This window comes from Slackia equolifaciens, assembly GCF_003725995.1.
Classification (GTDB): Bacteria; Actinomycetota; Coriobacteriia; order Coriobacteriales; family Eggerthellaceae; genus Slackia; species Slackia equolifaciens.
This window is the reverse complement of sequence record NZ_QIBX01000008.1, coordinates 57,672-109,974: the sequence shown is the minus strand read 5'-3', so window position 1 is coordinate 109,974 and position 52,303 is coordinate 57,672. Positions and strand designations below refer to the sequence as shown.

Genomic DNA, 52,303 nt, shown 5'->3' with positions numbered 1-52,303 from the left:
GAGTGGATGCGCTGGTTCCGCGAGGGGCGCATATCCCAGAAGCTCGGGTGGCTCACCCCGGACGAGCGCCGCGCGGCGCTGGGCTATCCGGTGCTGTAGGATGTACAAGAAAACGTCCGCGGTCCCAAGCGACGGCTATTCGGATTACATACTCGATTTTTCTGCCAGATTTGGGTGGTTGAGCAATACCAGAGAGCTCCTGCATACTCCTGGGCCCCGAGCAGCTGCTCGGGGCCCTGTACTCATCTCATGCGTATGCGGCTAACGTCCTCGGGGCAGTGCCGCGGCGCTTCTTTGAGAAGTGCGACGTTCGGAAGAGCGGCGCGGCGAACTACTTCTTGATCCAGGTGAACATGGAGCGAATCTTTTCGCCCGTCTTCTCGATCTCGTGCTCGTTGATGGCCTCGCGCTGCTCGAGCAGCCACTTATGGCCGTTGTTGCAATCCTCGACGAACTCCTTGGCGAACTCGCCGTTCTGGATACGCTCCAGGATGAGCTTCATGGCCTCGCGGCTCTGCTCGTTGATAACCTTGGGGCCGGCGTAATACTCGCCATACTCGGCAGTGTTGGAGATGGAGTAGTTCATGAAGTGGATGCCGCTCTCGTACATGAGGTCAACGATCATCTTCATTTCATGGTAGCACTCGAAATAGGCCAGCTCGGGCGGATAACCGGCGTCAACCAGGGTCTCAAAACCGGCCTTGACCAGCTCGACGAGGCCGCCGCAGAGCACTGCCTGCTCGCCGAACAGGTCTTCCTCGGTCTCCTCTTTGAAAGTGGCCTTGATGATGCCGGAGCGGGCACCGCCCACGCCCCAGCAGTAGGAAAGCGCGATATCCCATGCGTTGCCGGTAGCGTCCTGCTGCACGCAAGCCAGGTCAGGCACGCCGGAGCCCTCGACAAACTGGCGACGCACGATGTGGCCGGGGCCCTTAGGGGCGCACATGATAACGTTCACATCCTCGGGCGCCTTGATGTAGCCGTAGTGGATGTTGAAGCCATGGGCGAATGCCAGGGTATCGCCGGCCTTGAGGTGCGGAGCGATGTGCTCCTCATACACCTTGGGCTGGGTCTCGTCGGGAACGAGAATCATGATGAGATCGGCCTCTTCGGCGGCGGTGTCCATGTCGGTGACCTTCAGGCCTGCCTCCTCTGCCTTGGCCCAGCTGGAAGAGCCCTCACGCAGGCCGACGCGCACGTCACAGCCGGAATCCATCAGGTTCAGCGCATGCGCATGGCCCTGCGAGCCGTAGCCGATGACGGCGATCTTTTTGCCCTGAATAACCTTGGGATCGACGTCGTTCTCATAGTAAATAGTAACAGCCATTCTCAATCTTCCTTTCCTTTGACTGCTGATTACTGGATGAACATATTGCGAGCCCAGATGCCCGGCATGGGTGCGCCATGCTCAAACAGTCCTGCTCGCACGGACGTGCCGGGAACGGCACGTCCGGCTCGTGCGGAACTGCGCGTGGCACACCCATGCCGGGCATCCGATACGCAGTCCTGCAGGTCGCCAAAAAAGTCAGCGAGGGGCGGTGCGGTGGGGCGAATTGCCGTGAAAGCCTGACGAAGCGTAGCAGCGCTACGTGAGGAAGGCTTGGAGCGGCAAGGCGGCTCGCCGCACCGCACCGCAGCGTCGAGTTGTCCGCCGTTCGGAAGAACGGCGGAACTCTCCTAATCCCGCGCCCCGCGTGACATCGCCACCTTGCCCGTGCGGGTGAGCTGCTTGATGCCGTAGGCGCGGAAGAGGTCCTCCATGGCGCCCAGCTTATCGGCGTCACCCGTGGCCTCGATGGTGAGCGAGTTTTTGCCCACGTCCACCACTTTGGCGCGAAACACGTTGGCGATCTCGATTACCTCGTGACGGCGCTCCGGGCCGGCGGCCACCTTGAATAGCGCCAGTTCGCGCTCAATGGTGTCTTCGCCGGTCATGTCGCTGATTTTGTAGGTGCTTACCAGCTTGTGGAGCTGCTTGGTGATTTGCTCGTAGCCCAGGTCGTCGGCATCCATAACGATGGTCATGCGTGACATGGTTTCGTCTTCGGTGGGGGCCACCGTGAGCGACTCGATATTGAAGCCACGGCGCGAAATCAAGCCGGTCACGCGCGAGAGCACGCCGGGCTTGTTTTCAACCAGCACGGAGAGAATATGCTTCATGATTATTCGCCCTCCTTTGCCGCTGCATTTCCGGCGCCCTTCTCGGACACGCGCACGCCGCCCACCGTAAGGTCGATGGCGCCGATGATGTCATCAAGCGCGGCGCCCGGCGCCACCATGGGGTAAACGTTCTGGTCGGCCGAAATGGCTACGTCCAGAAGGTACGGCCCCTCCGCATCGAGCATGCGCTGAATGGCATCCTCAACCTGGTCGGGGTCCTCTATGCGCTCGCCCTGCCATCCGTATGCATCGGCCAGCTTCACGAAGTCGGGTACAGGATCGAGGATGGTGGAGGAGTAGCGCTCGTTATAGAAGAGCTTCTGCCACTGATGAACCATGCCTAAGGCGCGATTGTCGAGGATCATCACCTTCACGGCGGCGTTGTTGATGATGGCGGTGGCCATTTCCTGCTCGTTCATTTGGAAACTGCCGTCGCCGGCAACGCATACCACCTGCTTGTCGGGGCAGCCGATCTTGGCGCCTACGGCGGCGGGGAAGCCGAATCCCATGGTGCCCAGGCCGCCGCTCGAAAGGAAGGATCGCGTCGTGTCGCGGGCGATGTGCTGATGCGCCCACATCTGATGCTGGCCCACCTCGGTGGTGACGATGGATGTGGCGGAATCAAGCTTGGAGGACAGCGCGTCAAGCGCCACCTCAGGCACGATTTGGCTGGGGTAATCGATGAACTCGTCATGGTAGAACGGCCAGCGCTTGCGCCATTCGCAGCACTGAGCGAACCATTCCGCGCCTACGGAGCCGATGCCCGCCTTTTCGGCCTGCTCGATCATGCCGGCGAGAATGCCCTGCGCGTCGCCCACGATGGGCACCTGCGGATCGCGAATCTTGCCGATCTCGGCAGGGTCGATGTCGATGTGGATGACCTTGGCGTGCGGCGCGAACTCGGAAAGCTTGCCCGTTACGCGGTCGGAGAACCGTGCGCCCACGGCGATGAGCAGGTCGCATTCGGTCATGGCCATGTTGGCGTATTTGGAGCCGTGCATGCCAACGGGACCTAAGTCAAGCGGGTTGGAGGTGGGGAAGGCGCCCTTCGCCATGAGCGTGGTGACCACGGGGATCTGCGTCATTTCGGCGAAACGCGAAAGTTCGGCGCATGCGTGGCTCGCGACCACACCGCCGCCCACGTAGAGCAGCGGGCGCTTGGACTGGGCAAGCAGGTTGATGGCCTGTTTGATCTGCTTTGCGTTGCCCTTGTAGGTGGGGCGGTAGCTGGGCAGGTTCACGCTATCGGGGTAGTGGAACACCATCTGCGTGCTGGCAAGGTCGCTGGGGATGTCGATGAGCACGGGGCCGGGGCGTCCGGTGGTGGCGATGTAGAACGCTTCGCGGAACGTCTTGGTCAAGTCGTCGGTGCTCTGCAAAAGGAAGCTGTGCTTGACCACCGGCATGGTGATGCCCACGATATCGGACTCCTGGAACGCGTCGGTGCCGATGACGCCGCGCGTGACTTGGCCGGTGATGATCACCATGGGGATGGAATCCATATAGGCAGTGGCGATACCCGTGACGGTGTTGGTGGCGCCCGGGCCGCTTGTCACCAACACCACGCCGCATTTGCCGGTGGCGCGGGCGTAGCCGTCGGCCATGTGCGTGGCGCCCTGTTCGTGGCGCGCCAGCACATGGCGGATTTTCTTGGAGTCGTACAGGGCGTCGTAGATCTTGATGGCCTGACCGCCCGGATAGCCGAACATCACATCAACGCCCTCGGCTTCGAGGCTTGCGATGACGGCCTGGGCGCCGGTCATGGTCTGCCCTTCTTTTTCGGTGTGGCTGCCGGGCCCGAAGGGCGCACCGGAAATGGCGCGCGCCTTGTACTCGGCAATGGGGTCGACGGCTGTCATGACAAATACGCCCCCTTGTCTGCGCTGGTCACGAGCTTGGCATAGCGCGAGAGCACGCCCGTGGTGTACTTGGGCGCGGGCGGCTGCCATGCCGCGCGGCGCGCTGCAAGCTCTTCGTCGGATACCTTCAGCTCGAGGCGGCCGGCCTCGATGTCGATGTCGATAATATCGCCCTCATGCACGAGTGCGATGGGGCCGCCGGCTGCGGCTTCGGGGGACACGTGGCCGATGCACGGGCCCTTGGAGGCGCCGGAGAAGCGCCCGTCGGTGATGAGCGCCACGGAGCTCGCCAGGCCCATGCCGCAGATGGCGCTGGTGGGCGTGAGCATCTCGCGCATGCCGGGGCCGCCAGCCGGGCCTTCGTAGCGGATGACCACCACGTCGCCGGGGTTAATCTTGCCGCCGAAGATGGCCTTGCAGGCTTCCTCTTCGCTCTCGAACACGCGGGCGGGGCCGGAGTGCTGCCACATATCGGGGTCAACGGCGCTCTTCTTGACCACGCCGCAGTCGGGCGCCAGGTTGCCGCGCACCACCTTGAGGCCGCCGGTCTGGCTGAAAGCGTTTTCTTTGGAGCGCACAACCTCGCCGTCCACCGGCGGGCATTCGGCAAGCCACTCCTCCACGGTGCCGTGGCAGGTGAGCGCGTCGGTGTTCAGCAGGCCGCAGCGGCCGAGCTCGCCCATGATGGCGGAGATGCCCCCCACGGCGTTGAGGTCTTCGATGTGGAGCGGGCCGGCGGGCGCGATGCGCGTGAGGTTGGGGGTTTCGGCCGAGATGCGATCCCAGTCGTCCATGGTCACGGGGCAGCCGGCCGCATGCGCGATGGCGGTCAGGTGCAGCATCGTGTTGGTGGAGCCGCCGAATGCCATGTCGAGCGCCATGCCGTTGTGGATGGACTTCTCATTGATGATGTCGAGCGCGCAGGTGCCCTTCTCCAAAAGCTCCATCACCTTCATGCCGGTGTGCTTCGCCAGGCGAATGCGCTCGGAGTACACGGCGGGGATGGTGCCGTTGCCGGGCAGGGCCAGGCCAAGCGCCTCGGACAGGCAGCAAATAGAGTTGGCGGTGAACATGCCCGAGCAGCTGCCGCAGGTGGGGCAGGCGGTGTTTTCGAACCAGGCGCACTCCTCCTCGGTCATGGTGCCGGCGGTCACCTGGCCCACGGCATCGAAGAGGGTGTTCAGGTCGGTCTCGTTGCCCTGCTTGTCGCGGCCGGCAAGCATGGGGCCGCCGCTCACAAGCATGGTGGGGATATTCAGGCGACACGCGGCGATGAGCATGCCGGGCACGATTTTGTCGCAGCTGGGGATGAGCACCATGGCATCGAACTGGTGACCCTGTACGGCGCATTCGACGCTATCGGCGATGACCTCGCGGCTGGTCAGGGAGTAGTGCATGCCTTCGTGGTTCATGGCAATGCCGTCGCATACGCCGATGGTGTTGATTTGAAGCGGGGTGCCGCCGGCCATGCGCACGCCTGCCTTTACGGCGTCGGCGATGGTCTGCAGGTGCATGTGCCCGGGAATGACCTCGTTCTGCGCAGAGATGACTGCGACCAGGGGGCGCTCAAGCTCTTCGTCGGTCAGGCCGTCGGCCTTCAGAAGGCTGCGGTGCGGGGCGCGTGCAAGCCCCTTTTTGATGGCATCGCTTCGAAGCTGCATCGGTTCAACTCGCTTTCCTCGAATGTGTGCGGTTCTGACGCCCGCGGCTGCGGGGCGCTCGAGGATGCGGGCGGCGAGGCGAGGGCTTCGCTCGATGCCGGTAACGGTGGCGCCGGCCGAGGCGTACTGACGCGAGCGCCGCACGAGGGTTGCCCGTGCGGCGCGGCATGCTGTGGCGTGGTGCCCCGCATGCGCGGCGTGCGTTCTGCCTGGCTGCTCGAGGGAGTTTTCGGGGCCGTCCATCGCAGGTTCTCAAGACCGCCTGCTTGCTGTGGGATGGATTCGTCCCTACTCGCCCTGTCGTCGCATTTGCTCAAGTGAACTGATTATAGGACCGTGGGGCGCCGCTTCAAGACGCTATCGCACTTTATTCTGCGAAAGTGCCCAGATTTAACGCGTGCGAAATATTTCCCTCGTTGGGATGGGGCTGTAGTTTTGTCAATGGGCTTGAAGGGCGTTTCCTATAGCCGCCATCGAGTGGTGGGTTTCTTCCGCGGCTACTGCCCAGCAATCGGCTTTCCTCGACCGCCATCGAGCGGTGGGTTTTTCGCGACTGCTGCCGGGCGGTCAGCTTTTCGCGGCTGCTGTCGAGGTCGGACTCTTCCGCAGCCGCCGCCGAGCGGTCGGGCTTTGCGGGCGTCACAATAATTATCCTCAATTTAGGATATAGATGTTGTGCAGCCGCATGAGAGGTGTTATTATTCTCGTGCAAGGATAAATAACGAGTCGAAACACTACCCCCTTCGCTCGAATCCTCGCTGTCTCAAAGGCTGCTTGCTCCATCCCCCTTCGAGCGGGCGGCAATAAAAAAGGCGCCTCAAGCGGGCGCCTTTCTCTTCTATATGGTGGTTCTATATGAGACCGCATGGTTCCGTAATGATATGCATCGCACATGGTCCCTCATAGGGTTAATTGGACACGCTTTTGCGACATCGCTCCCGCCATAACCCCCCGTTCGCTTCCCGCGTAGGCTCCTTTGCGGATCTCGCGCTTAAATGTCTTTCTTGGGGTACTGCATCAGCTCGTCGATGGTGATGAAGCGAAACCCCTGCTTCTTTAGGTAGGGCAGCGCTTCTTTCAGCGCTTCGACCGTTTCTGAGCGATCGCCGCCTCCGTCATGCATCAAAATCACATCGCCGGGCGTGGCGCATTTGATGGCCTGGGCTATCGCATCGGATCCGGGCTTGCGCCAGTCTTCGGTGTCGATATCCCATCCGATTTCGGCGGTAATCAGGTCTTCGACGTTCATCCACACCTCGGTGGGGAAGTTGCCGCCGGGGGAGCGAATCACCTTGCTCGCCTCTTGGCCCGTTACGTCGGAGATGGCCTTCATGCCCTTGGTTATTTCCTCGCGCTGTTCGTCTTTGGACATGAACGATAGGTTGACCCCCTGCCCGCTGCCCGCGGCATGATCCCACGTGTGCGTGCAGACTTGATGACCTTCTGCTACCTCGCGCTTTATCAGGTCGGCCGTGCTGTCATCGATGCGGTTGCCCACGGTGAAAAATGTGGCTTTAGCGTCGTTCGCCTTGAGGATGTCCAAGATCTCGGCGGTGGAAGTGTCCCAGGGGCCGTCGTCGAAGGTGAGCGCCACCACTTTGTCCTCGCCCGTGTCGGGATAGTAGCGGCGATAGACGCGATCTTGCGGCTCGGCAGTGGTTTGCGTGACAGTTTTGCCCGAAATCTTCCCGGTCTTCGTGGTCTTCACGCCATCGGCTCCGGGGTTGTCAACCATATGGATAGGGCCATATCCCTGGTCCACTGTTTCGTGGGGTATGGGCTCGTCTGTCGAGTCGGACTCTTCCTCGATATCTCCGCCGTCGGAAAACACCACCGCGTCGCCCTCTTTGAGCGGAGAGGTGGGGTCGGTGCCGGGCTGGCCGTTCACGGCGAACGAGAACTGGTATCCCTTGCCCTCTTCGAGCGTGGCCCCTTCGACATCCACCAGGTTGCCTGCCTTCGCGGGCTCGCCTGCCGCCTCGAACGCGGCCTGAACCGTTTTGGCGCCCGACAGATCTATGGAGTTGCCGTTCACGCTCACCGTGATGGGCGCATTCGACATGAAAAACACCACGCCTCCTATTGCGACGGCGATGGCGGCCAGGGCGATAACGCCGCGCGTCAGCGCGCGGCGGCGGCGGATGGAGCGGCCGATGCCGTCGGCGGACTCGTCGAAAAGCGGTTCGTATGAGGTGCCCGATCGGCGCGTGTTCGTTCTTCCCGAACGCACCGACGGTCTGCCCGAGGAGCTGCGTCCCGCATAGCGGTCTGCGGCGTAGCGCCCGGTGCTAGAGGGATCGGGCGCCACGCTGTAACGCCCGGTGTCGGAAGCGTCTGCGATTGCCCCCTGGCGTCCGGTGCCGCCTGCCATGCGCGCAGCGTCATCGGCGTCGTGCGCAACGGAAGAGCCGCCGATGGTGCGGCGTGCGCTCGGAGAGGATGACCTGCGTCCGACGTAGGAATCACGCGAATATTTCGATGCGGATCCGCTGCCGTGAACGGTGCGCTTGCCCGCAACGGAGGGGCGGCCTGAGGGATGATTGCCTGATCTGGAAGTGCTCATATCTGAAAACCCTTCGTGGTGCGATTGTGGTTCGAGGAAGGCGGAGTGTGTCTTTACGCGACATCATATCGCGCGTGCGTTCTTTTTTAAGCGCGGAGACAACCTTAACCACGTTTCTCCCCTTTTTGCAAGTCGTTCATCCAATCGTTTACGAACGCATCGTTTCTCCAATACTGTCACCGGAAACTCAACCCGTTCACGGATGCACAAAGCCGCGCGCTGGGGCGGTAGGATTTCCTACGGTTTCTTTATGAACGCAGGGCAAACGCGCGATAATATGCGCCATGAATAAACGAGACAACAAACACTACGGCCAGATGCCCTCTACCGTGCGCCCCGTGTCCTACGGCGGGTCGCGTCACGCATCGGGCCGCACTCCGAAAACCAATGCGCTTCCTCCCGCCACCGGCGCTACCGGCGCGGCGGCGTATTCGCGCGCCAACTACACGTCAAAGAAAAAGCGCAGCAAGGGGCTTATTGCTCTGCTCGTAGTTATGATCGTGGCTCTGCTCTTTGGCGGCGTGGCGTTTGGCGGCTACCTCTATCTGAACAGCATCTCCAACCAGATGCACGAAGGCGTGGACGAAGAGCTGGAGGCGGTGCTGACCCCCGAAGAAGAGGTGCAGCCCGACGAGCCGTTCTACATGCTTGTTATGGGCATCGACAAGTCCGAGGAGCGCGCCAACCGCGCGGAGTTTGCTGGCGACACCTTCCGCAGCGACTCCATGATCCTTACGCGCGTCGATCCTCAGCAGAAAACCGTGACGCTCGTGTCCATCGAGCGCGACACCTATGTCGATATCGAAGGCTACGGTCCCAACAAGATCAACGCCGCCGCGGCATACGGCGGGGCGGCGCTCACCGTGAAGACCATCGAGAAATTCGCGGGCGTCGATATTTCGCACTATGTCGCCATCGACTTCGACGGCTTCAAGGAGGCGGTGGACGCGCTGGGCGGCATCGAGGTGGACGTGCCCATGACCATCGACGACCCGCAGGCCGGCGGCCGTGTGGAGGCGGGCGAGCAGACGCTCAACGGCGACCAGGCCCTCATTCTGTGCCGCAGCCGTCACGCTTACGACGATTACGGCAGCGGCGACTACTACCGCATGGCAAACCAGCGCATGGTCATGGGCGCCATCGCCAAGAAGCTTCTCGCCAGCGATCCGGTGACCATGGCAAACACCATCAGTTCCATGGCCGATTACATCACCACCGATTTCAACGTGGAGGAAATCGTGTCCATTGCCACGCAGATGCAGGGGATGGACACCGAAAACGACATCTATTCCGCGATGAACCCCACCGTGTCGCAGCTGATTGACGGCATTTATTACGAAATCTGCAACACCGAGGAATGGCAGGATATGATGTCGCGTGTCGACCAGGGCCTTCCTCCCTACAAAGACGAGGACCGTAACAAGAACGACGGCGGCGGCCTGGACGGCACGGTGACGGGCGTTCAAGAATATGGCGCCGAGAACGCGGATCTTTCGGATTCGGCCGCAGCGGCGCTGGAGGATTCGCTTTCGGAATCCGCCGACGCCACCGAATCAAGCGGCGAATCATCGGGCGCCACCGACGAGACGTATTACGACGACGCCTATTACGATGACGCTTCGTATTACGAAGAGGGCTATTACTAGGCCTTTATGGCGGACGCGGGGTCGAGAGCGCAAGGCTTTCGGCCCCGTTTTTCGGTTTAAAAGCCGGTTAAGGATATGGTGATTCGCCGGAGAGCGGATGAAATGTGTTCGGATGAACTCCCGAATTTTCACTCGCACGCGTAGGATAAAAGGCCGATTTCGATTCAACGACCTGAGATTGGAGATCCCGTGGCACGTAGATCTTCGAAATTCGACAACTTTCCCACTGCCGAGCCGCGCCGCCATTCGACGACTCCCCGTCGTGGCGATGATGCGAGCGGCCTTGATAGGGGTGCCGGTCGCCAGACCGCTGCCCAGCAGTATTCGCGCCGCGCGACGCAGGACGCCTACACTCAGCAGCGCGCCAAGAAGTCGCGCCGCAAAAAGGTGGTCGTGGGCGTAGTGGCTGTCATTCTTGCGCTCGTAGTGGGCGCGGGCGCCGCTGCGGCGGTGTTTTTGGGCGGCATCAACAGCAAGCTGCAACAGGGCGTGGACGACAATCTGCTCAACCAGCTCACCGTCACCGAATCGAGCGAGCCCTTCTACGTGCTGCTCATGGGCGTGGATGGTTCATCGGAGCGCGAGAACAGCGAGCAATACGCCGGCGACACCTTCCGCAGCGACTCCATCATCCTTGCGCGCATCGACCCCCAACAAAAGCAGGTCACGCTCGTTTCCATCATGCGCGACACGTATGTGGATATGGGCGAAAACGGCTATCAGAAGATCAACGCGGCTCACGCCATCGGCGGTCCCGCCTATGCGGTCGAGGTGGTGTCGGAGTACGCGGGCGTGCCCATCTCTCACTATGCCGAGATCAATTTCGACGGCTTCAAGGAGGCGGTGGACTCGCTGGGCGGCATCGAAGTGAACGTGCCGCGCGACATAGACGACCCGCAGGCCGGCGGCAGCCTCGAGGCGGGCGAGCAGACGCTCAACGGCGACCAGGCTCTCATTCTGTGCCGCAGCCGCCATTCCTACGACGACCAGGGCGACGGCGACACCTATCGCGCCGCCAACCAGCGTCTGGTGATCGGTGCCATCGCCAAGAAACTGCTCGCCAGCGATCCGGCCACTATGGCGAGCGTGGTCAACTCTATGGCCGATTACATCACCACCGATATGAGCGTGGACGAGATTGTGAGCATCGCGCTCCAAATGCAGGGCATGGATACCGATTCGGGCATCTACTCGTGCATGAATCCCACTGTGTCGGCGTATGAGAACGGGGTGTGGATCGAGTACACCAACGTAGAGGCGTGGAAGGCCATGATGACGCGCGTCGATCAGGGCCTGTCTCCCACGGTAAATGAGGAGGATTCTGCCAACCGCGGCGGCGTGACCGATGGAACGCTGGACAAGGAGTACATCGCGCAGAGCGCGCTGGCTGATTCGGGCAATACCGGCAGCCTGGCGTCGGAGAACGCCGTAGCGGTGCGCAACGGAAACGGCGTGAGCGGCGTGGCGGCAACTGCTTCGAGCGTGCTCACCAACAGCGGGTACGATGTGACCGAGACGGGCGACGCCGATAACTACGATTACGCAAGCACGCTCATTGTGTACAACGATAGCAGCATGGAGTCGGAGGCGCGTTCCATCGGCGAGGCTCTGGGCGTGGGCACCACCATGCTCAACGACGGCAGCTACACGTTTGACGGGAATTTCCTGGTCATTCTTGGTGCCGACTATACGGGCTAAGCAGGCGATTGCGCCGCTCGTGCCAACGCGGCGTAATCGTCGTTGCGAAACTGCCAAATGCTTCGCCCTGCCTTTCGATCGTGGCTAACGCGAAAGGCGCTCTGCTCTTTTGGCGGGCGATGCATGGAGCTGAATAAGCGGGGCAATCGGATAGCGTCCGGTTGCCCCGCTTTGTTGTGGCGGGCGGTTAAGAAAACGTGCATGGTTTCTTACAGAAGCATTACGGCTTTGCGACGAAACAATTGCGCTTTGTGGCGTAGTGCAATTTACGGTGCGCGCTGGGTATAATCGGGCAATATTCGACCATTCCGAGGAATCGAGGAATCATGGCTGACGCCACCACTAACACCAATCCCGAGCAACCCACGCCTCAAACGGCGTCGGCTCCCGTTCAAGAACAGCCCGCCGCTGCACAGGCCCAGCCCGCCGCCGCGTCGGTTCAACAGCAGCCCGTGACAACGAACCCGGTGCCACTAGCGGGGTTCGCGCCCGCAGCGGGGCAGGTTCCGCCCGCCGGCAACGTGCCTCCGACCGGGCAGGTGCCGCCCGCCGGTCAAGTTCCGCCCCAGCAGCCGTTCGGCCCGGCGCCCGCCGTGCCTCCTCAGCCGATGCCGCAGAACATGCCGGGCATGCCCCTGCTTTATCTGACGGGCGGCATGAAATTCGGCTGGGCTGCGCTGGGATTCTTCCTGGGCCCTCTCGCCATACTCGTGGCGTGGCTCACGAATGCGCATAACTTTCCGCAGGCCAAAAGCGAGGCGGTCAAGTTTTCCCTCATTGGCTTTTTGGTGTCCATCGTAGGCTGGATCTTGCTGCTGATGCTGTTCGGATTCACTGCCTGCGCGGCCATCGGTGCCGCTGCAACGGGGGCGAGCTCGGCTGTGTACTATTTCTAGGCCCTCCTCGTCCTAGCGGATCAGCCGCATGCGCTCGATGCTCCGAGTGGGATTGCGCGCATCGCGTGCGAGCAATCCGTGCAAGCCAAAACAATGCGAAGGCGCGTTACGGTAACGCGCCTTCCTCCTTATTCGGAGAGGAATCGGCATAGTGCGAGCCGAGATGCGGTTGGGCGCTTGCGTGTCGGGCGCGAATCAACATCGGGCGTGAAACGCGGGCACCCGCCAAGCCGCTGCCCGTGATGAAGGCGGCGGGGAGGAGCGTTGCGAACGAGGTACGGCATGGGGATTGATGCCCCGCGTGCGCCGCATTTGTCCACGCCGACGTTGCGAAATCGTGTTTTTCGGTACGTCGTTGCCGTATCGTTGAGGCGCGTCCTTACCTTCGGTGATACACTGCACCATCAGTTGTCCATTCGATGAGAAAGGGTGCCATGTCCACGACCCAGGCACATGATTCGCAGTATCACGGCGACGCAGACGTTCGCGAAGTTCTGTTCACCGAGGACGCCATCGTTCAGCGCGTGCGCGAGCTCGGCGAGCAGATTACCGAGGACTATCGCGACGCCGCCTATGAGCCTACGCCTCATGGCGATCCGGCGCTGCTGGTGGTGAGCGTTCTTCGAGGCGCCGCCATCTACATGTCCGATCTGGTGCGCGCGATCGATCTTCCGCTGGAGATGGATTACATGGCGGTCTCGTCGTACGGCACCGGCTCGAAAAGCTCCGGTGTGGTTCGCATCATCAAGGACCTTACGTCCAACGTGGAAGGCCGCCACGTGCTGATCGCCGAGGACATCCTCGATTCCGGCCTGACGCTGAAGTACCTGCTGCGCGTGCTCGAATCGCGCAATCCGGCCTCCATCCAGGTGGCCACGCTGCTGCGCAAGCGCAACCCGCAGCAGGCGGAAATCGAATGCAAGTATATCGGCTTCGAATGCCCCGATGAGTTCATCGTCGGCTACGGGCTCGATTTTGCGGAGCGCTACCGCAACCTGCCCTATATCGGAGTACTGAAGCCCGAAGTGTACCAAGGAAGATAATGAGCGATACCCCTACCAATCCCAACGACCGCGACCGCAGGCCCCAGCCTCCGCAGCCGCCTGCGCCGCAAACGCCCCAACCGCAGCAGCCTGGAAATGACGGGCAAGCTCCGAACCAGCCTGCCCGTGGGCGGCAGCGCCCTGACGGCAAGGGCAATGAGCCCGAGGGCTTCGGCTCGCTGTTTACCATGGGCGGCGATGCGGATGGTTCCAAGGATTCCAAACAATTGAGCCCTCGCCCTCCGCAGCGCATGAGCATCGTGTCCGCCGTGCTGTTCTTCCTCATCGCGTTCTTCATCGGCAGCCAGATGATGAATCTGATGGGGGGCACCCAGCAGACCGATACGCTGGTTACGTCTGAGTTCGTGCAGGCGGTGGAGCAGGGCCGCGTTGAAAACGTGGTTTACGACGCCGGAAGCTATACCGTGTCCGGCCAGTACTATCCCGCTGCCACGGCGGGCTCTACGGCGGCGGATGCCTACAACAAGGCATTTGAATCGCTGAATGCTCAGATGGAGTCGGCTCTTGGCGCCGATGCGGGCGTGGAAACCCAGACGCTTGAGACCCAATCCTTGGGCGAGCTGCGCAACTATACCTCCACCTATGTGGGCCAGGACTCGCTCATGCAGCTGCTTTCGCAGTATCCTGACATCCAGTATACGGTGCAGCTGCCCAACGGCCTGCTCGACACGCTGCTGAGCTTCTTGCCCATGCTGCTGCTCATCGGCGTGATGATCTTCTTCTTCGTGCAGATGAACAAGGCGAACAATTCGCAGATGTCGTTTGGCAAGGCGAAGGCCAAGGAGTACACCGTTGACCATCCGGATGTGAAATTCTCCGATGTGGCCGGTGAGGACGAGGCGGTTGAGGAGCTCCAGGAGATCAAGGACTTCCTCACCGATCCTCAGAAGTATCAGGCATTAGGCGCCAAGATTCCGCGCGGCTGCCTTTTGGTGGGTCCTCCGGGCACCGGCAAGACGCTGCTCGCGCGCGCCGTGGCGGGCGAGGCGCAGGTGCCGTTCTTCAGCATCTCCGGCTCTGAGTTCGTGGAAATGTTCGTGGGCGTGGGTGCAAGCCGCGTGCGCAGCCTGTTCAAGCAGGCCAAAGAGGCTGCTCCCGCCATCATCTTCATCGACGAGATCGACGCAGTGGGCCGCCAGCGCGGCGCAGGCCTGGGCGGCGGCCACGACGAGCGCGAGCAGACCCTCAATCAGCTGCTGGTTGAGATGGACGGCTTCGAGAAAAACGATGCCGTGGTGCTGATTGCCGCCACCAACCGCGTGGATGTGCTTGACCCGGCCCTGCTGCGTCCCGGCCGTTTCGATCGCCAGATTGTGGTGGACGCACCCGATGTGCGCGGCCGCGAGAAGATCCTTGAGGTGCACGCTAAGAACAAGCCCCTGGGCCCCGATGTGGATCTGCAGCGCATCGCCAAGCTCACGAGCGGCATGACCGGCGCCGACCTCATGAACCTCATGAACGAGGCGGCTCTGCTCACCGCGCGCCGCAACAAGAAGATCATCGGCATGGCCGAAGTCAACGAATCCATGGAGCGCCTGATGGCAGGCCCCGAGCGCAAGAACCGCGTGATGAACGAGAAGACTCGCAAGATCATCGCGTACCACGAGAGCGGCCATGCCTTGGTGGGGCATCTGCTTCCCAATGCCGACCCGGTGCACAAGATCACCATCGTGCCGCGCGGCATGGCGCTGGGCTACACCATGTCCATCCCCGACGAGGACAAGTTCTTGGTCAGCCGCAACGAGATGGTGGACGATTTGGCCGTGTTCATGGGCGGCCGCGTCGCCGAGGAAATCTTCTGCGGCGACATCACCACCGGCGCGAGCAACGACCTCGAGCGTGCCACCAAACAGGCGCGCAAGATGGTGACGAGCTACGGAATGTCCGACGCATTGGGCCAGCAGACGTTCGGCCAGCCCAACCACGAGGTGTTCCTGGGCCGCGATTACGGCAACACGCAGGACTACTCGCCCGAGACGGCGCAGCGCATCGACGAGGAAGTGGCTCGCCTGATGAAGGAGGCGCACGATACGGCGTATAAGATCCTGTCTGAGCACGCCGACCAAATGCACCTGATGGCCGAAGTGCTGCTCGAGCGTGAGACGGTGGACGGCGCCGCATGCGACGCGCTGCTCGACAATACGTGGGATGAGTATCTGGCCAAGGAGAAGGCCGGTCTTATTGGCAAAGACGCCTCCGGCATTACGGTGGAGGTCAGCGCCGATCAAGCGCATGGCGCAACCGAGGAAAGCGCATCTGGCGCGCCTTCGGATTCCGCAGCTTCGGGGGAGCCTGCCGCGCCTGCGGCTTCGGAGGCTCCGGAAGCCCCGGGAGCTTCGGCGGCGCCGGCTAAGCCTGAGCCCCAGAGACCCCCGATGCCTCCTTCGGATGGCGAAAGAAAATAGCTAGACGGTGCAAGGGCCGGCTCTTTATGGGCCGGCCCTTCGGGCTTTGCCGCACGACAAGGGCGGTATGGATAGCTTTGCAAAGCCCCCTCATCCTTCATTGCGCGTTTTCGGTACGCGCATTCTGGCGAAAGGACCTTTCGAATGATGTGGAAATGTGGAGCGTTCGAGTTCGACTCGCGCGTGCCGGTGATTATGGGCATCCTCAACGTGACGCCCGATTCGTTCTCTGACGGGGGCGCGCACGCCGATTTCGCATCGGCGGTAAAGCATGCCCGCGCCATGGTGGATGCGGGTGCGCAGATCATCGATGTGGGCGGCGAGTCCGCGCGCCCGGGCGCCGCAGAGGTAAGCGTGGAGGAGGAGCTCTCTCGCGTTCTCGACGTTGTTCGCCAGCTTGCCGACCTGGGAATATGCGTGAGCATTGACACGCGCCATGCCGAGGTTGCCCAAGCGTGCGTGGAAGCGGGCGCCGCCATCATCAATGACGTGACGGGCTTTTCGGATCCGGCAATGGTGGATGTTGCCCTGGGGTGCGACGCAGGGCTGGTGGTCATGCATATGAAGGGCGATCCCGCGACGATGCAGGACGATCCCCAATATGGTGACGTGGTGACCGAGGTGCGCGATTACCTAGCCGGCCAGGCATCCAAGCTTGAAGCTGCCGGCGTGGCGCGTGAACGCATTTGCGTCGACCCCGGTCCCGGGTTCGGGAAAACCGCGTCGCAGACCATGGAGCTCATGCGCAACTTCCACGAGATCTGCCGCCTGGGATATCCCGCGATGTGCGCGGTGTCGCGCAAGAGCTACATCGGCGCGGCGTATGGGATCGAGAACCCCGCCGACCGCGACCAGGCATCGGCGAGCGAGGCGTTGGCCGCGTGCGAGTTGGGCGCCTCGGTCGTGCGTACGCACAACGTGGAGGCGACGGCTGCCGCTCTCAAGGATCTGCGCCCCTATGTGCTGATCGGCTTGGGGTCGAACGTTGCCCTGGTGGCCAATCCCGGCGAGGAGACCGAGGGCAAGATCGCCAACCTGCAGCAGGCCATCACGGGGCTGTGCTCCATTCCCGACACGCAGATTGTCGATATCTCCGGCTATTACGAGAGCGAGCCCGCCTACTACGAAGACCAGGACGCATTCGTGAACGCCGTGGTGCTTGCGCGCACCGGCGTGCCGCCGAAAGAGCTGCTGCGATACCTGCATGCCATAGAGGACAGCCTGGGGCGCGTACGCGAGATTGAGAATGGGCCGCGCACGCTCGACCTGGATATCATCGACTACCAGATGTACGTGGTGAGCACCGAGGAGCTTACGCTGCCGCACCCGCGCGTTTGCGAGCGCGATTTCGTGGTGAAGCCGCTGCTTGAGCTTTTGCCGCATCACGTGCTTGCCGACGGCACTCCGGTAACCGCGGAGAGCGCCGTGCTTGGCAAAGCGACGAAGCTGTAGGCCTGCGTCATGCGCGGATGCTGAGTTTCCGCTTTCGCACATGTGCCGTTTCGCCCGATTGATCTTCGCTTCTGGATTCGCCCATGTTCTCTAACGTCTATCTGAATAATATCGCGATAGCCTGCATCGCGTTCCCGTTTGCCGCGGCGCTCATCACGCTGCCGTATCTGGTGGTGCAGTACCGCAGGTTCGGCAGCGTGCCCTGGTGGCGCACGTTCGTCGTGTACCTGTTCGTGCTCTATCTGATGGCGGCTTATTTCCTGGTCATTCTTCCGCTGCCCGCGCAGGACGTGTATGTGCCCTATGCCGCCCATCCGCAGCTTGTGCCGTTCTCCTTCATCGGCGAGATAGCGCGAAGCTCGCACGTGACGTCGGACTCGTCTACATGGGTGGCGGCGCTCACGACGCCCGCGGTATATCAGGTGCTGTTCAACGTGCTGCTTACGGTTCCGTTCGGGTTCTTTCTGCGCTATTACTTTCATCGTACATGGTGGCAGGTGCTCATCCTGGGCTTTCTGTGGACGCTCTTCTTCGAAACGTCCCAGATTACGGGCTTGTTCGGCATCTACGAGCATCCGTATCGCCTGTTCGACGTAGATGACTTGATCACCAACACTACCGGATCGATGGTGGGCTTCTGGCTGGCGCTTCTGCTGGCGCGCGTGCTGCCCGATATGGACGAGGTAAACCAGGAGGCGTGGGAGAAGGGCTCGCGCGCAACGCTTACCAGGCGCATCGTTTCGTTCGCGGTGGACATGCTTATCGCATCGCTCGCTGCGGCGCTTGTGGGCAGCGCGTGGAAGGATGCCGGCTTGAGCGCTATCGCCGACCATCAAGCGGCGGAGACCGCCGTATTCGCCATATGCTTCGTGCTGATTCCCGCCCTGCCCGGTTCCGCCACGCCGGGGCAGCGGGTGCTGCGCCTTCGGATCGTGGCCCCCGATGGGTCGAAGGCGCCCTGGTGGCGCCGTGGATTGCGCTATCTCGTGCTGTATCTGCTTGTGGTGGCGGCGCCTGCCGCGCTTGTGCAGGGGTTGCCTCTTGCCATGCGCGCCAGCGAGAAGTGGGTAGACCCCGCGCTGCTCGTGGCCGTGTTGCTGGTGTTTTTCGCCATTTGGGCGCTGAGCGTCATCGTGCGTGCGGTGCGCAGCGCCATGGGGCATCCGTTTGTGATGCTGAACGGCTTGATTACGGGCACGCGCATCGCGCCCTCTCCGCGCGCCGACCACGAGCGCACGCCATGGCGCGACCGGCTTGCGGCTAAGCGGGCTGCCTTGAAGGAGAAGCGCGGCAAGCACGCCCGCGTGGAGGACGCCGGCGAGGGGCAAAAGAACGACAATGGCGAGGACTAAGGACCTGGGCGGGCGGCCGACGAGGGGCTGGAGACCGGGCCCGAAAGGAGCGGGTTGCAGCTTGGGGCGCGACCCGCTGCAATCCGGGGCATGAGGGAACGCAGGGTGCTGTGCGAAAGCGGAGGCGTTGGGCACGCGAATGGGCTTCCTGGCACAAGAAAGGCCGCCGGCTTCGCAGCCGACGGCCTTCATCGTATCGCAAGACTGCACGCGTCAACGGCGCGGGTTATTTATCGTCCTCATCGTCGTCGAAGAACATGAAATCGTCGTCGTCCTCGGCGGGGCCGCGGTCTTTAAAGGTGCGGCGGGTCTTCCACTCCATGATGACGCATGCGAGGATCGAAATCAGAAGGATAGCGAGCACAAGCACGCCGATGCCCGCGAAGCTTTCAAATAGGAAATGGTAGATAGCATTGAAATCCATGAGGCCTCTTTCTACGGTCGGGCACGCCCGGCTGCGCGCAGCGGCCGACCCTTGTGTATTCCGCAAGCATTTTAGAGGGAGCTGGGCTTCATGGCAAGACGCGCGCCCTTCTTACACGAGTGGCGCACAGTTGGCGTGGCCGTGCTGGCCTGGACTTCGGGGTGTGGTGCAGCATTGGACGCTTGTGCCCGGCGTCGGCTTATCGGTACGGGTGGGTGCTTTGCGGGCATTTTGCTCGTGGTAGCGCGTCGTCGTGTCGTATCATGAGGCAAGCGGCGCCGTTAGGTGCGCGCAAACCAAGAGCGCGCCATCGAACACCACGCTCGTCATTCATCGCCAACCGAAAGGAAAGGGATTGCCATGGCGAACATCAAAGAGGCCCTTGCGGGGGTCGCCGATTACGATGCGGCGGTGGAGCGCTTCATGGGCAGTGAGGCCATGTATGTGCGGTTCCTCGGAAAGTTCGTGAACGACGAGAGCTACGGCAAGCTCGTTGCCGCCATGGACGCAGGCGATGCGAAGTCGGCATTCGAGGCTGCGCATACGCTTAAAGGCACATCGGCAACATTGGAGCTTACGGATGTGGCGCGAGCGACGGGTCCCGTGGTGGAAAGCTTGCGTGCGGGCGATGTCGAAGTGGCGCGTACCGTCTTCCCGCCGCTGAAATCGGCATACGATCAGGCTATGGAGGTTCTGCGGGCCTTATAGGAGCCTTGCTCCATCGCTGCGACCGCTGCGACCGGGCTTCGCTCTCGCGTTAGGCAAGCGTCGATGCCTGCGGGTCTGCGCCGGAGATTCGAGCGATATCTGGGCCCTCGATAATGCGTCCAATGGGGCTCGCTGGGTTGCGGGGTGTTTCGGTTTGCGGATATCTCGCTTTTGCCCGTCAGCGCGCTGTGGGGCGACGGCCTGGCTTGTTTTTTCTTGGGTTGGATTGCATTTGGACGCAGGGGCATCGTGGGACTTGCGCCCATAACGGACGAGGGGGAGTCGTGCGCAGCAAGGAAGTGGCCGAATTCGCGGGCGTAACGGTGCGCACGCTGAGGCATTACCATCAGTTGGGTATCCTTCCCGAGCCGCAGCGATCTGCCAACGGATATCGCGAATACGGCGCTGTAGACGTGGCGCGCGTGCTGCGCATCAAACGTCTTGCTTCGCTGGGATTCTCGCTTGGGCAAGTGGGCGCCATGCTGAACCGCGAGCAGGGCGGAATCGAGGCGGCAGGATCCTTGCAACCCATCGATGCCTATGCGGCGCTTGACCAGCTCGATATCGAGCTTGCGGAGCAAATCGAGCTCTTAAGGGAAAAGCGTCGGGTCATAGACCAGCTCAAGCAGGAGCTTTCTGAGGCGGCTCCTGTGTTAGAGGCGTCGCCTGCCATCGTCGCGCACATGGCGCTTCTGCATAAATACGGAGCGAGCAGCGTTCTTTCTGCTCTCGAACTGGAGCAGATTCTTTTGGTGAGCGGCCACAAAGAAGGCGAGAAGGTCATAGACGGCATCATTCGTCTCGATGAGTTCATTGAGCGCGAGGGCGGCATGGACGAATATGTTGCTTTGAGCAATGAGATGATGACGCTGCCGGCGGATGCGTCTGATGAGGAGTGCGAGAGCCTGACGCGTCGTGCTGCCGAGTTTTTCGCGCCCGTGCTTCGTGACTACCTGGAACGCTACGGCAGCATGGACGAGGAAGATGGCGAGTTCGAGCAGCTGCAATGGATTATCGGCCTGTACGAAAGCGAAATATACAACGACGCCCAGAAGCGCGTGACCGCGGCCATTCTCAAGAGGATATCGGAAGAAATCGATTTCGATGGGACGTTCTTGACCCAGACGTAACGTCATAGTTTTCAATGGCCCTTCAAGAGAGAAAGGGTCAATAATGAATGCGAAAAACGGCAGCAATCTTTGCGGTGACGCGGACGGCGCGATGAGCAACGCCGACGGCGCGGCGAGCAATGCGGACGGTGCGATGGGCGATGCGAACGGTGCGGCGGGCAATGCGGACGGTGCGGCGAGCAATGCGGACGGTGCGGCGGGCATGAACGGTCTGAGCGATATGGGCGAGGGGCCCATGGCGGGGCCGGTGTCGCTGCGGTTTCTCGTCTCGAGCGCACTGTCGCTCTTGGGCAATTCCGTTGCAGGCGTGATCCTGCCGCTCGTGCTGCTGGCCACCACGGGCGATCCGCTTGCTGCCGGCGCGCTCGCGCTGATCACCATGATTCCGCAGGCGCTGGCGGGCGTTGCGGGAGGCGCATTGGTCGATCGTCTGAACAGGTGCGATGTGTCTGTCGTATCGGATCTCATATCCGCCGCCTCGGTGGCCATGCTTCCCGTCATTGACGCCACGGTAGGTCTTAATTTCGGGTGGTTCGTGCTATTTGGCCTGCTGGGGGCCGTGGGCGATGTGCCCGGAATGACGGCGCGAGACTCCCTTCTTCCCGCGGTGTGCGAGCGTGACGGCGTGAGCATGCAGCGGTTCGTGGGGCTGCAGCAGTCCGTTGAGAGTCTGATGACCATCGTGGGGCCTGCCGTAGCGGCGCTGTGCATGGGGCTTGCGGGCGCGACCAACGCGCTTGTCATCACCGCCTGCACCTCTGCCGCCGCGGCGTTCATCACGCTTACCGTGCCGCGCGGGGTGGGCAAGGTGCCGTCGCGCGAGAATCGCGAGCCTCATCCGGTGCGCATGGCACTGCGGTCGACGAAAGACGGCCTGCGCACGCTGTTCGCAGGGAGCCCCGTCATTCGCATGTCCGTGCTGCTTTCGATGTGCGTGCGCATGGCACTGCGGTCGACGAAAGACGGCCTGCGCACGCTGTTCGCAGGGAGCCCCGTCATTCGCATGTCCGTGCTGCTTTCGATGTGCGTGCTCATGGTAATCGGCGGCTATCAGGGTTTGATTCTGCCGGTGCATTTTACGCTCGGAGATAGGGCCGACCTGCTGGGGTACGTGCTTACCGTCATGTCGGCGGGCGTGCTGGCGGCTTCGCTCATCTATGCGAAGCTCGCTTCCAAGCTTTCCAACCGCACATGGTATTCGCTCTCGCTTGTGGGCATGATGGCGGGTATCGCGATCATGGCGACGCTGCCGAGCTATCCGGTGCTCCTAGCGGGCGCGGCGCTCCTGGGGTTTGCTTCGGGGCCTTTGTCGGCGTTGCTCAATTTCAAAGTATTCGATCTAATTCCCGACGAGGTGCGCGGTGCAACGCTGGGCACGCAGAACGCGCTCATGTTGGTGGTGGCGCCCGTGGCGGTGTTCATCGCGTCGGTTCTGGTCGCGTGGCTCGGCGTGGGCCTGGCGGCCATCGTGCTCGCAGGGCTGTGGGCGGCGTTCACCCTGTATGCGCTGCTTTCGAGCTCGATGCGCGAGCTTTAGGCGCTTTGCGCGCGAGCCTTTGATTTTTGGACAAATATTCAGGATAGCCGGGGATATTTCGGCATTTTCGTCGGATTGGAATGAGGTTCGGGTCGCGCGGGGTCGCTCGGCCTCTTCCATGTCGCGGCAGTGCGGTATTTCCTCAGGTAAAAACCTCAGGTTACTTTTTAGTGATATGCCAGCGCCCGGCTAACCTGCAAACTTGTCCAAAATTTGCGGCACGGTTCGTAATGCGGCGTTGTGGGGTACGCGGTGCGTTTGCGAGATGCAGGGAGAGCGACGCGTTTGCGAGGTGCAAGGAGCGTGGTGCGTTAGCGAGGTGCAGGGAGGGCGATGCGTTTGGTGGGCGTGGGGGAGTGCCGCGTGTTTGCAGGGCGTGCGGAGCGAGTGCGATGCGGGGCATAGTCGACACGTGTTCTGGAAATACGAAGCACCCACCCAATTGCTCCGTGCCCGTGTACATGCGGGCGGCGTATACTCGAAGCCTAGGGTTTGAGGCCGATGCCAAGCGCTTCGAGACCGCCCTGAAGCAGCATGCGGAGCGGTTGCCCAGGCCGGCTTTGAGCGGCATGTGGAGACAGTTGGCCAAGACCGCTTGCGGGGCGGCAGCCGCGGCGCGAAGGAACAAGGAGGATGCGTGATGGAGCTGAAGCGACGCGACACCATCTTGGTGGTCGATGATGTGGAGATGAACCGCGCGATCCTCACCGAGGTGTTCAGGCGCGAGTTCGAGATCGTCGAAGCGGAGGGCGGCATCCAGGCGAAGGAGCTCATCGAAGCACACGCGCCTCGCCTGGCGGCGGTTCTCCTCGACATCGTGATGCCGGACCTCGATGGCATCGAGGTGCTGCGCTGGGCTGCGGAACAGCGCTACACCGAGCGCATCCCGTTTTTTCTCATCACGGCCGAAACGGCAAGTGACACTCTCAAGCGCGGCTACGATATGGGCGCCGTGGACGTGATCAACAAGCCGTTCAGCCCTTACTTCCTGCGTCGCCGCGTGAACAACGCAATCGATTTGTTCCGCAAAACCGAATGGCTCGCCATGACCGTGGCCGAGCAGCAGGAGGAAATCGCGCGTCAGCTCGCCGAGCTCAACCGCGTGAATTCCGCCATGATCGAGACGCTTGCAATGGCGATCGAGTTTCGCGACGGCGAAAGCGGCGAACACGTCTTGCGCATCCGCGACATCACCGCGTTGCTTTTGGCGGCGCCCGAGATGCGCGGCACGCTGACTGACGAGCAGGTGGCGCTCATCGCGACCGCCTCCATCCTGCATGATGTGGGCAAGATCGCCATTCCCGATGCGATTCTCCAGAAGCCGGGCAAGCTCACGCCTGAGGAGTTCGAGATCATGAAGCTCCACACCGTGCGCGGGTCGGAGATGCTCGCCCTGATGCCGCACGCCGCCGAGGTGGAGAGCATCTATTCCTTCGCGCAGGACATCTGTCGCCACCATCATGAGCGCTGGGACGGGCGCGGCTACCCCGATGGGCTGGTGGGCGACGAGATCTCCGTCGCCGCGCAGGTTGTGTCGCTTGCCGACGTGTACGACGCGCTGACGAACGCGCGTGTATATAAGCCGGCGTTTTCGCACGAAGTGGCAATGGACATGATCAACGAGGGCAAATGCGGCACGTTCAACCCGGCGCTTTTGGAGGCGTTCAACCGCGTGGGGCCCAAGCTCGAGCGCGGCGAGCATCGCAGGGGTGTCGTTGGGGCATAGGGGTGCGCGAGCCCCGGCGCTTTGTCTGATTAGAGAAGCAACTCGTCATCAACCGCGAGCGTTGATATGTCCTGGGCTGAATGTCGGAGGGTAAGAAGGTGCACGATGCCCTCGTCCTCGTTGACGGAGTACAGTGCCCTATAGGCGCGGATGGGCGCTTTTTGCACGGCCACGCCCAGCATGTCGGAGACGTCCCAATCGATAGGGAAGATGCTGGGGGTTTGCTCGAGTATTTCCACCGTGTTCTCCAGCTCATCCAACACCGCACTTGCTGCTTGCGGGGCGTGAAGTTGGTCTTTGAGATAGGAGACGACGGATGTTAAATCGGCGACGAATCTGTTGGTGAAGCGTACGCTATAGTCCATGGCTCTGCCTTATGCGAGCAATTGCGTCGCGGGCATCCACCGTACGTCCTTCCGCGACATCGGCAAGCCCCTCTTTCACGGCTGCGACGGTCTCCTGCAGGTCCTGCTGGCGAATGAGCGCCTGCTGCATCAATTGCTGAAGAGCCGATTCGTAGCGTTCGAACGTTTTGGTGCTCATAATCACCATCTCGCCGTATCCGTTTTTGGTGATATGGATAGGCTCGTCCAGTTCGCGGCACTTCTGGGCAATGGCGGCGGTGTCTTTGAGCTCTTTAATGGGGATGATGGTCATACTATCCTCCTTTTGAGAGATAATAAAGCCATTATAATACCATGAATGATGTTTCTCGGAGGCTAGATGGCGCGCAGGGCTGGAATTCGGGCGAATGCGAGTACGTGACATCCGCCTATATTGCTGTCGGCGTATTGGTGAGCTTGATTGAGCAATGGAGAGCTTGAGGCGAGGTGAAGCGCGGCGGGGCTAACTGGCGCTCCGCTGCGAGTCTGTTCGTTTGCGGGCGCTTTGCGATTCGTGTGCGATGCTGGGGTATACTGAGCGGATACGACAATGCACGATAACAATCCCTAAGGAGACCCCATGCTGGATATTCGCTTTGTGCGCGAGAATCCTGATGCCATTGACGCCGCCATGGCGAATCGTCAGACCTCGTGGGACCGCGAGAAGTTCTTCACGCTCGACGAGGAGCGCCGCTCTGTGATCACGCAGGTTGAAGAGCTGCAGGCAACCCGCAATGCCGAATCCAAGAACATCGGCGCGCTCATGCGCGACGGCAAGCGCGATGAGGCGGAGGCCGCTAAGGAAGCCGTCCGCAAGGTGAACGAGCAGATCGAGGGATTGGCGGCTCGCCGCAGCGGGCTCGAGGCGCAGCTGGATGACTTCATGGCGCGTATTCCCAACATCCCCTGCGAGGCTACGCCCGTGGGCAAGGATGAATCCGAGAATCCCGAGCGTCGCCGTTGGGGCACCCCGCGCGATTTTGCCGCCGAGGGCTTTGAGGCCAAGCCGCATTGGGATCTTGGCACCGACCTGGGCATCCTTGATTTCGATCGCGGAGCAAAGCTCGCCGGCGCACGCTTCACGGTGCTCGCCGGAGCCGGCGCCATGCTCGACCGCGCGCTGCAGAACTTCTTCCTGAATACGCATATCTCGCGCGGATTCAAGGAGTTCATCCCGCCCGTGATTGTGAACCGCGAGATCATGTACGGTACGGGCCAGCTGCCCAAGTTCGAAGACGACGCCTACCACACCGGCGTGGACCAGTTCCTCATTCCCACGGCAGAGGTGGCGCTCACCAACCTGCATGCGGGCGAAATCCTGGATGCCTCCCAGCTGCCCCTGCGATACACCGCGGGCACGCCGTGCTTCCGCGAAGAGGCGGGCAGCGCCGGCCGTGATACGCGCGGCATCATTCGCCAGCATCAGTTCACCAAGGTGGAAATGGTCAAGTTCGCCAAGCCGGAGGAGTCCGACGACGAGCTCGAGAGCATGACCGCCGAGGCCGAATACATCCTGCAGCAGCTGGGGCTTCCGTACCGCGTCATCAGCCTGTGCACGGGCGACCTGGGCTTTTCTGCCCGTCAGACCTATGACATCGAGGTGTGGCTGCCCAGCTACAACGGCTATAAGGAGATTTCCAGCTGCTCCAACTGCGGTGATTTCCAGGCGCGTCGCGCCAACATCAAGTACCGTGACCCCGCCAACTTCAAGGGCTCTCGTTACGTGCACACGCTCAACGGAAGCGGCCTTCCCACGGGCCGCACCATGGCTGCCGTAATGGAGAACTACCAGCAGGCCGACGGATCTATCAAGGTGCCCGAGGTGCTGCGTCCCTACATGGGCGGCATGGAATACATCAAGCCTGAATAACGTATTGCTTGCGGGGCGCTGAGATGGCGGATGCGGAAAACAAGCAACGCGGCGGCACGACCGGCGAGTCGCTGACGGATTCTCTCGCCGAGGCGGGGGCGGCTGCTCCTGCGTTTGGTGCCGGGGGCGCCAGCATGAGCGAGGCGCCTTTGCCCCCCGCTCCTCCGGGCCCTGCGCGCGATTATCGCGATCTTGCGCAGGAGGCCGCTAACGTGCGCGCCCAGCAGGCCGCTCGCGCCCATGCCGCTCGACGTCGCAGGATTGCGGCGTTGGGCATAGCTGTGGCGGGCGTGGTGCTTGTTATCGCGGGCGCAGCCGCAACGCTTCTTTTGTCGCACGTCCCGTTCGGCGATCAGGAAGCCGCCGACGGCATGGCTGCGACGGATTCGAGTGCATCTTCCGACGGCGCCTCGACTCAGGAGCCGTCCGAATCGGGCGACAGCGCCGATTCGTCTGAGGGAAGCGTTTCAGCGGTGGAGGCCGTGGTTGCCGCCGACCAGATCAGTGCCGCCTTTTCCGCGCTCGCCTCCGATGAGGGCGGCGCGTTCACGAGCTTCGTGTCGGAATTCATGGAGGATTACGACCAGGGGATTAACACCGAGGTGAGCTATACGCTCTCCGACTTGGGAATTCAGCCCGAAGAACTGGCTACGCAGCTGCTATCCGGCTTCTCGTGCACGGCTGCTAACGTTGACGTGCAGGGGCAAACCGCATGGGTGAGTGTAGAGGTGACGTCGAAAAGCCTCGCCGACCAGGCGAATGAATTCGCTCAGGCAGTGGAATCGGGGGCGACCGACGCCCAGGATGAGGAGGCGTACAAAGCATTTCTCAAACAGGCGTATCTCGAGTCATTTGACAGCGTGAGCCCGCGCTCGCACTCGCTGCTGGTTACCGTCGCGCGCACCGACGATGGCTGGACGGTGACCGACGACACCATGGAATACATCCTCGGCAGCGTTTGGTACACATCGGCATAACCCCGCACCCGGCACGAAGGAACATCGAACGTCATGGCAACGCCCAAGAAACGCCCCTCGGTTAGAAACAAAAAGACCGCTCGCCCCACGTCGAGGCAGGACATCGCCCGCGCCGATGCGCCGAACGAGCAGGATGCCTCCGCGGCCGCATCGCAAACTCCGCATGCGGCCTTGTTCCCCGAGGTCCCCTCTGTGCCCAATCCTCCCGAGGCGCGTATTCCCTTTGCGGGGGATGCTGCTTCGTTCGGGGTAGGTGGCGCGGCGATGCGATCGGGTGGCGCGGCCATGCCGAGTAGCGTTGCCGCCTCAGGCGGAGCGGCCGTGCCGCCGACCGGCGTTGGGTCGACGGACGGAGGAGACGCATCTTTCGCAGAAAACGGCCCGGCCGACTTTTTTGACCTGGGCGATGGACGTTCGACGTCGGGAGGAGCGCCGATGCGCGCGTCGGCATCTCGCGGAATGCGAGGCTCGTCGCAGCCTGCCAAGGCGCAATCCCGTCGTCTGCGAACGCGCGCGGAGGCGAAGGGTCGCTCCCAGTCGGAAGGCCAAGAACGCCCCCGAAGCGCATCGGGGCGCGCACCGCGCTCCAAGGATGCGGGCAGAGACAAAAACGGCGCGCCAGGCAAGGGCGGCGCCAAGAGGGTCGTGCTCGGCATCGTTGGCATAGCAGCGGTCGTGGCAGTGGCTTTGGGCGCGTTTTTCGTGTGGAACGCGTTTTTCCGCTACGACGATGCGGCCGATATTCAGGGGGAGTGGCGCACTCAAGACAATACGATGACCGTCGTGATCGACGGCTCGAACATCCGCATGCCCGATCTGGAGTATTCCTATGAGATCGATACGGGCGCAAAGCGCCTTACGTTCCATTTCTCCGACTTGACGGGCTCGGGCACCTATTCGTTCTCGAGCGACCGCTCGACTTTGACCATCGTCGAGGGCGAGGGGGATGCGGCGACCACCACCGTGCTGGTCAAGGTCTCCAACGATACGCAGGCCACGCCGCAGCTTGTCGACCAGACGCAATCGGAGGGCGCGACGGCTGATGGCGAAAGCGCGTCGGGGGATGAAGGCGCATCCGGCAGCGATGCGGACGCCGATGCCGAGAACGGCGAGAGCGCCGGCGACGGATCGTCCGATGCGTCATCGGGCGGTGAGGAATCGGGCGACGGGGAGCAGGCGTGACCGATTCCGCCCTCCGCATCTCCCATATCACGGTGAAACCCGATCGCATCGTTGCTCGAGTCGAGGTGGCAGAGGAGCGTCACGCTCGCACGACTCCTTCGCTCATTGCGATGCTTGCGCCTGCGTATCCCCATCTTCTTGAGCACGCTTGTGTGAACGAGCGAGGCGATACGTTTGCGGCGGTGGCGGGCGACACGTCGCTTCCGCACCTGCTTGAGCACATGGCGATCGAGAACCAGGTGCGCATGGAGGGCGAGCGCTTCGCAACAGGCGCCACCTATGTGGGAAAAACCCAGTGGGAAAGCCGCGTGCGGCGCATTGCGCGCATCGAGCTCAGCTATGCCGACGATCTCGTGGCCCTTGCGGCATTGCGCGATGCGGCGCGCGACCTCAATGAGGCGGTTTCCCTGATGGATGCAGGGGACCCGTCAGGGCGATTGGCGCAGCGGCCTTGAGGGGCATGCGGGGGACCGCCCCGTGGGAACAGACGGCGCGGCGGGTCTGACGATTCTGCCTTTTGCGAGGGCAAAATCGCGCAATAGTGTGCCTATCGGTTGCCAGATGGGCAACGGAGCGGCGCAGCGGGTCGTTTTCTCCTATAATGGCGTTATGGAACCAATGCGGCCGCACGGCATGCGCCTTGGCGGCTGCGGAATAAGGAGGATCACCATGGCCAACAAACTCGGCATCTTTCTCGCAGGCGGCGTGATCGGCGCTGCTGTCGCCCTTCTGTACGCTCCTCGTCCCGGCGTTGAGACGCGCGCCATGGTGGCCGAGCGTGCCAACGAGGCGTGGGGTCAGGCTCAAGATCTTGGCGGCCAGGTTGCCGTGCGCGGCCAGGAGGCTTACGCGACCGCCGTGGCTCAGGGGCAGCGCGCCTATGGTCAGGCTCAGGAATTCGGTCAGACCGTGTACACCAACGTGACCGCTGCAAGCCAGGCCGCCGGTGCCCGCGCCGCCGCCATGGGCAAGCAGGCGTATGAGTCTGCATCCGCCGGCGCCAAGCAGGCCTATGAGGCCGCTGCTGCGGGAGCCAAGCAGGCATATGCCGACGCCAAGACCGGCGCTGCCGCCGCGGCCCAGCGCATGCAGGAGACCGCAGATACGGTGCGTCCCATCTTCGCCGAGAAAAACGATGAGCTGCGCGCCAAGATCGATGCGGCTCGCGAGCGCATCGCCGCTCAGGTGACCAAGAACGCCGAGGCCGCCCACGCTGCGGTTGCCGAAAAGGCGCCGATTGCCGCCGAGGGCGCTGCCGCCGACGTTGCCGAGCCCGAGCAGATCGCGGAGGCCGCCGCTCCCGCCGAGCCCGCAGAGCAGCCCGTCGAGGAAAAGAAGGACGCCGAATAACTCGCGGCAGCAAGCGAACGATCCACGACCGGGGCCGGCGTCATGCCGGCCCTCTTCGCGAAGAAGGAAGCCCCATGGCTAAGAAGAAACTCACCACCAGCAACGATATGCACAAGCTGCGCGTGTTCGGCGGAAAGCGCGGGACACGCAGCATCGGCCGCGTGAAATCGTGCGTGTTCCATCCGTCTGAAAAGCGCTGCATCGGTTTTATCATCAAGCGCCCCGATTTCCTGTGGATGTTCCGCCGCAAGGATCTTTTTTTGGCGATCGATAGCTTTGACCTGGTAGATGGGCACGTTCTTATCAAGGAGAACGCCGAGACCACAGGTCCTGCCGCATGCCGCAGGATGGGCGTGAATTGGGATGAGTGCGTGCTGTGGGAGGGCATGCCCCTCATGACCGCCGATGGCACGGCGGTGGGATACGTGGGCACCATCACGTTCTCGCTCGCTACGGGCGAGGTGCGCGAGGTGGTGGCGTCCAACGGCGTGACCGCGAAATATCTGCTGGGCACGCTCACCGTTCCCGCGGAATATATCCTGGGCTTCAAACGCGGCATGGGCGCGCAGCTCGCCGTGCGCAACGATTCGCGCGAAGAAACGACGGGCGAAGAGTTCATGGGCGCCATCCTCGTGTCCGACGACGTGTGGGCCTTGCAGCCCGAGGGCGGCTGGGCGGAGGCCGCGGGCGAGTTCACGGCCAAGGCGACTGCGCGCGTAAAAGAGAAGGTCGCCGAGTATAAGCCCAAGGTTCAAGAAGCCACGCACGCCGCGGGGGAGGCCATCAACGACGGTGCCTACGCCGTAGGCAAACAGGTGGCTGCCACCAAAGGCATGTTCGGCGCATTCAAAGAGGAATTCGACAAGGCCAAAAACGGCGAGGACGAAACTGACCTCGCCGTGGCGGACGACGCCGAAGCGGCTGAATCCGATGCCCCTTGCGCTCCTGAGCCCGCTGCCGGCGATACCGAGATGTCGAACATGTTCTCTTCGTTCAAGGAAGAATTCGATAAGGCCAGCGGTCGCGACGAGGTAAAGCGTGCCAAAGAGGCCGAGGACGAGCCTGCCGAATCCACGGTGGGCGGCATGTTCGCCGCCTTCAAGGAGGAGTTCGATAAGGCCAGCAAGGCCGACGCCAAGGACTCTTCCGATGACGATGACGACTACGATGAGGACGAAGACGAGACGCCCGCCAAGCGCGCTTCGAAGCCGTCGGCCAAGAAGGCGGCCTCCAAGAAATCCTCCTCTTCGGTTACCGGCATGTTCGCCGCGTTCAAGGAAGAATTCGACAAGGCCAGCAAGGGCGAATAGCGCCCGCCCGTCACTTGTCCTGCCAATTCTTTTGCATCTGTGCGACCAAGCGTCCGCCTGCGTGTATGCGCGGGCGGACGCTTTCTCTTGACCCCCAGGGTTGCGAAAAGTCAACGGGGTATCAACGAAACGCAACAGCTTGATGAAAGTTATGCCGTCTGGCTCGCCTTTGACGCGTGCGACGGCATAATGGTGCGCGTCTGAAACCAAAGCAAGAAGGCGGGCCATGAATAACGCGCAACCCAACACAGTCAATTCCGGCGGCCAAGTTTCCAATGCCCCTCATCCGACGACATCGTCCGCATCGGCGCAGCGAATGGACGCCAGCGCCCCTTCGTCGGGCATGTCCGCCGAAAGGGCGCCGCAAAGGGCTGCCGAGGCATCTGCAAGCAGCACAGGCAGGCTGCGTCTCAAGGGAGCCGAGCTGCGCGAGGATTTGCACGTGAAGCGCGAGGAGCTTCATGAAAGGCGCGAAGAGTTGGAAGAGCGTCTTGACCAGCCTGTGTCAACCAAGCCGCGCTGGGCGCGTCTGACCAAGGCCGATGTGTTCAAGCTTGCCGGATTGGGCGCCTTTTTCGTGCTGATGATCGTGGTGTGCATCCTCATTTGGCCTGTGGTGATGGAACTCACCGCGCCAGGCGGCCTCGAGCGCGTGACGGAGCAGGTGCGCAACGCCGGTCCTGCGGGCGTACTCATCTTGCTTGGCTTCCAGTTTCTGCAGATTGTGGTGGCGTTCATCCCCGGCGAGGTGGTCCAGGTTGCTGCCGGCATGATGTATGGCACATGGGGCGGCGCGGCCATCGTGCTGGCAGGTTGCGTGATTTCAAGCGCGTTCATCTACTTCGTGGTGAGCAAGCTGGGCGCTCCCTTCGTACAGGCCATGATTCCTGAGAAATGGATGAGCAAGCTGCGCGATTTCGACGAGAGCGACAAGCTTGACGTGATGGTGTTCGTGCTGTTCCTGATTCCCGGGCTCCCCAAGGATGTGTTCACCTATCTGGTGCCGCTTACCGGCATGCGCATGCGCGATTTCGTGCTGCTGTCCAATATCGGACGTATTCCCGGCGTGGTCATGTCCACTATGGCGGCCAACGGTCTTATGCAGGGCAACTGGGTGCAGAGCATCGCCTTGTTCGCCGCCTGCGCCGTCATCGCCATCGTGGCCATCCTCTTCCATGACAAGATCATGAAGGTGTTCAAGCGCAAATAGCGCAGGCAAGGCGAGCAGGGCACGTCGGCAAGCCTCGTTGCCTTATTTGTTGCGCCATTTGCCTCGCCCATCAGGACGGTCTTCGTGTCGTCCAGGTCCACAATGTCTATTTCGGCGTTGCTTTTTGCTGCGGGGTCGTTTCCCCGCACAGCACGAGGGAAAGCTTTGAGTCATCCTGATGCGCGTCGATGAATGCTTGCAGGATGGAGACAAAACCGGGCTGCGCCTTTGCCATAGTTTAATTAGGCAAAGTGATGTTTGGCTTATAGCGTCAAGCACCGTATTGTGGCTTTTGTGTTGCGCTGCTGCGGGGTTTGGTAAGCTGTGTAAAACGACCGGATGAACACGTAGTAAAGGAAACTCATGCGACTGGTATCGTGGAACGTGAACGGATTGCGCGCTGTGGCGAAAAAGGGGTTCGAGGACTCCGTAGCGGCGCTCGATGCCGATATTATCGCCCTGCAAGAGACCAAGCTCCAAGAGGGGCAGATCGAGATGAGCCTCGATGGGCGCTACCAATTCTGGAGCTATGCGGAGCGAAAAGGCTATTCCGGCACGGCGGTGTTCACGAGAGAGGCGCCGCTGCGCGCGCTGCATGGCTTGGGCGTGCCCGAGCTCGACGACGAGGGGCGCATCGTGGCGCTTGAGTTTCCCAAGTTTTGGTTCGTGGACGTGTACACCCCCAACGCTCAAAATGAGCTTGCGCGCATCGACCATCGCATGGCGTGGGACGACGCCTTCCGCTCCTTCCTCAAGAACCTTGAGGCGGGCGTGCTGCCTGCGGGCGTTCCCGTTCAGGAGCCCGCGGCGGGCGAGGGGCATGTGGCCATGTCGGAGCTGCCGCGCATCGCGCCTGGTGCAACTGCGTCCCCCAAACCGGTCATCACCTGCGGCGACTTCAATGTGGCCCACAATGAGATAGACCTGAAGAATCCTGGTCCGAACCGCGGCAATGCGGGCTTCTCCGACGAGGAGCGCGGCAAGTTTACCGAACTTTTGGACGCCGGTTTCGCCGACACGTTCCGCATGCTGCATCCCGATGAGACGGGTGCTTACTCCTGGTGGAGCTATCGCTTCAACGCGCGCAAGAACAACGCAGGATGGCGCATCGACTATTTCTTGGTGAGCGATGCGCTGCGCGATGCCGTGCGGGATGCATCCATCCACGCCGACATCATGGGAAGCGATCATTGCCCGGTGTCGCTCGACATAGATCTGTAGCATTGCGCGTCTCGGGCCTCGAGTGTGGTCAGGGAAGCAAACGCCGTGCAATGGCAAGGCGGTCATACGGGCGATTGTGCGGGGCGTTGCGTGCGTCGCGGCGGCATTCGCCGCCTTTCGCCATCTATCTGTGCAGGCGCGGTGACTGTTTGCGCACTAGAATGCGGCTTTCCTGCGTATCTGCTACCATAGGCCATTACGGGCGCGCCGCGCATTCCTCGGCGACGCGCAAGGCCAACCAAGACCGAAAGCGAGGCAGCGATTATCACGCGCAGAAAAGACCGGGTGAAGACGGGTGTGACCCCTTTGGCGGCCATGCTCACCGTCATGCTGTCTACGGTCGTGTTTCTGCTGTGGCTGGGATTGGTGGTCATCGTCACGAAAGTCGTGATGGGGTAGCAGCGTGTGGCAGAAGTTCTCATTCGGTGATTTTCTCGTAGTTTGCCACTACTTGGGCGTGCTAGTCCTGTTCCTGGCTATCGCGTTGTGCGTTCCTCTGGTGACTGCTGCCGCCCTGGGCGAATGGGCTGCCGTGTCTCGCTATTTGTTCGCCCTGGGCATCTCGCTCACGGTGGGGTCGCTTCTTCGTCTGAGCGTGCTCAATCCGCGCCGTCTGACCACCAAGCAGGCGCTCGCCGTGACCTCGCTTGCGTGGCTTGTCTTGGCCTTGGTGGGCGCCGTTCCCTTGGCCCTTTCGGGGCATTACGGCTCCTACCTCGACGCGGTGTTCGAGGCGATGAGCGCATGGACCACGACGGGCGCATCGCTCGTGAAAGACCTCGACCACATGTCCACGGCAGACAACATGTGGCGTTTCACCATGCAATGCATTGGCGGCCAGGGAGTCGTTGTGATCGCGCTGTCTCTGGGGCTGTTCGGCCGTGCGGTGGATTCGTCACTGTACTCCTCGGAGGGCCGCAGCGAGCACGTGATTCCCAACATCATGCAAACCACGCGCTTCATCGTGCGTTTCTCCGCCGCATTCATCATTTTGGGCACCGTGATTCTTGTGGGGATCTGCCTCGCGCTCGGCATGGAGCCGGTACGTGCGTTCTTCAACGGACTCTGGCTTGCCGTGGCGTCGTTTAACACGGGCGGCATGACGGCCATGAGCACGGGCATCCTCTACTATCACTGCGGGCTTCTCGAAGTGGTGATCATGATCCTCATCGTTATGGGGTCCATCAACTTCACGCTGCACAGCGAGGTGTGGCGCGGACGCATCGAGCACTTCTTCCGCGACATCGAGATTCGTACCCTTGCGGTGTGGCTCACGATCATCACCGGCACATTCGTGGCGGCGCTGTGCGCGTCGGGCGTCTATGACGACCTGCCCACGCTTTTGAGGCGGGCGGTGTTCACCGTGGTCGCGGCGTTTTCTTCGACGGGGTTCCAAACCATCACCACCAACCAGCTCACCACGGTGGTTTCGAGCGGCGCGTTGCTGGTGCTGGTGTTCTGCATGGCCGTGGGCGGCTCGTCCGGCTCCACCACCGGCGGCATCAAGATGATGCGCGTCGGTATTTTGGCCAAGGAGACCATTGCCTACGTGAAAGATTTGGTTGCTCCTTCTTCGGCGCGCCAGGCGGTCACGTACTACCACATCGGCAAGCGCCGGATCGATGCGGGGCTCGTGCGGGCCAACCTCGCTGTGCTTTTGCTGTACGGCCTGGCGTTTCTCATCACCACCATCGTTACGCTCGCCTATGGCTACAACGCATCCACCTCGCTCTTCGAGGCGGCGTCCATGACGTTCAACATCGGCATGTCGGCGGGTATCATTCAGCCCGGCATGCCCGAGGTGCTTAAAGTGCTCTACATTTTTGATATGTGGGCGGGCCGTCTTGAGTTCGTCACCCTCATCGCGTTGCTTACGTCTATCGTGGCATCGTTCGTTCCCAGGAAGAGGGTGAAGCATGAGCGATAGGATTGCGAGCTTGACGCGCCGCCTTTGCTCGTGCGCCGCCCTTGTTGTCGGCGCGCTTGCCGTGTTCCTGTGCGCGTTCTGCTTTCCCGCATGGGCGCAGGATGACGCTGCGGCGGGAGATGCCGTCACGCAGGAAAGCGCTGAGGGCCAAAACGACGGCGAAAACCAGGATGATGCCGCCGACCAGGGCGATGCGTCCAAGAGGGGCTCCGTCGTCCAGCGAGATGCCGCCAATCAGAGCGAGCGGAATGAGAGGGCCCAAGATTCCGGCGCAACCAGCGCCGGGAACGCCTCGCAAGCCTCCGACGGCACGAACGAGGGGGGCGCCTCCTCCGAAAGCTCGACGCCTGAACCGCTTGATGCCGAGGGCAACCTCATCAACGAGGGCCAGGTGTCTGACACGTCGTTTCTCTATGACGCCGCCATCGCCGACCTTGCCGGCGCCGATGCCTATTACGACGGCCAAACCGTCCAGGTGACAGGCGAAGCGGTGGGCGAGGCCATCGCGCCGCTCATGAACGTGGGAGAAAATTCGGGTATGGTGCGCGTGACGCTGTACGAGGAGTCTTCGGGAACTTCGGTCACGGTGATCATGACCAGGGAAAACGCCGAAAAGATCGGCACATACGGCGCGTACGGCAAAACGGGGGCTACCCTGCGCGTGCAGGGCACGTTCCACTTGACGTGCCAGGAGCACGAAGGCGAAAGCGACATTCATGCCGATGTGGTGACCGTTCTCAAGCAAGGTAGCGTGCATCCCGATGAATTCGAACCCGAGGATTTCGTCCCCGGCGTGGTGGCGCTCGTTATCGGGCTGGTATGCATGCTGGCAGGGTGGCGCATCAAGGAGCGCTCAAGGTAGGGGCTCGCTTGGCTGCCGGAAGCGGCAGCGGAGGCGGCCGACGGGGTGAAGGCTCGAAAGACGAAAGGGGCGCGTTGATGCGCGGTGTGGTTGTGAAGCTCGATAGGGGGTACCCGCTGGTACGCGTCGCCGACGGGCGCGAGGTGCGCTGCGAGCATGCAACGGCCCTGGTGAAAGGAGCCGACGTGCGCGCCACTACCGGCGATGTGGTTGAGGTGAGCGCTCCGGAGGGGCATGACAAGGGCATTATCGAGGAGGTCTTGCCGCGCCGCCGCGCCTTTGTGCGCAAGGACCCAACCGAGCGCGTGGCTGCCCAGGTGCTTGCGGCGAATTTCGACAAGGTGTTTGTCGCGGAGCCGCTGGTGGGCCTCAATATTCGTCGCCTGGAGCGCGAATTGGTGCTGGCTCACGAGAGCGGCGCAGAGGTTGTTGTGCTTTTGACCAAAGCTGATCTGGCGGAAAGTCCCGATGACTTAGCGCGCGCCAAAGACCTGGTGAGCCGCGTCGCCCAGGGCACCGAGGTTCTGGTCGTATCCGCCGAGGATCCGACAAGCGTGGAGGCGGTGCGCGAACGCCTGCCGCAGGGCGAGGTTGCCATTCTTCTGGGAAAAAGCGGCGTGGGCAAGTCGAGCCTAGTGAACCTTCTGGTTGGTGAAGAGGTGCAGGCGACGGGTGCCGTGCGCAAGACCGACGGGCGCGGCCGCCATACCACCGTCTCGCGCGAGATGGTGCCGATTCCGGGTGCGGGTTGCGTGGTGGACATGCCGGGAGTGCGCGGTCTTGCGCTATGGGATGCCGACGAGGGCATGCGCACCGCGTTTTCCGACATTGACGCGCTGGCCGCTCAGTGCAAGTTCCGAGATTGCAAGCACGAAAGCGAGCCGGGATGCGCCGTTCGTGCGGCAGTGGAGGCGGGCGAGCTGGCGCCGGAGCGTCTAGAAAGCTACATTCGCCTGCGCGACGAATCCGACGAGCTGCGCCGCCGCAACGAAGAGGCGCAGCGCATCAAGTCGCGCCGTGGACACCCTCGCCGCCGCAAGGGATAGGCCAAGTCTGCAGACGGATGCGGTGAGGGCGAACCCGCCCGCGCCTTGCGGGGTGTTAGCATGGTGCCGGTTGCTCAATATTGCACGGGTTCTAGGCGGGGTGTGTATATTGCGTAAGTTTGCCATGGTTAACGTTTCAATGTGGTATTACAGATGCTTCGACCCGCGAATCTCATGGACGGCGCGCGAACTTCGCTGTTAGCGAGCATTTTGGGCTTTGCTGTAACAGCGACGAACGCTAACGTGCAGAGATGTGCAGCGGGCATCCTCCTCGCCGCTGCAGGCGAGAAAATAAGGTTTCGCTTTTGCCAATGAAAGGCTAGATATACCGCGATGGAACTGCTTCATATTTTGGAACATGCACTCGAGCATGCGTTCTTCGATACGCTCAAACTCATACCGTTTCTGTTCGTGACCTATCTCGCCATGGAGGCGCTTGAGCACCATGCGGGCGAAAGGAGCGAAGAGGCCGTGCGTCGCGCGGGCGTGGCAGGGCCGTTCATCGGCGCAATTCTGGGCGTGGTGCCGCAGTGCGGCTTTTCCACGGCGGCCGCGACGCTCTATGCCGCGCGCGTGGTGTCGCTCGGCACGCTGATCGCGGTGTTCCTCTCCACGAGCGACGAGATGCTGCCCATCCTCATCGCCGAGCAGGCGCCTTTTGACCTGGTGCTGAAGATTCTGGGCATCAAGGTGGTGATCGGCATGGCCGCAGGTTTCGCCATCGATGCCGTGCTGCGCGTGCGCCACCATGCCTATGAGAAGCTGCGCATCCACGAGCTGTGCGAGCGCGACCGCTGCCATTGCAACGGCGACTGCGCCGCCTGCAAGGCCGATCCCGAACTCGCCTACGACTTCGAGCATGACGCGGAGCATGAGCATGACCATGCGCGCAGCTCTATCGTGCGCAGTGCCCTCGTGCATACGCTGCAGGTCACGCTGTTTGTGTTCGTCGTGACGCTGCTGCTCGAGATCGCCATCGATTCGATCGGCGAGGATGCGCTGGCGGGCTTCATGGCGGGCAACCCCGTGGTTTCCGTTGTGGCATCGTGTCTGGTGGGACTTATTCCCAACTGCGCGGCATCGGTGGCAATCACCGAGCTTTATTTGGGCGGCACGCTCGGTGCGGGCGCGATGATGGGCGGCCTGCTGGTGAGCGCGGGCGTGGGATTGCTGGTCTTGTTCCGCACCAATCGTCCCATGGGGCGCAACTTCGCTATCGTGGGCATCCTGCTTTTAATCGGTGTGGCGGTGGGCTTGCTGCTTACCATCGCGGGATTCGCGCTGTAGGCTGCTCGCTGTTTGCCGCTTGCTGCTCGCACGGCCTACAGCTTGCTCGGCATCCCCATTTGACTTTTCGACTGCCTACCCATTCATCGCTCGCGCGGTCGTGGCTCGCTCGTCATGCCTGCCCGCGGCTCGCGGCAGCCACTCATCCGCCACCCGCATTCGCGTCCTCAGCAAAGGACGTCATGTTGACGCTGAAATTGCTCGAATCGATACAGGGCACCGTCAAAATGACGTTCTTTGTTCTGGCATCGCTCGGCTTCTGCCTTCCGTGCCCCTGCATTTTGAAGAAATCCCGTCATTCCGACCACGAAAACATCCGCGCTCCCGATTGAGAAAACGGTGTCAAAATGGCGAGATTGTCAAAATGACGTCCTTTCCTATTGGGGAATCGCTAGGGGCAATCGGCTGTTTTCGTGCGGTTGTTCGCATGACGTTGCCGCCGTTTGACGCTTTGGCACTATAATGGGATAAAGCCAATCGAAGAAGGAGACTCCCCATGGCAACACTTGAGGCGGGCATTGCGCGCGATGCCGCATTCGCGCTGCTCAATGAGCACAACAAGGATCCGTTCCATATCGAGCACGGTCAGACGGTCGAGGGCGTCATGCGCTATTTCGCGCGTGAGTTCGATCCTGAGAACGAGGAGTTTTGGGGCATCGTGGGCCTGCTGCACGATCTTGACTGGGAGGAGCACCTGGATGACCCCGAGAACCACACGGTATATGCGAAGCCACTGATCGAGGCGGCAGGTGGCACGCCCGAGCTCATTCGCGCCATTCAGAGCCATGCCACCACGATCAACCCCGACCTTCCCGCGCCGGAGCATCAGATGGAGAAGATCCTGTATGCGTGCGATGAGCTCACCGGTCTCATCGGCGCGGCAATTATCATGCGTCCTAGCAAGAGCGTCATGGATTTTGAGGTTAAGTCGCTGAAGAAGAAGTTCAAGGACAAGAGCTTCGCTGCTGGCTGCTCGCGCGACGTGATTCGCGAGGGCGCCGAGATGCTGGGCTGGGATCTGAACGATCTGTTCCAGCGCACCATCGACGCCATGCGCTCGTTCGCTCCCGACCGCGATACGTTCGTGCCGGCGGAATAGCGTTCGTCTTACGAAAGGAACGGCGACAGAGATGCGCAAAGAGCAGCATCACGATGACTTTCTAGGTTATCGTATCTTTCGCACGCAATGCGTGGTTACGCAGGTGCTCGCGAAGGAGTTCGCTCCGTACGGAATCACTCCCATTCAATGGAACGCTCTCGTGTTTCTTGATCGGTACGGATCGCTCTCTCAACGGCAGCTTGCAACGTATCTGCATCGTGAGCCCGCGACGGTCACCCGCTCCATCGACAAGATGGAAACGATGGGTCTGGTAGTGCGCGAGCCCGACGAGTCGGATCGGCGCGTGAATGTGATTGCCATGACCGAAAAGGCCCGCGATCTTCTTGCCGAGGTCCAACCTCCCGCAGAGCGCGCCGCCCTCACGGTGCGCGGCGACCTTTCGGCCAAAGAGGAAGAACTGCTGATAGGCCTTCTTGACCGCGTGTACGAAAGCTGCGTCTCTGCCGAATAGCCTTGATTCGACGAAGCGTGCGCCTTTATTTTCCGTCGCTCTTATGGCCGGCATCGTGCTCGTCGTGACGATGCCCGCGACGCTTTGCAGCCTCGCGCACCGGGTCGACTACCGCTTCTTTCACGGGATCAACCACGGCGTCCTTCACCGGATGGATGACTTTTTTCATAGGCCGCGCCGCCACGTGCGCGGCCTTTTTGACGGGCGCGATCACCTTGTCGCTGTAATCCTCCGCGGGTTTCGTGCGCCAGCCAAAGGCGAGCGAGGCATAGCGCAGCGCTAGCACGAGCACCACGCAGGTGATTGCCGCGTAGCTGCCCAGCACATCATTTTGCCTCATCAGGGCATAGGCGGTCGAGCCGACGAGCGAAGCTGTGCCATAGAGCGTACCCGCCTGGAACGTGAGGGGCGGGCGCACCATGAGCACGTCGCGTATTACTCCTCCTCCGACAGCGGTGATGGTGCCCAGGATGATGGAGGGAATGATGCCCACGCCTGCCGAAAGCCCCTTGCCCACCGATACCACGGCCCACAGGCCCACCGAAAGGTTGTCGAGCAGGTCCATGAGCCAGTCGAAGGCATCGGCGAGTTTGTGAAAGTAGAACACGGCCACGCCTGCCGCGGCGCACGCGAGGATGAGCACGGGATGCTGGAAGGCGTAGATGCCGTAGTCCTGCAGCAGGATGTCGCGCATGATGCCGCCGCCCAGGCCGGTGACGATAGCGATGACCGTCGCCCCGAACACGTCGTAGCGCGCCCGCGCTGCCGCAATGCCTCCGGCAAGCCCGCCCGACAAGGCTCCGGCGAACTCCAGCCAAAACGGTATGGGCAAAACGCTTTCCAGCATGGGTTTCCTCGTCTAGTCGTTGGGGGCGTTGGGATTCAGGGCGTCGGGGCGAAGCGGCGCGGGCCTGCCGCTGAAGTCGAGGCCGCCCGTGACCAACTCGGCGGCGGCCACGTCGAACGTAGGCAGCATGATTGCGCGCAGGGCATCTTGCGCCTGTGCTTTTGTCGCATCGAAAATATCCCAGAAGCCGGTCGTGCGCACCTCATGGGTGAACGGGTTTTCCCAGGTTGCGTGCTCGCGATTGTCAAAGGCACTCGTCGCTTCCGCCCGGTCGCGATGACTCATGGCCTTGAAGAACGACCCGCCGCGACGCAGGATGCGCGTTTCGGCGAAGGCGACTACGTTCGCACGATGCTGCGCCGGGGAGTAAAACGCCCGCATGGCGAAGCGGTAGTTTTTGACCGAAGCGGCAAACGCGTCCGGCGCGGGAAACACGCGCAGGGCCTTGATCGATGCGAATTCGACCATTTTGCTCAAAGCTGCGAGCGTGGCATCGTTTGCCTGGAGGATATCGCGGTACGGCTTGAACGTGCGCACGGTGCGCCCCGTCTTCTTGAACAGGATCATCTCGTCAAACTCGCGCTCAATCTCGGCGTGCACGTCGTTGCCGTTCTTGCGCGTAAGCCCCTCGATGCCCGCGTCGCACAGCGCGTATTGCTGGCTGTAGACGAATGGGTGCATGTTGCGGTCGAGCAGGTAGTGACAAAGAAATCCGGCGAGAAACGCACGGCCGACGCCCTGCTCGTCATCCTCGAGCGCCTCAAGGCCTTCCTTGAGCGCGACGAGCAGCGCCGCCGGGTCGAGCCTATGCATAAGGCTGCCGATTTTCAATGCGTTTTTGAACCGCGCGCGCGGGGTTATGACCAGGAAGAACAGAGGGTCGGGGCCTTGATTGCCCAGCAGAAACGCCCGGAGTTCCTCCTCTTGCGTGCCAATGAGTTCCTTGGCGCTCTCGTACATGTCGCGTCCGAAAAAGTCGTGGGTGATAATCGCGGGCATATGGGGTCCTTTCCGCTGGCTTTTCGGCCGGCGTTCAACTCGACGCTGCGAGCGATTCATGCGGCGAGCTCGGCTTCGATCGTCGTTCACGTGCAAATCACGCTGCGCTTCTCTCGGCTCAAACACGCTTGTCCGAATCGCCTCCGCTGACTCCGCTCAGCCTATAGCCGTATTGTCGGCAAGCTTATGACGCCTGGGCGTTGCGCATTGCACACACTTTGCCTTGATTTGACAAGGCGGAGCGCGGTCAGCTGTCTGGCTTTGCGCACATGATATACAATCTGCTGCGGCAGTTTTGCCAAGGATTCGCAAACAAAGAAAGAGGATATATGGCTCGGCAGAAAATGACCAAGCAGGAGAAAAGCTGGATTATGTACGATGTGGGTAATTCGGCTTTTGTCCTGCTTTCCACAGCGCTCATCCCCGTGTATTTCAGCTCTATCGCAACAGGCAGCGTGGTGGTTGCTTGGGGCTATGCCGAAACGGTGGCATCGCTGGTCATCGCGTTGCTCATGCCCATTCTGGGAAGTCTCGCCGATTTGCGTCACATGAAGAAGAAGTTCCTCGTGGGCTGCGTGGGCACGGGTGCCGTAGCTTGCTGCTGTCTGGGCCTTACCGTCGAGGCGCTGCCTTTCCTCATCATTTACGTAATCGCGTCCATTGCGCTCAATTCGTCTATGGTGTTCTACGACGCGCTGCTGGTGGATGCCACCACCGACGAGCGCTACGATGAGATTTCCAGCCAGGGCTATGCATGGGGCTACATCGGAAGCTGCGTGCCGTTCATCGCGTGTTTGGGCATTGTACTGGGCGGAAGCGTCGTGGGCATCGATATGGCAACCGGTATGAAGATCGCATTCGCCATCACGGCTATCTGGTGGGTGGCGTTCACGGTGCCTGTGTTTCGCAACGTGCACCAGACGCACTTCAAGGAACGCGCGGAGCATCTGTTCAAAGACACGTTCTTGGGGCTGGGCCGCACGCTCAAAAAGATTTGGCGCGATAAGTCGCTGCGCTATTTCATGCTGGCGTTCTTCTTCTATATCGACGGCGTGCACACCATCATCAAGCTGTCCACGAGCTACGGCACCGATTTGGGCATCGATTCAACGCAGCTCGTGCTGGCGCTTCTGGTCACGCAGTTCGTGGCGTTTCCCTCGGCCATCATCTACGGCAGACTGGGCGCCAAAGTGGGAACCAAGAAGATGCTGCTGGTGGGCGTGTTTGCCTACACCTGCATCACGCTGTTCGGCGCATTCTTCTTGAGAAGCGCCGTGGAGTTCTGGATTCTGGCCATCATGGTGGGCCTGTTCCAGGGCGGAATCCAGGCGCTTTCACGCTCGGAGTTTGGCAAACTGGTGCCTAAGGAGCATGCCAACGAATACTTCGGGTTCTTCGATATCTTCGGCAAATACGCTGCAGTTATGGGCACATTCCTGGTCAGCTCTATTACGGCGCTCACCGGCATGTCCAACTTGGGCGTTCTCTCGCTGGCGATCCTGTTTGTTGTGGGCTTTGTCCTGCTCAGCAAGGTTCCTGATCGCGCATAGGGGCGTGCCCTGGCCTCGGATGAGCATATTCTTTGGTGCTCGCGGGGCTCTCGGTTGGCGCTCGCGGGGACCCTCGGCATTCCCGGAAGGCCGCATTCTTGGCACGCAGAGAGCGCTCGGCCTTCCTGGATTGCCATCCTTTGATTGCCGATGATTTTAAATGAGATGTGCCAAGCATGGGGCGCATGACAAAACGTTGACATGGGTGTTACGGAACGGCAGCGAAACGGGACTCGCTGTCGTTTTCGTTGTAGGATGGCGTCAGTTCGAATGAAGCGACGTTGCGTCGTTTCCCCATCCCCCTGTTTGCCCGCCACTCGTTTGAGGGGTGTCTGCGCGACGGGCGGAATAGAGAAAGATGCTTGCGCCTGCATGCGCGGAGCATGGTCCCAATTGAGAAATGGAGGTTTGCCATGGCCGATGAGAACATCACCACCAATGCGCACGCCGATGAGATAGCTGCTCTGAAGAAGCAGATGGAAGAGATGCAGAAGCGTCTTGAAGAGCTGAGCTCAACGCCGGCAAAGCCTGCGGAAGAGCGCGACGAGGACCTCGCAGAGGATGCTGCGGGGGGATTCGCCCGGGAGGGTTCGGCGGAAGACGCCGCCCAGCAGGATGCCGTAGATGAACCCGAGGGGGCCGAAGCGGAGGTGCTCGACGATGTGGAGCCCGAGGGGGCCGAAGCGGAGGAGGCGGCCGACGATGTGAAGCCCGAGGCGGCCGAAGCGGAGGCGGCGGCCGACGATTCCGTCCCCGAGTCCGATTCCGAGCTCGAGCCTGCGGAGATTGTCGTTGAGCCGGTCATAGAATCAGGCGATAGCGATTCCGCGCAAGAGGAGGAACTCGCCAACGACTCAGCGTCGGAGCCAAGCGAGATCGCGCCCGATTCTGCGGTTGGCGAAGAAACTTCCGTTGAGGCGCCCGCCTCGGTCGAGCCCGTGCCGGCAATAAGCGATGCCACGTCCGGCACCGCCTCCGATTCCCCGTTTGCCCAGCCCGCTGCCGCGGCCGACTTTGTGCCGTACGCTCCTCCCGCGCCGAGCAATTCCCAAACAGTTGCCGCATCGGGTGCGCCTGTCCCGCCGCCCGACTTCACGCAGCAGGCGTCTCCCGCGCAGCCCTACGCGCAAACTCAGCAGGCTGCTTCGTCCGCTCAGCCTGCGGGCTTTGACCCTTCGAAGCCGTTTGGTGGCAACCAATCCCAGCAGCCTTATGCGCAAGATGCGTATGCGGCTCAGTACGGGCAGCAGGCTTCGGGGGCGCAGCAGGCGTCTTCCCAGTCGCACCAAGCGCAGCCCACTCAGCCTTATCAAAACCAGCAGCCTCAGAATCCCTATGGGGGCGCTTATGTTGGGCAGCAGGTTCCGTTTGGGCAGGCTGCCGGTCAGCAGACGTATCAGCAGGCGCAGCAACCGTATGGCTATGGATACGGCTCTCAGCCGGGCGGATACCAGCAGCCCGTCGTGCGCACGAAGGACCATGTTGCTGCCGGTCTGCTGGGCATCTTCCTGGGGATGTTCGGCATCCATAAGTTCTATCTGGGTTACAACACGTCCGGCTTCATTATGTTGGGTGTTGCCATCATCGGAGGCTTGTTCACCTTCGGCTTGGCAACGAGCGTCGTATGGCTTATAGGTCTTATCGAGGGCGTGATTTACCTCATCAAAAACCAAGCCGAGTTCGAGCAAGCCTACGTATTCAAGAAGCGCGAGTGGTTCTAACCTAGCCGTTCGATCGGCTTGCCGGTCGGCGAAGTCCTCCGTCGATTTGGTGGCCCTTGGGTTTCGGTTCCATCTGATTCCGTATGCGTACATCTATAGGTTCCAAGCATTGCGCCGTCCTTCTGGGCGGCGCTTCTATTTTGTGTAATACCAGTTCAAAGCGGGGGTGAGGGGAGGGGTGAGCAGCGATTCACCCCTGATCTGCCATGGTTCACCCTGCTGCGCCTACGTCAGCTGACGTATCTTTGCGAATCGCGCGATACGAGTCGCGCAAGAGGCGAAAAGAAGGAAGAGGAGGGGATATGGAAGAGCAGAACACCCATGGCACGACGCGCCGCAACTTTCTGAAGGCCGCTGGCTTTGGCATGCTTGCCGCCGCCGCTTCGACGGGTGCGTTCAGCATGGGCAACACCGCCTACGCAAGCGACGCTCTGCCCACCACCAAGCACGGAGTCACCGACTTCAGCGACACCACGAGCATGTACACCGACGTGTTCCCGGTGAAGATGCGCTCCATTCCGGTGCGCGACGTCGAGACCGACCTCGATCGCCAGGGCAATGTGGCTTTCGAGATGCGTGATTTCGATGAGTCCGAAATCGCCCGCACCGAGGAAACCGACGTGCTGGTCATCGGCGCCGGCATCACCGGCATCTGCGCCGCTGTGTCCGCATCCGACGACGGCACCACCCAGGTGCTGTGCATCGAGAAGATGAGCGAAGGCCGCGGCATCTTCGAGGGCATGGGCGTCGTCGGCGGCAAGAAGATGGCCGAGGGCGGCAACAACGTGGATAAGGCTCTGGCCATGGACGCCATGCGCTACGCCGCCTACTACCGCGTGCCGGTTGATCCCATCAAGCTGTGGGGCGACCGCTCCGGCGAGGCTGCCGACTGGCTGCAGGACAAGTTCGACGAGGGCGAAGGCGAGATCGAGACTTACTACAAGGAAGTCAAGCCGAATTCGCATCTTTTCCCCACGGTGCAGACCGAGATCGCGTTCCGCAGCCCCCAGTGGTCCGAAGAGACCACCAACAACGCGGGCGGCGCGGGCATCTTCATCGTGAAGGACCTTGCCAACACGTTCTCCAAGCGTTCCAACGCCACGCTGCGCTACCGCAACGCCGGCGTGAAACTCGAGCGCGGCGACGACGGCCGCGTGACCGGTGCCATCTGCAAGGATTCTGAGGGCTACTACCGCGTGAACGCCAAGAAGGGCGTTGTTGTGGCGACCGGCGGCTTCGACGCCAACCCGCAGATCCTCAAGGCCTGGTGCCGTCCCGAGGACATCACCAACTTCGGCTCCTGGTGCCCCGCGTATGGCACCACGGGTGACGGCCAGCTCATGGGCCTGGCCGTGGGCGCCCAGATGGACCCGCTGCCCGCGTGCGTCATGAACTTCGACATGGGCAACGAGGATGCGTTCTACTCCAGCAGCACGGGCATGCGCCCCTTCATCGGCGGTATCTTCATCAACGAGAAGGGCGTGCGCTTCGCTTCCGAAAGCCTGCCGTTCCAGGGTCGCTCCAACTCCATCTCCGCGCAGAAGAATTTCGGCGAGGGCTGCTGGCGCGTGGTGAGCACCACCCAGCTGGCTGACCTCGAGGGCGCGGATCGCGAGAAGTCCTTCGCTAAGTTCGAGGAAGTCAAGGCCAAGGGTTGGGCGTTTGAGTCTGACTCCATCGAGGGTCTTGCCGAGCAGATGGGCGTCGACGCCGAGAGCCTGAAGGCGAGCATCGAGCGCTGGAACGGTTTCGTGGACGCCGGCAAGGACGAGGATTTCAACCGTCCCATGGAAGGCGCCACGAAGATCGAGGGCGACACCTACTACGCCACTAAGTATCAGTCCTCTATCCTTGCTACCTGCTCCGGTCTGGTTGTTGACTACTACTGCCACGTGCTCGATTACGAGAACGAAGTCATTCCCGGCCTCTACGCCGCGGGCAACGCCTCAGGCGGTTTCTTCTCGGATTGCTATCCGCGTCACATCTTTGGTCCCTCTATCGGCCGCTGCATCACGTTTGGTTACGTGTCGGGTCAGAACGCTGCGCAGGAGGTGTAGAACATGAAGAATACTAAGCGTTTGAAGGCGCTCTTCGCCGTCGTCGCGAGCATCGCTGTGCTTGCGTTCGTCATCGCAGGCTGCTCTCCGAGCGGCTCCAGCAGCTCCAGCTCCAGTTCGAGCTCTGACCTTGAGGCCGCGTTCCCCAATCACACGGCAAGCGTTGAGGCGGGAGAGGGCGAAGCCGGCTACCATGCCGCGCTGGGCCAGGATTGCGAAAGCTGCCACACCGGCGACCTGAAGGCCGAAGTTGCCACGCTCGCTGGCCATGAGGATGGTTCTGAGCCCGAGCTCACCTCCTCGTACTACATGGATAGCCAGGTGTGCCTGGATTGCCATGGCGGCACGTGGGAGGAGCTCGCCAAGCTCACCGAGGATCTGGGCGACTACAATCCCCACGATACGCTGCATGGCACGATCGAGAACTGCAACGAGTGCCACAAGGGTCACTCCCAGCAGGTTGACCTGTGCTCCGAGTGCCATGACAACGGCGGTCAGGAGATGAAGGGCATCATCGGCGAGGCTGACGCTTCCGCCGACGCCGATGCTGCTGCGTAAGTCACTCGCTGATCGTGTGGCTGTCCGTGGGACGGCTCCGTGAATCGAATATCTCGACGTGCGCCCGGTTCTATTCCCCTCCTACGAATCTGGGCGCGCCTTCGGGCCGGACGAGATTACTCGTCCGGCCTTTTTCTTTCGCTTAACCCTTCGGTTTTCCCGGGAAATGCGCGACCACCCCCCTCAAAACAGGGTTTCCCCGTCTTTTTCCTGTCGCTTCAACCGTTCCGAACGCAAAAAACGCTCAACATCAGGGTTTTGAAAGAGAGGTCAGAATAGACCCTCGCCCTTTCCGCGTTTCTCCAGGTCAAACAACAGGCCGTTTCCGGGCTACTCGCAACCCCTCGACAAAACCCTGATGTTGAGCGTTTTTTTTAGATCCCGCCGCTGGGAGACGGCTGCGCTATCCCGTTAAAACCTGATTTTCGGGGGTCTTACCTCAGCAATCGCACTTGACTCCGTATAATGGACGCATTCATTCGAGGGGGAGGAATTGCATGGCCGATACGCGTGTGCGCGACGAACGCGGGTTTATCCTGCCGAGCGCTGATATCGACTTTGAGGGGTCAGACTCCCCGCACACGCTCCATCCTCTGCGCTTCTTGGGCATGGGTCTGCTCATCGCATGGCTGTGCTGCACACATGTCGATACGATTTATCTTCCGGTTTCGCGCGATGTGCGCGTTCTCGCCGAAACGGGCATGCGCATCGGCGACATCGGCACGTTCATTATTATGGCGATTATGGCGCGCCGCATTGGCCCGTTAAGCGCTCACCGCGTTTCTGCGAGCGCGCTCGTGGCAATTACCGCAGCGGGCACGGCCGTCATTGGGCTTGCAATCGTTCCAGCGAGCATGGGCCCTGACCTGATTTTTGCGGTGTCGGTGGTTACGGCGATTGGCGGAGCGGTCTTGTTCTGTCTTTGGGCAGAGGTATTTTGCCAGATGGGGACCACGTCCATGGTGGTCTATGGCGGCGGGTCGTGCGTGGCAGCGTTCGTCGTCTACTGTTTGGTGTCCACCATGATGCAGCCGTATTCGGTGATAGCTACGTCGCTTCTTCCTGTGCTTTCGCTGGCGTGCTTATGGGCGAGCTTCAAGCTGGTGCCCTACGAGGCGCCTCGCACAAAAGAGATGAGCTATCCTGTGCCATGGAAGATTGTCATTATCATGGGCATCGCAGGCGTTCTTTCGGGGCTCACGGGAATTGTTTTAGGCGAGACGGCAAATCTTGGCGCGGTTCACCGCATTTGGGCAACGGCATGCGCGGGTGCGTTGATGCTGTATATGGCGCTGCGGCGGCCCAGCATGTTCGACATGCGCATGATGACGCAGGTGTGTCTGGCCGTAACCGTCGTTGCGCTTGTGTTCGTGCCCGGTGTTGCTATGGGGTTTGCCCAGGTCGTTTCCTTCCTGATGAAATTGGCATATGTGTGGTTTACGGTGTTCGTGATTGCCGTTTTGGCGAATCTTGCCTTTCGCTTCGACTTGCCTAGCTTACGGCTGTTTGCCATCGCGCGCGCCTGCAGCGAGAGTGGCATTTTCGTGGGCGTCATGCTGCGTGAGGCCATTGGCAGGTCGGATATCGTGCTGGATGCCCCCACGCTCGCCGGTGCTGCGCTGCTCGGCTTTGTGTTGGTGGCTGTCTGTGTGCTCATATGGCGCAGCGAGAAAGCCGTGAATGCCGACTGGGGCGCGGCGGGTATCAGTCTGGAGAGCGGAGCGCATGTGCAAAGCCCGCGCGAGCGCCTGATTTCCAGCTGCAATCGCATTGCGGCGGAATTCGGCTTGACGGAGCGTGAGACCGAGATGCTCATGCTTATTGGCCAGGGCAAGACGCGTACGCAGATAGAGCAGGAACTGTTTCTATCGCAAAACACCGTGAAGACGCATATTCGTCATCTGTACGCCAAGTTGGACGTGCATTCCAAGGAGGAAGCCTGCGCGCTCATCGGCGTGAAGGCCAACTAGGGGCGGCGTCGCCGCAAGGCGCGTCTCGGCATCTCCATCTTTTCAATAGGTTGGTACGCGCTCAAAAGTTCGGGTGACAAACGAAAAACGACCCGACAATACCGGGTCGTTCTACTTGGCATATGCGTGGGTGCGTGTCGATTGCGGCCAGGCGCCATACTTCCGATGCCTGGCCGCAGCTTTCTACAGGATGTTCACCCCTTCGCCGGCCATGGTCTTGTTCATGTTGCGCACGGCGCACATCTTGCCGCACATGGTGCAGGTGTGCGGGTCGGAAGGCTGGGCGCTGGCCACGTACTCCTCGGCCTTCTCGCGGTCGATGGCTTCTTCGAACATGGCGTCCCAGTCGATCTTCTGGCGGGCGCGGCTCATGCGGTCGTCCCAATCGCGCGCGCCGGGAATGCCTTTCGCCAGGTCGGCGGCGTGAGCAGCAATCTTGACAGCGATGACGCCTTCCTTCACGTCGGACACGCTGGGCAGACGCAGGTGTTCGGCAGGCGTCACGTAGCACAGGAAGTCGGCGCCGTTGGCCGCTGCGATAGCACCTCCGATGGCGGAGGTGATGTGGTCGTAGCCAGGCGCGATGTCGGTCACGAGCGGCCCCAGCACGTAGAACGGTGCGTTGTGGCACAGGCGCTTCTCGATTTGCATATTGGCGGCAATCTGGTCGAGCGTCATGTGCCCGGGCCCCTCAATCATCACCTGTACGTTGCGCTCCCATGCGCGTTGCGTGAGCAGCCCCAGCTCGATGAGCTCGCTCACCTGGCTTGCGTCGGTGGCATCGGCCACGCAGCCCGGGCGCATCGCGTCGCCCAGCGAGATGGTCACGTCGTGCTCGTAGAGGATGTCGAGCAGCTCATCGTAATGCTCGAAGAACGGGTTCTCGTTGCCCGTCATCTCCATCCAGGCATATATCAGACTGCCGCCGCGGCTTACGATGTTCATCATGCGGCCGCTCCTCTTGAAGCTGTCGATGGCCTTGCGGTTCATGCCGGCGTGAATGGTTACAAAGTCAACGCCCTCCTCGGCGTGCGCGCGCACCACGTCCAAAAAATCCTGCGCGGTGATTTGCGCGAGGTCCTTTTCCAGGTAACCTACGGCGTCATACATGGGCACGGTCCCGATCATCGCGGGCGACATGCCGATGAGCTCCATGCGAAAGTCATGCGTTTTGCCGTAGTTGGACAGGTCCATAATGGCTTCGGCGCCAAACTTAAGTGCGGTGTGCACCTTTTCCATCTCACAGGAATAGTCATGGACATCGCCAGAAATGCCCAAATTGACGTTTACCTTTGTGCGCAGGCCTTCTCCTACACCCGCTGCATGCAGCGCCGTGTGGGTATGGTTGGCGGGAATGGCAATGCTGCCGGCTGCTACGCGTTCGCGAATGATTTCGGGGTCAATGCCTTCATCGGCTGCCACGGTGGCCATCTGCGGTGTGATGATGCCATGTTTCGCGGCTTCCATCTGGGTAGAATATGCCTGGGTCATGAGGGTCCTTTCGGTTGTTGCTCCGTGTTTTGGCGCGGAACGCGGTAGGGATGCTCCGTATTGTTTGCGGGCAAGTATATCCCTCGTGCGCGAGAGGATGCCGTGCACGTTTTCGTATTCAGATAAACGGCTTGCGATGGCGGGCGTGCTAATGCGACGCTTCGACGGGCACGTAATGGGTGTTACGCGATTTGCCTTGTTTCATGAGCGCTCCCTGCATTACGAGTCCTTCGACAAGGGCGAGCGCTGCATCGCGCGAAATGCCAAGCATGCGCTCGACATCCGCCCTGCGTACTTCGCCATGCTCTTCGGCGAACTCAATAACGGCGTACTCGTATCGCTTTCGATTCGGGGCGGGACGAAATGCGGGCATATTGCTGAACGTCGTAATCGCCTGTTCGTTGGTGGTGTCGGCAAGGGGAGGGCAGTCCGACCAATGTGGATTTAAGTCATGGTCGCTCGATTGAGACGCTTCGGCGATGGACGTGTTAACGGAAGGCGGCTCCGTTCCAATTTTGGGCAACACGGTTACGAATGAGCCAGGGTTGATTTTGAATTGCGGCGCGAGACCCGTTCCTTTGTACAGCTTTTTCATGATTCGGATGCCCATTCCGTAGCCCTCTGCCATGTTGA

43 protein-coding genes (1 of these 43 running past the window's edge) are annotated in these 52,303 nt (G+C 61.4%); 30 read left to right on the top strand and 13 right to left on the bottom strand.

The genetic code is table 11. The annotated features are described in order from the left end of the window. Positions 1-331 precede the first annotated feature (331 nt). From ilvC to DMP06_RS05995, 6 genes are all read right to left on the bottom strand, one after another. Complete coding sequence (gene ilvC, locus DMP06_RS06015; RefSeq protein WP_123208842.1) at positions 332-1,327, bottom strand: ketol-acid reductoisomerase; 996 nt, start codon at positions 1,325-1,327, stop codon at positions 332-334. A 350-nt stretch (positions 1,328-1,677) separates the two neighbouring features. Beyond that, positions 1,678-2,160, bottom strand: coding sequence for an acetolactate synthase small subunit (gene ilvN, locus DMP06_RS06010; RefSeq protein WP_123208841.1), 483 nt, complete (start codon positions 2,158-2,160; stop codon positions 1,678-1,680). A gap of 2 nt (positions 2,161-2,162) precedes the next feature. Further along, a complete protein-coding gene (gene ilvB / locus DMP06_RS06005; RefSeq protein WP_123208840.1) occupies positions 2,163-4,019 on the bottom strand; it encodes a biosynthetic-type acetolactate synthase large subunit in 1,857 nt (618 codons plus the stop codon). Continuing rightward, positions 4,016-5,680 carry a dihydroxy-acid dehydratase gene (ilvD, locus tag DMP06_RS06000; protein WP_123208839.1) on the bottom strand — a complete coding sequence of 555 codons (1,665 nt, stop codon included), beginning with the start codon at positions 5,678-5,680 and terminating at the stop codon, positions 4,016-4,018. The genes ilvB and ilvD overlap by 4 nt, the downstream gene beginning before the upstream one ends. 367 nt (positions 5,681-6,047) lie before the next feature. Next, a complete protein-coding gene (locus DMP06_RS11325; protein WP_148042498.1) occupies positions 6,048-6,323 on the bottom strand; it encodes a hypothetical protein in 276 nt (91 codons plus the stop codon). A 348-nt stretch (positions 6,324-6,671) separates the two neighbouring features. Beyond that, positions 6,672-8,243, bottom strand: coding sequence for a polysaccharide deacetylase family protein (locus DMP06_RS05995; protein ID WP_245962404.1), 1,572 nt, complete (start codon positions 8,241-8,243; stop codon positions 6,672-6,674). 284 nt (positions 8,244-8,527) lie between these two features. Here DMP06_RS05995 and DMP06_RS05990 point away from each other — a divergent pair, with 284 nt between their 5' ends. The 7 genes from DMP06_RS05990 to DMP06_RS05960 all read left to right on the top strand — a co-directional run bounded on the left by DMP06_RS05990 (position 8,528) and on the right by DMP06_RS05960 (position 18,756). Beyond that, positions 8,528-9,889, top strand: a complete 1,362-nt coding sequence (locus DMP06_RS05990) for an LCP family protein (protein WP_123208838.1) — start codon at positions 8,528-8,530, stop codon at positions 9,887-9,889. 189 nt (positions 9,890-10,078) lie between these two features. Then, a complete protein-coding gene (locus tag DMP06_RS05985; RefSeq protein WP_123208837.1) occupies positions 10,079-11,587 on the top strand; it encodes an LCP family protein in 1,509 nt (502 codons plus the stop codon). A 326-nt stretch (positions 11,588-11,913) separates the two neighbouring features. Then, entirely contained in the window at positions 11,914-12,483 is a 570-nt protein-coding gene (locus DMP06_RS05980) for a hypothetical protein (protein WP_123208836.1), read from the top strand. A gap of 434 nt (positions 12,484-12,917) precedes the next feature. Continuing rightward, positions 12,918-13,526, top strand: coding sequence for a hypoxanthine phosphoribosyltransferase (gene hpt / locus DMP06_RS05975; protein WP_245962403.1), 609 nt, complete (start codon positions 12,918-12,920; stop codon positions 13,524-13,526). After that, positions 13,526-15,952, top strand: a complete 2,427-nt coding sequence (ftsH, locus tag DMP06_RS05970) for an ATP-dependent zinc metalloprotease FtsH (RefSeq protein WP_380783632.1) — start codon at positions 13,526-13,528, stop codon at positions 15,950-15,952. The genes hpt and ftsH overlap by 1 nt, the downstream gene beginning before the upstream one ends. A 144-nt stretch (positions 15,953-16,096) precedes the next feature. Then, on the top strand, positions 16,097-17,404 hold the full coding sequence (folP, locus tag DMP06_RS05965) for a dihydropteroate synthase (protein ID WP_123208834.1): 1,308 nt from the start codon (positions 16,097-16,099) through the stop codon (positions 17,402-17,404). A gap of 83 nt (positions 17,405-17,487) precedes the next feature. After that, complete coding sequence (locus DMP06_RS05960; RefSeq protein WP_123208833.1) at positions 17,488-18,756, top strand: VanZ family protein; 1,269 nt, start codon at positions 17,488-17,490, stop codon at positions 18,754-18,756. 226 nt (positions 18,757-18,982) lie between these two features. On the opposite strand, the gene DMP06_RS05955 is transcribed toward DMP06_RS05960, so the two are convergent. Further along, positions 18,983-19,180: a DUF6724 family protein gene (locus DMP06_RS05955; RefSeq protein WP_123208832.1), complete on the bottom strand. Its 198-nt coding sequence runs from the start codon at positions 19,178-19,180 to the stop codon at positions 18,983-18,985. Positions 19,181-19,540: 360 nt separating this feature from the next. Here DMP06_RS05955 and DMP06_RS05950 point away from each other — a divergent pair, with 360 nt between their 5' ends. The 4 genes from DMP06_RS05950 to DMP06_RS05930 all read left to right on the top strand — a co-directional run bounded on the left by DMP06_RS05950 (position 19,541) and on the right by DMP06_RS05930 (position 24,281). Continuing rightward, positions 19,541-19,888 carry an Hpt domain-containing protein gene (locus tag DMP06_RS05950; RefSeq protein ID WP_123208831.1) on the top strand — a complete coding sequence of 116 codons (348 nt, stop codon included), beginning with the start codon at positions 19,541-19,543 and terminating at the stop codon, positions 19,886-19,888. A 284-nt stretch (positions 19,889-20,172) separates the two neighbouring features. Continuing rightward, positions 20,173-21,018 carry a MerR family transcriptional regulator gene (locus tag DMP06_RS05945; RefSeq protein ID WP_161957841.1) on the top strand — a complete coding sequence of 282 codons (846 nt, stop codon included), beginning with the start codon at positions 20,173-20,175 and terminating at the stop codon, positions 21,016-21,018. 43 nt (positions 21,019-21,061) lie between these two features. After that, entirely contained in the window at positions 21,062-22,555 is a 1,494-nt protein-coding gene (locus DMP06_RS05940; RefSeq protein ID WP_245962402.1) for an MFS transporter, read from the top strand. A gap of 640 nt (positions 22,556-23,195) precedes the next feature. Further along, positions 23,196-24,281, top strand: a complete 1,086-nt coding sequence (locus DMP06_RS05930) for an HD-GYP domain-containing protein (protein WP_123208828.1) — start codon at positions 23,196-23,198, stop codon at positions 24,279-24,281. A 29-nt stretch (positions 24,282-24,310) separates the two neighbouring features. Here DMP06_RS05930 and DMP06_RS05925 read toward each other — a convergent pair whose 3' ends face one another. Next, entirely contained in the window at positions 24,311-24,646 is a 336-nt protein-coding gene (locus tag DMP06_RS05925) for a type II toxin-antitoxin system RelE/ParE family toxin (protein WP_123208827.1), read from the bottom strand. Next, a complete protein-coding gene (locus DMP06_RS05920) occupies positions 24,636-24,938 on the bottom strand; it encodes a type II toxin-antitoxin system Phd/YefM family antitoxin (protein WP_123208826.1) in 303 nt (100 codons plus the stop codon). Before DMP06_RS05920 ends, DMP06_RS05925 begins: the two co-directional genes overlap by 11 nt. A gap of 306 nt (positions 24,939-25,244) precedes the next feature. Here DMP06_RS05920 and serS point away from each other — a divergent pair, with 306 nt between their 5' ends. From serS to DMP06_RS05850, 14 genes are all read left to right on the top strand, one after another. Continuing rightward, complete coding sequence (gene serS, locus DMP06_RS05915; protein WP_123208825.1) at positions 25,245-26,534, top strand: serine--tRNA ligase; 1,290 nt, start codon at positions 25,245-25,247, stop codon at positions 26,532-26,534. Between the two features lie 23 nt (positions 26,535-26,557). Next, a complete protein-coding gene (locus DMP06_RS05910; RefSeq protein WP_123208824.1) occupies positions 26,558-27,511 on the top strand; it encodes a hypothetical protein in 954 nt (317 codons plus the stop codon). Positions 27,512-27,544: 33 nt separating this feature from the next. Then, entirely contained in the window at positions 27,545-28,693 is a 1,149-nt protein-coding gene (locus tag DMP06_RS05905; protein WP_123208823.1) for a TrbL/VirB6 family protein, read from the top strand. After that, positions 28,690-29,148 (top strand): cyanophycin synthetase family protein, encoded by a 459-nt coding sequence (locus tag DMP06_RS05900; protein ID WP_123208822.1) that lies wholly within the window; start codon positions 28,690-28,692, stop codon positions 29,146-29,148. Before DMP06_RS05905 ends, DMP06_RS05900 begins: the two co-directional genes overlap by 4 nt. Before the next feature lie 214 nt (positions 29,149-29,362). Next, entirely contained in the window at positions 29,363-30,043 is a 681-nt protein-coding gene (locus tag DMP06_RS05895; protein WP_161957840.1) for a YtxH domain-containing protein, read from the top strand. A gap of 74 nt (positions 30,044-30,117) precedes the next feature. Continuing rightward, on the top strand, positions 30,118-31,353 hold the full coding sequence (locus DMP06_RS05890) for a PRC-barrel domain-containing protein (protein WP_123208820.1): 1,236 nt from the start codon (positions 30,118-30,120) through the stop codon (positions 31,351-31,353). 226 nt (positions 31,354-31,579) lie between these two features. Next, on the top strand, positions 31,580-32,563 hold the full coding sequence (locus tag DMP06_RS05885) for a TVP38/TMEM64 family protein (RefSeq protein ID WP_245962401.1): 984 nt from the start codon (positions 31,580-31,582) through the stop codon (positions 32,561-32,563). A gap of 363 nt (positions 32,564-32,926) precedes the next feature. Further along, positions 32,927-33,784 carry an exodeoxyribonuclease III gene (locus tag DMP06_RS05880; RefSeq protein WP_123208819.1) on the top strand — a complete coding sequence of 286 codons (858 nt, stop codon included), beginning with the start codon at positions 32,927-32,929 and terminating at the stop codon, positions 33,782-33,784. 403 nt (positions 33,785-34,187) lie between these two features. After that, positions 34,188-35,711, top strand: a complete 1,524-nt coding sequence (locus DMP06_RS05875; protein WP_123208818.1) for a TrkH family potassium uptake protein — start codon at positions 34,188-34,190, stop codon at positions 35,709-35,711. After that, positions 35,701-36,573 carry a hypothetical protein gene (locus DMP06_RS05870; RefSeq protein ID WP_123208817.1) on the top strand — a complete coding sequence of 291 codons (873 nt, stop codon included), beginning with the start codon at positions 35,701-35,703 and terminating at the stop codon, positions 36,571-36,573. Before DMP06_RS05875 ends, DMP06_RS05870 begins: the two co-directional genes overlap by 11 nt. 77 nt (positions 36,574-36,650) lie before the next feature. Then, entirely contained in the window at positions 36,651-37,619 is a 969-nt protein-coding gene (rsgA, locus tag DMP06_RS05865; protein ID WP_123208816.1) for a ribosome small subunit-dependent GTPase A, read from the top strand. Positions 37,620-37,952: 333 nt separating this feature from the next. Continuing rightward, positions 37,953-38,906 carry a putative manganese transporter gene (locus DMP06_RS05860; RefSeq protein WP_123208815.1) on the top strand — a complete coding sequence of 318 codons (954 nt, stop codon included), beginning with the start codon at positions 37,953-37,955 and terminating at the stop codon, positions 38,904-38,906. A 496-nt stretch (positions 38,907-39,402) separates the two neighbouring features. Further along, complete coding sequence (locus tag DMP06_RS05855; protein WP_123208814.1) at positions 39,403-40,005, top strand: HD family phosphohydrolase; 603 nt, start codon at positions 39,403-39,405, stop codon at positions 40,003-40,005. A gap of 31 nt (positions 40,006-40,036) precedes the next feature. Next, positions 40,037-40,477 (top strand): MarR family winged helix-turn-helix transcriptional regulator, encoded by a 441-nt coding sequence (locus DMP06_RS05850; RefSeq protein ID WP_123208813.1) that lies wholly within the window; start codon positions 40,037-40,039, stop codon positions 40,475-40,477. 25 nt (positions 40,478-40,502) lie between these two features. Here the strand turns inward: DMP06_RS05850 and DMP06_RS05845 are convergent, their stop codons facing one another. Both DMP06_RS05845 and DMP06_RS05840 read right to left on the bottom strand, forming a co-directional pair. Then, positions 40,503-41,324 carry a trimeric intracellular cation channel family protein gene (locus DMP06_RS05845; protein ID WP_123208812.1) on the bottom strand — a complete coding sequence of 274 codons (822 nt, stop codon included), beginning with the start codon at positions 41,322-41,324 and terminating at the stop codon, positions 40,503-40,505. Positions 41,325-41,336: 12 nt separating this feature from the next. Beyond that, positions 41,337-42,323 carry a zinc dependent phospholipase C family protein gene (locus DMP06_RS05840; RefSeq protein WP_123208811.1) on the bottom strand — a complete coding sequence of 329 codons (987 nt, stop codon included), beginning with the start codon at positions 42,321-42,323 and terminating at the stop codon, positions 41,337-41,339. Positions 42,324-42,652: 329 nt separating this feature from the next. Here DMP06_RS05840 and DMP06_RS05835 point away from each other — a divergent pair, with 329 nt between their 5' ends. The 5 genes from DMP06_RS05835 (at position 42,653) to DMP06_RS05815 (ending at position 50,179) form a co-directional block, all read left to right on the top strand. After that, on the top strand, positions 42,653-43,873 hold the full coding sequence (locus DMP06_RS05835; protein ID WP_123208810.1) for an MFS transporter: 1,221 nt from the start codon (positions 42,653-42,655) through the stop codon (positions 43,871-43,873). A 413-nt stretch (positions 43,874-44,286) separates the two neighbouring features. Further along, entirely contained in the window at positions 44,287-45,594 is a 1,308-nt protein-coding gene (locus DMP06_RS05830; RefSeq protein WP_245962400.1) for a TM2 domain-containing protein, read from the top strand. A 302-nt stretch (positions 45,595-45,896) separates the two neighbouring features. After that, positions 45,897-47,651: an FAD-dependent oxidoreductase gene (locus DMP06_RS05825; protein WP_161957839.1), complete on the top strand. Its 1,755-nt coding sequence runs from the start codon at positions 45,897-45,899 to the stop codon at positions 47,649-47,651. Positions 47,652-47,654: 3 nt separating this feature from the next. Beyond that, positions 47,655-48,209, top strand: a complete 555-nt coding sequence (locus tag DMP06_RS05820; RefSeq protein ID WP_123208808.1) for a cytochrome c3 family protein — start codon at positions 47,655-47,657, stop codon at positions 48,207-48,209. A gap of 497 nt (positions 48,210-48,706) precedes the next feature. Next, complete coding sequence (locus tag DMP06_RS05815) at positions 48,707-50,179, top strand: helix-turn-helix transcriptional regulator (RefSeq protein WP_123208807.1); 1,473 nt, start codon at positions 48,707-48,709, stop codon at positions 50,177-50,179. 183 nt (positions 50,180-50,362) lie between these two features. On the opposite strand, the gene thiC is transcribed toward DMP06_RS05815, so the two are convergent. Continuing rightward, positions 50,363-51,670 carry a phosphomethylpyrimidine synthase ThiC gene (gene thiC, locus DMP06_RS05810; RefSeq protein WP_123208806.1) on the bottom strand — a complete coding sequence of 436 codons (1,308 nt, stop codon included), beginning with the start codon at positions 51,668-51,670 and terminating at the stop codon, positions 50,363-50,365. A 148-nt stretch (positions 51,671-51,818) separates the two neighbouring features. Then, on the bottom strand, positions 51,819-52,303 hold the final stretch of the coding sequence (locus DMP06_RS05805; protein ID WP_123208805.1) for an RNA-binding domain-containing protein. It continues 964 nt past the right edge of the window; only the last 485 of its 1,449 coding nucleotides appear in the window; its start codon lies beyond the right edge, outside the window; it ends in the stop codon at positions 51,819-51,821.

What these genes read in the sequence shown, in the direction of transcription:
- ilvC (WP_123208842.1), bottom strand. Translation starts at nt 1,327, where the DNA reads ATGGCTGTTACTATTTACTATGAGAACGACGTCGATCCCAAGGTTATT.
- ilvN (WP_123208841.1), bottom strand. Translation starts at nt 2,160, where the DNA reads ATGAAGCATATTCTCTCCGTGCTGGTTGAAAACAAGCCCGGCGTGCTC.
- ilvB (WP_123208840.1), bottom strand. Translation starts at nt 4,019, where the DNA reads ATGACAGCCGTCGACCCCATTGCCGAGTACAAGGCGCGCGCCATTTCC.
- ilvD (WP_123208839.1), bottom strand. Translation starts at nt 5,680, where the DNA reads ATGCAGCTTCGAAGCGATGCCATCAAAAAGGGGCTTGCACGCGCCCCG.
- DMP06_RS05995 (WP_245962404.1), bottom strand. Translation starts at nt 8,243, where the DNA reads ATGAGCACTTCCAGATCAGGCAATCATCCCTCAGGCCGCCCCTCCGTT.
- DMP06_RS05990 (WP_123208838.1), top strand. Translation starts at nt 8,528, where the DNA reads ATGAATAAACGAGACAACAAACACTACGGCCAGATGCCCTCTACCGTG.
- DMP06_RS05980 (WP_123208836.1), top strand. Translation starts at nt 11,914, where the DNA reads ATGGCTGACGCCACCACTAACACCAATCCCGAGCAACCCACGCCTCAA.
- hpt (WP_245962403.1), top strand. Translation starts at nt 12,918, where the DNA reads ATGTCCACGACCCAGGCACATGATTCGCAGTATCACGGCGACGCAGAC.
- ftsH (WP_380783632.1), top strand. Translation starts at nt 13,526, where the DNA reads ATGAGCGATACCCCTACCAATCCCAACGACCGCGACCGCAGGCCCCAG.
- folP (WP_123208834.1), top strand. Translation starts at nt 16,097, where the DNA reads ATGATGTGGAAATGTGGAGCGTTCGAGTTCGACTCGCGCGTGCCGGTG.
- DMP06_RS05960 (WP_123208833.1), top strand. Translation starts at nt 17,488, where the DNA reads ATGTTCTCTAACGTCTATCTGAATAATATCGCGATAGCCTGCATCGCG.
- DMP06_RS05955 (WP_123208832.1), bottom strand. Translation starts at nt 19,180, where the DNA reads ATGGATTTCAATGCTATCTACCATTTCCTATTTGAAAGCTTCGCGGGC.
- DMP06_RS05950 (WP_123208831.1), top strand. Translation starts at nt 19,541, where the DNA reads ATGGCGAACATCAAAGAGGCCCTTGCGGGGGTCGCCGATTACGATGCG.
- DMP06_RS05940 (WP_245962402.1), top strand. Translation starts at nt 21,062, where the DNA reads ATGAATGCGAAAAACGGCAGCAATCTTTGCGGTGACGCGGACGGCGCG.
- DMP06_RS05930 (WP_123208828.1), top strand. Translation starts at nt 23,196, where the DNA reads ATGGAGCTGAAGCGACGCGACACCATCTTGGTGGTCGATGATGTGGAG.
- DMP06_RS05925 (WP_123208827.1), bottom strand. Translation starts at nt 24,646, where the DNA reads ATGGACTATAGCGTACGCTTCACCAACAGATTCGTCGCCGATTTAACA.
- DMP06_RS05920 (WP_123208826.1), bottom strand. Translation starts at nt 24,938, where the DNA reads ATGACCATCATCCCCATTAAAGAGCTCAAAGACACCGCCGCCATTGCC.
- serS (WP_123208825.1), top strand. Translation starts at nt 25,245, where the DNA reads ATGCTGGATATTCGCTTTGTGCGCGAGAATCCTGATGCCATTGACGCC.
- DMP06_RS05910 (WP_123208824.1), top strand. Translation starts at nt 26,558, where the DNA reads ATGGCGGATGCGGAAAACAAGCAACGCGGCGGCACGACCGGCGAGTCG.
- DMP06_RS05905 (WP_123208823.1), top strand. Translation starts at nt 27,545, where the DNA reads ATGGCAACGCCCAAGAAACGCCCCTCGGTTAGAAACAAAAAGACCGCT.
- DMP06_RS05895 (WP_161957840.1), top strand. Translation starts at nt 29,363, where the DNA reads ATGGCCAACAAACTCGGCATCTTTCTCGCAGGCGGCGTGATCGGCGCT.
- DMP06_RS05890 (WP_123208820.1), top strand. Translation starts at nt 30,118, where the DNA reads ATGGCTAAGAAGAAACTCACCACCAGCAACGATATGCACAAGCTGCGC.
- DMP06_RS05885 (WP_245962401.1), top strand. Translation starts at nt 31,580, where the DNA reads ATGAATAACGCGCAACCCAACACAGTCAATTCCGGCGGCCAAGTTTCC.
- DMP06_RS05880 (WP_123208819.1), top strand. Translation starts at nt 32,927, where the DNA reads ATGCGACTGGTATCGTGGAACGTGAACGGATTGCGCGCTGTGGCGAAA.
- DMP06_RS05870 (WP_123208817.1), top strand. Translation starts at nt 35,701, where the DNA reads ATGAGCGATAGGATTGCGAGCTTGACGCGCCGCCTTTGCTCGTGCGCC.
- rsgA (WP_123208816.1), top strand. Translation starts at nt 36,651, where the DNA reads ATGCGCGGTGTGGTTGTGAAGCTCGATAGGGGGTACCCGCTGGTACGC.
- DMP06_RS05860 (WP_123208815.1), top strand. Translation starts at nt 37,953, where the DNA reads ATGGAACTGCTTCATATTTTGGAACATGCACTCGAGCATGCGTTCTTC.
- DMP06_RS05855 (WP_123208814.1), top strand. Translation starts at nt 39,403, where the DNA reads ATGGCAACACTTGAGGCGGGCATTGCGCGCGATGCCGCATTCGCGCTG.
- DMP06_RS05850 (WP_123208813.1), top strand. Translation starts at nt 40,037, where the DNA reads ATGCGCAAAGAGCAGCATCACGATGACTTTCTAGGTTATCGTATCTTT.
- DMP06_RS05845 (WP_123208812.1), bottom strand. Translation starts at nt 41,324, where the DNA reads ATGCTGGAAAGCGTTTTGCCCATACCGTTTTGGCTGGAGTTCGCCGGA.
- DMP06_RS05840 (WP_123208811.1), bottom strand. Translation starts at nt 42,323, where the DNA reads ATGCCCGCGATTATCACCCACGACTTTTTCGGACGCGACATGTACGAG.
- DMP06_RS05835 (WP_123208810.1), top strand. Translation starts at nt 42,653, where the DNA reads ATGGCTCGGCAGAAAATGACCAAGCAGGAGAAAAGCTGGATTATGTAC.
- DMP06_RS05830 (WP_245962400.1), top strand. Translation starts at nt 44,287, where the DNA reads ATGGCCGATGAGAACATCACCACCAATGCGCACGCCGATGAGATAGCT.
- DMP06_RS05825 (WP_161957839.1), top strand. Translation starts at nt 45,897, where the DNA reads ATGGAAGAGCAGAACACCCATGGCACGACGCGCCGCAACTTTCTGAAG.
- DMP06_RS05820 (WP_123208808.1), top strand. Translation starts at nt 47,655, where the DNA reads ATGAAGAATACTAAGCGTTTGAAGGCGCTCTTCGCCGTCGTCGCGAGC.
- DMP06_RS05815 (WP_123208807.1), top strand. Translation starts at nt 48,707, where the DNA reads ATGGCCGATACGCGTGTGCGCGACGAACGCGGGTTTATCCTGCCGAGC.
- thiC (WP_123208806.1), bottom strand. Translation starts at nt 51,670, where the DNA reads ATGACCCAGGCATATTCTACCCAGATGGAAGCCGCGAAACATGGCATC.